The 57,671-nt window shown below is 72.5% G+C and carries 42 protein-coding genes (2 of these 42 running past the window's edge); 13 read left to right on the forward strand and 29 right to left on the reverse strand.

Annotation, left to right across the window (positions count from 1 at the left end):
* Nucleotides 1-390: the 5' end (the start) of a pitrilysin family protein gene (locus AB0D29_RS19200; RefSeq protein ID WP_361762468.1), read on the reverse strand. The gene continues 960 nt to the left of window position 1, outside the view; 390 of the gene's 1,350 nt are visible here — the first part of the coding sequence; its start codon is at nucleotides 388-390; the stop codon falls past the left edge of the window.
* A 263-nt stretch (nucleotides 391-653) separates the two neighbouring features.
* On the opposite strand from AB0D29_RS19200, the gene AB0D29_RS19205 reads away from it, so the two are divergent.
* The 3 genes from AB0D29_RS19205 to AB0D29_RS19215 all read left to right on the forward strand — a co-directional run bounded on the left by AB0D29_RS19205 (nucleotide 654) and on the right by AB0D29_RS19215 (nucleotide 6,047).
* Nucleotides 654-3,110 carry a DNA topoisomerase IV subunit A gene (locus AB0D29_RS19205; RefSeq protein WP_362855567.1) on the forward strand — a complete coding sequence of 819 codons (2,457 nt, stop codon included), beginning with the start codon at nucleotides 654-656 and terminating at the stop codon, nucleotides 3,108-3,110.
* Between the two features lie 107 nt (nucleotides 3,111-3,217).
* Entirely contained in the window at nucleotides 3,218-5,272 is a 2,055-nt protein-coding gene (locus tag AB0D29_RS19210) for a restriction endonuclease (protein ID WP_362855569.1), read from the forward strand.
* 10 nt (nucleotides 5,273-5,282) lie between these two features.
* Entirely contained in the window at nucleotides 5,283-6,047 is a 765-nt protein-coding gene (locus AB0D29_RS19215) for an alpha/beta hydrolase (protein ID WP_362855571.1), read from the forward strand.
* A gap of 27 nt (nucleotides 6,048-6,074) precedes the next feature.
* On the opposite strand, the gene AB0D29_RS19220 is transcribed toward AB0D29_RS19215, so the two are convergent.
* Nucleotides 6,075-7,202, reverse strand: a complete 1,128-nt coding sequence (locus AB0D29_RS19220) for a GTP-binding protein (RefSeq protein ID WP_362855573.1) — start codon at nucleotides 7,200-7,202, stop codon at nucleotides 6,075-6,077.
* 32 nt (nucleotides 7,203-7,234) lie between these two features.
* The gene (locus AB0D29_RS19225) at nucleotides 7,235-8,410 is read right to left on the reverse strand and encodes a citrate synthase/methylcitrate synthase (protein ID WP_362855574.1); all 1,176 of its coding nucleotides are present in this window, start codon (nucleotides 8,408-8,410) and stop codon (nucleotides 7,235-7,237) included.
* Between the two features lie 65 nt (nucleotides 8,411-8,475).
* Here AB0D29_RS19225 and AB0D29_RS19230 point away from each other — a divergent pair, with 65 nt between their 5' ends.
* The 3 genes from AB0D29_RS19230 (at nucleotide 8,476) to AB0D29_RS19240 (ending at nucleotide 12,167) form a co-directional block, all read left to right on the forward strand.
* Entirely contained in the window at nucleotides 8,476-9,711 is a 1,236-nt protein-coding gene (locus AB0D29_RS19230; RefSeq protein WP_362855575.1) for a citrate synthase, read from the forward strand.
* A gap of 132 nt (nucleotides 9,712-9,843) precedes the next feature.
* The gene (locus AB0D29_RS19235) at nucleotides 9,844-11,445 is read left to right on the forward strand and encodes a sensor histidine kinase (RefSeq protein ID WP_362855577.1); all 1,602 of its coding nucleotides are present in this window, start codon (nucleotides 9,844-9,846) and stop codon (nucleotides 11,443-11,445) included.
* Nucleotides 11,442-12,167, forward strand: a complete 726-nt coding sequence (locus AB0D29_RS19240; protein ID WP_362855578.1) for a response regulator — start codon at nucleotides 11,442-11,444, stop codon at nucleotides 12,165-12,167. The genes AB0D29_RS19235 and AB0D29_RS19240 overlap by 4 nt, the downstream gene beginning before the upstream one ends.
* A 24-nt stretch (nucleotides 12,168-12,191) precedes the next feature.
* Here AB0D29_RS19240 and AB0D29_RS19245 read toward each other — a convergent pair whose 3' ends face one another.
* The 3 genes from AB0D29_RS19245 to AB0D29_RS19255 form a co-directional block, all read right to left on the reverse strand.
* Nucleotides 12,192-13,784 (reverse strand): cation acetate symporter, encoded by a 1,593-nt coding sequence (locus tag AB0D29_RS19245; RefSeq protein WP_362855580.1) that lies wholly within the window; start codon nucleotides 13,782-13,784, stop codon nucleotides 12,192-12,194.
* Complete coding sequence (locus AB0D29_RS19250; protein ID WP_362855582.1) at nucleotides 13,781-14,266, reverse strand: DUF485 domain-containing protein; 486 nt, start codon at nucleotides 14,264-14,266, stop codon at nucleotides 13,781-13,783. The genes AB0D29_RS19245 and AB0D29_RS19250 overlap by 4 nt, the downstream gene beginning before the upstream one ends.
* 185 nt (nucleotides 14,267-14,451) lie before the next feature.
* Complete coding sequence (locus AB0D29_RS19255; protein WP_362855583.1) at nucleotides 14,452-16,572, reverse strand: DNA topoisomerase IV subunit B; 2,121 nt, start codon at nucleotides 16,570-16,572, stop codon at nucleotides 14,452-14,454.
* A gap of 448 nt (nucleotides 16,573-17,020) precedes the next feature.
* Here AB0D29_RS19255 and AB0D29_RS19260 point away from each other — a divergent pair, with 448 nt between their 5' ends.
* The gene (locus tag AB0D29_RS19260) at nucleotides 17,021-17,254 is read left to right on the forward strand and encodes a hypothetical protein (RefSeq protein WP_030016583.1); all 234 of its coding nucleotides are present in this window, start codon (nucleotides 17,021-17,023) and stop codon (nucleotides 17,252-17,254) included.
* Between the two features lie 136 nt (nucleotides 17,255-17,390).
* On the opposite strand, the gene AB0D29_RS19265 is transcribed toward AB0D29_RS19260, so the two are convergent.
* The 7 genes from AB0D29_RS19265 to AB0D29_RS19295 all read right to left on the reverse strand — a co-directional run bounded on the left by AB0D29_RS19265 (nucleotide 17,391) and on the right by AB0D29_RS19295 (nucleotide 27,842).
* Nucleotides 17,391-18,317, reverse strand: coding sequence for a serine protease (locus tag AB0D29_RS19265; protein WP_362855584.1), 927 nt, complete (start codon nucleotides 18,315-18,317; stop codon nucleotides 17,391-17,393).
* 98 nt (nucleotides 18,318-18,415) lie between these two features.
* Nucleotides 18,416-20,014: an RNA polymerase sigma factor gene (locus tag AB0D29_RS19270; protein WP_362855585.1), complete on the reverse strand. Its 1,599-nt coding sequence runs from the start codon at nucleotides 20,012-20,014 to the stop codon at nucleotides 18,416-18,418.
* Between the two features lie 369 nt (nucleotides 20,015-20,383).
* Nucleotides 20,384-21,325, reverse strand: coding sequence for a FadR/GntR family transcriptional regulator (locus AB0D29_RS19275; protein ID WP_362855587.1), 942 nt, complete (start codon nucleotides 21,323-21,325; stop codon nucleotides 20,384-20,386).
* 137 nt (nucleotides 21,326-21,462) lie between these two features.
* A complete protein-coding gene (locus AB0D29_RS19280) occupies nucleotides 21,463-23,247 on the reverse strand; it encodes an ABC transporter ATP-binding protein (protein ID WP_362855588.1) in 1,785 nt (594 codons plus the stop codon).
* Nucleotides 23,248-23,442: 195 nt separating this feature from the next.
* On the reverse strand, nucleotides 23,443-24,189 hold the full coding sequence (locus tag AB0D29_RS19285; RefSeq protein ID WP_351597784.1) for an NUDIX domain-containing protein: 747 nt from the start codon (nucleotides 24,187-24,189) through the stop codon (nucleotides 23,443-23,445).
* 117 nt (nucleotides 24,190-24,306) lie between these two features.
* Entirely contained in the window at nucleotides 24,307-26,295 is a 1,989-nt protein-coding gene (locus AB0D29_RS19290; protein ID WP_362855590.1) for a glycogen debranching N-terminal domain-containing protein, read from the reverse strand.
* Between the two features lie 281 nt (nucleotides 26,296-26,576).
* On the reverse strand, nucleotides 26,577-27,842 hold the full coding sequence (locus AB0D29_RS19295) for a DUF4192 domain-containing protein (protein ID WP_362855591.1): 1,266 nt from the start codon (nucleotides 27,840-27,842) through the stop codon (nucleotides 26,577-26,579).
* Nucleotides 27,843-27,964: 122 nt separating this feature from the next.
* Here AB0D29_RS19295 and AB0D29_RS19300 point away from each other — a divergent pair, with 122 nt between their 5' ends.
* Nucleotides 27,965-30,124 (forward strand): RecQ family ATP-dependent DNA helicase, encoded by a 2,160-nt coding sequence (locus tag AB0D29_RS19300; RefSeq protein WP_362855593.1) that lies wholly within the window; start codon nucleotides 27,965-27,967, stop codon nucleotides 30,122-30,124.
* 215 nt (nucleotides 30,125-30,339) lie between these two features.
* The gene (locus AB0D29_RS19305) at nucleotides 30,340-30,969 is read left to right on the forward strand and encodes a hypothetical protein (RefSeq protein ID WP_362855594.1); all 630 of its coding nucleotides are present in this window, start codon (nucleotides 30,340-30,342) and stop codon (nucleotides 30,967-30,969) included.
* Nucleotides 30,970-31,259: 290 nt separating this feature from the next.
* Here AB0D29_RS19305 and AB0D29_RS19310 read toward each other — a convergent pair whose 3' ends face one another.
* The 3 genes from AB0D29_RS19310 to AB0D29_RS19320 all read right to left on the reverse strand — a co-directional run bounded on the left by AB0D29_RS19310 (nucleotide 31,260) and on the right by AB0D29_RS19320 (nucleotide 33,425).
* Nucleotides 31,260-31,937: a hypothetical protein gene (locus AB0D29_RS19310; RefSeq protein WP_362855595.1), complete on the reverse strand. Its 678-nt coding sequence runs from the start codon at nucleotides 31,935-31,937 to the stop codon at nucleotides 31,260-31,262.
* A gap of 59 nt (nucleotides 31,938-31,996) precedes the next feature.
* The gene (locus AB0D29_RS19315; RefSeq protein WP_362855596.1) at nucleotides 31,997-32,707 is read right to left on the reverse strand and encodes a ribonuclease HII; all 711 of its coding nucleotides are present in this window, start codon (nucleotides 32,705-32,707) and stop codon (nucleotides 31,997-31,999) included.
* A 115-nt stretch (nucleotides 32,708-32,822) separates the two neighbouring features.
* Nucleotides 32,823-33,425, reverse strand: coding sequence for a TetR/AcrR family transcriptional regulator (locus AB0D29_RS19320; protein WP_362855598.1), 603 nt, complete (start codon nucleotides 33,423-33,425; stop codon nucleotides 32,823-32,825).
* Between the two features lie 140 nt (nucleotides 33,426-33,565).
* On the opposite strand from AB0D29_RS19320, the gene AB0D29_RS19325 reads away from it, so the two are divergent.
* The gene (locus AB0D29_RS19325) at nucleotides 33,566-35,119 is read left to right on the forward strand and encodes an MFS transporter (RefSeq protein ID WP_362855600.1); all 1,554 of its coding nucleotides are present in this window, start codon (nucleotides 33,566-33,568) and stop codon (nucleotides 35,117-35,119) included.
* Between the two features lie 83 nt (nucleotides 35,120-35,202).
* Here AB0D29_RS19325 and AB0D29_RS19330 read toward each other — a convergent pair whose 3' ends face one another.
* The 5 genes from AB0D29_RS19330 to AB0D29_RS19350 all read right to left on the reverse strand — a co-directional run bounded on the left by AB0D29_RS19330 (nucleotide 35,203) and on the right by AB0D29_RS19350 (nucleotide 40,386).
* Nucleotides 35,203-37,080, reverse strand: a complete 1,878-nt coding sequence (locus AB0D29_RS19330) for a DUF4173 domain-containing protein (protein ID WP_362855601.1) — start codon at nucleotides 37,078-37,080, stop codon at nucleotides 35,203-35,205.
* 166 nt (nucleotides 37,081-37,246) lie between these two features.
* The gene (locus tag AB0D29_RS19335; protein ID WP_351291439.1) at nucleotides 37,247-38,164 is read right to left on the reverse strand and encodes an ADP-ribosylglycohydrolase family protein; all 918 of its coding nucleotides are present in this window, start codon (nucleotides 38,162-38,164) and stop codon (nucleotides 37,247-37,249) included.
* A gap of 11 nt (nucleotides 38,165-38,175) precedes the next feature.
* Nucleotides 38,176-38,835 (reverse strand): histidine phosphatase family protein, encoded by a 660-nt coding sequence (locus AB0D29_RS19340; protein ID WP_362801608.1) that lies wholly within the window; start codon nucleotides 38,833-38,835, stop codon nucleotides 38,176-38,178.
* Nucleotides 38,836-38,908: 73 nt separating this feature from the next.
* Nucleotides 38,909-39,514 carry a YdbC family protein gene (locus AB0D29_RS19345; RefSeq protein ID WP_319728923.1) on the reverse strand — a complete coding sequence of 202 codons (606 nt, stop codon included), beginning with the start codon at nucleotides 39,512-39,514 and terminating at the stop codon, nucleotides 38,909-38,911.
* A 32-nt stretch (nucleotides 39,515-39,546) separates the two neighbouring features.
* Complete coding sequence (locus tag AB0D29_RS19350; RefSeq protein WP_362855603.1) at nucleotides 39,547-40,386, reverse strand: arylamine N-acetyltransferase; 840 nt, start codon at nucleotides 40,384-40,386, stop codon at nucleotides 39,547-39,549.
* 93 nt (nucleotides 40,387-40,479) lie between these two features.
* Here AB0D29_RS19350 and AB0D29_RS19355 point away from each other — a divergent pair, with 93 nt between their 5' ends.
* Nucleotides 40,480-41,439: a DUF1152 domain-containing protein gene (locus AB0D29_RS19355; RefSeq protein WP_362855605.1), complete on the forward strand. Its 960-nt coding sequence runs from the start codon at nucleotides 40,480-40,482 to the stop codon at nucleotides 41,437-41,439.
* Between the two features lie 80 nt (nucleotides 41,440-41,519).
* Here AB0D29_RS19355 and AB0D29_RS19360 read toward each other — a convergent pair whose 3' ends face one another.
* The 3 genes from AB0D29_RS19360 to nrdR form a co-directional block, all read right to left on the reverse strand.
* Entirely contained in the window at nucleotides 41,520-42,260 is a 741-nt protein-coding gene (locus AB0D29_RS19360; protein WP_362855606.1) for a class I SAM-dependent methyltransferase, read from the reverse strand.
* Nucleotides 42,261-42,508: 248 nt separating this feature from the next.
* Nucleotides 42,509-45,397, reverse strand: coding sequence for a vitamin B12-dependent ribonucleotide reductase (locus tag AB0D29_RS19365; RefSeq protein ID WP_362855607.1), 2,889 nt, complete (start codon nucleotides 45,395-45,397; stop codon nucleotides 42,509-42,511).
* 169 nt (nucleotides 45,398-45,566) lie between these two features.
* Nucleotides 45,567-46,079, reverse strand: coding sequence for a transcriptional regulator NrdR (gene nrdR / locus AB0D29_RS19370; RefSeq protein WP_362801595.1), 513 nt, complete (start codon nucleotides 46,077-46,079; stop codon nucleotides 45,567-45,569).
* 468 nt (nucleotides 46,080-46,547) lie between these two features.
* Between nrdR and lexA the strand changes: the two genes are divergently transcribed.
* Entirely contained in the window at nucleotides 46,548-47,342 is a 795-nt protein-coding gene (lexA, locus tag AB0D29_RS19375) for a transcriptional repressor LexA (RefSeq protein WP_030709636.1), read from the forward strand.
* A gap of 109 nt (nucleotides 47,343-47,451) precedes the next feature.
* Here the strand turns inward: lexA and AB0D29_RS19380 are convergent, their stop codons facing one another.
* From AB0D29_RS19380 to AB0D29_RS19400, 5 genes are all read right to left on the reverse strand, one after another.
* Nucleotides 47,452-49,422 (reverse strand): ATP-dependent DNA helicase, encoded by a 1,971-nt coding sequence (locus tag AB0D29_RS19380; RefSeq protein WP_362855609.1) that lies wholly within the window; start codon nucleotides 49,420-49,422, stop codon nucleotides 47,452-47,454.
* A 52-nt stretch (nucleotides 49,423-49,474) separates the two neighbouring features.
* On the reverse strand, nucleotides 49,475-51,331 hold the full coding sequence (locus AB0D29_RS19385; protein ID WP_362855680.1) for an IucA/IucC family siderophore biosynthesis protein: 1,857 nt from the start codon (nucleotides 51,329-51,331) through the stop codon (nucleotides 49,475-49,477).
* A gap of 140 nt (nucleotides 51,332-51,471) precedes the next feature.
* Nucleotides 51,472-52,170, reverse strand: coding sequence for a GNAT family N-acetyltransferase (locus AB0D29_RS19390; protein WP_362855610.1), 699 nt, complete (start codon nucleotides 52,168-52,170; stop codon nucleotides 51,472-51,474).
* A gap of 32 nt (nucleotides 52,171-52,202) precedes the next feature.
* The gene (locus AB0D29_RS19395; protein WP_362855612.1) at nucleotides 52,203-54,317 is read right to left on the reverse strand and encodes an IucA/IucC family protein; all 2,115 of its coding nucleotides are present in this window, start codon (nucleotides 54,315-54,317) and stop codon (nucleotides 52,203-52,205) included.
* 939 nt (nucleotides 54,318-55,256) lie between these two features.
* Nucleotides 55,257-56,579 carry a diaminobutyrate--2-oxoglutarate transaminase family protein gene (locus tag AB0D29_RS19400; protein ID WP_362855682.1) on the reverse strand — a complete coding sequence of 441 codons (1,323 nt, stop codon included), beginning with the start codon at nucleotides 56,577-56,579 and terminating at the stop codon, nucleotides 55,257-55,259.
* Nucleotides 56,580-56,904: 325 nt separating this feature from the next.
* Between AB0D29_RS19400 and AB0D29_RS19405 the strand changes: the two genes are divergently transcribed.
* On the forward strand, nucleotides 56,905-57,671 hold the 5' portion of the coding sequence (locus AB0D29_RS19405) for a hypothetical protein (protein WP_362855613.1). 403 nt of this gene lie beyond the right edge of the window; 767 of the gene's 1,170 nt are visible here — the first part of the coding sequence; it begins with the start codon at nucleotides 56,905-56,907; its stop codon lies beyond the right edge, outside the window.

Consider the following 57,671-nt stretch of genomic DNA (forward strand, 5'->3'; position numbering starts at 1 on the left):
CTCGTCGTCCAGGGCGGCCAGCAGGGACCCCATCCGGTCCGCTTCCAGCCAGAGCGCGAGCTCCAGCTGGTGGGTCGGCATCGTCTCGAAGTAGTTGGTGCGCTCGAAACTGGTGGTGCCGTTGAGGGAGCCGCCGGCTCCCTGGACCAGCTCGAAGTGGCCGTTGCCCGGGACGCTCGCCGAACCCTGGAACATCAGGTGCTCGAAGAGGTGAGCAAGGCCGGTACGCCCCTTGACTTCGTGGCGCGAACCGACGTCGTACCAGAGGCAGACCGCGGCGACCGGGGTCAGGTGGTCCTCGGAGAGCACCACGCGCAGGCCGTTGGCCAGCCGGTGCTCGGTCGCTGTCAGGCCGCCGGAGCCGGCCTGGGCTGTGGCCGTGTGACCCATGGGCATGTGGTCCCTTCGATCGCGATGCAGAGATTTCTGTCAGACCTGCCACTGTATGCAAGCGCGTCGGCCGCCGGATAAGTTCCCGGGTCACTCCCCCGGGGTCGGAGTCGGCGTTGTCGGTGCCTCGGGCCACAATGGTCCGCGTCGTACCCCGTCCGGACACCCGCCCGACCCGGCAAGACCGGCCAGACCCAGCCAGACCCCAGCAGTCCCGCCAGACACCCAGCACACCCCATTCTTGGTTAAGGAGCCGCGCAGCGATGGCCCGCCGCAGCACGAAGACCCCGCCGCCGGAGGATTTCGAGGAGAAGATCCTCGACATCGACGTCGTCGACGAAATGCAGGGCTCCTTCCTCGAGTACGCGTACTCGGTGATCTACTCCCGCGCCCTGCCCGACGCCCGGGACGGCATGAAGCCGGTGCACCGCCGCATCGTCTACCAGATGAACGAGATGGGGCTGCGCCCCGACCGCGGGTACGTGAAGTGCGCCCGTGTCGTCGGCGAGGTCATGGGCAAGCTCCACCCGCACGGTGACGCCTCGATCTACGACGCGCTCGTCCGCATGGCCCAGCCGTTCTCCATGCGGCTGCCGCTGGTCGACGGGCACGGCAACTTCGGCTCGCTCGGCAACGACGACCCGCCGGCCGCCATGCGGTACACCGAGTGCAAGATGGCCGACGCCACGTCGCTGATGACGGAGTCGATCGACGAGGACACCGTCGACTTCACCGCCAACTACGACGGCCAGGAGCGGGAGCCGGTCGCACTGCCCGCCGCGTACCCGAACCTGCTGGTCAACGGCGCGTCCGGGATCGCGGTCGGCATGGCCACCAACATGCCCCCGCACAACCTCGGCGAGGTCATCGCGGCCGCCCGCCACCTGATCCGCCACCCGCAGGCGGACCTGGAGGCGCTGATGCGCTTCGTGCCGGGTCCCGACCTGCCCACCGGCGGCCGGATCGTGGGCCTGGCCGGGATCAAGGACGCCTACGAGAACGGCCGCGGCACCTTCAAGATCCGCGCGACCGTGGCCGTGGAGAACGTGACGGCGCGCCGCAAGGGCCTGGTCGTCACGGAACTGCCCTTCACGGTCGGCCCCGAGAAGGTCATCGCGAAGATCAAGGACCTGGTCGGCTCGAAGAAGCTCCAGGGCATCGCCGACGTCAAGGACCTCACCGACCGCGCACACGGTCTGCGCCTGGTCATCGAGATCAAGAACGGCTTCCACCCGGAGGCCGTGCTGGAGCAGCTCTACAAGCTGACGCCGATGGAGGAGTCCTTCGGCATCAACAACGTGGCGCTGGTGGACGGGCAGCCGCTGACGCTGGGCCTCAAGGAGCTGCTGGAGGTCTACCTCGACCACCGCTTCGAGGTCGTCCGGCGGCGCAGCGAGTTCCGCCGCACCAAGCGCCGGGACCGGCTGCACCTGGTCGAGGGCCTGCTGGTGGCGCTCATCGACATCGACGAGGTCATCCGGCTCATCCGGGACAGCGAGAACTCCGCGCAGGCCAAGGCCCGGCTGATGGAGCGGTTCTCGCTGAGCGAGATCCAGACGCAGTACATCCTGGACACCCCGCTGCGCCGGCTCACCAAGTTCGACCGGCTGGAGCTGGAGTCCGAGCGCGACCGGCTGACCGGCGAGATCGACGAGCTCACCGGGATCCTGGACTCCGACACGGAGCTGCGCAAGCTCGTCTCCACGGAACTGGCGGCGGTCGCGAAGAAGTTCGGCACCGAGCGCCGTACGGTGCTGCTGGAGTCGGCGGGCACCGCCGTGGCGGCCGTCCCGCTGGAGGTCGCCGACGACCCGTGCCGCGTGCTCCTGTCCTCGACGGGCCTGCTGGCGCGCACGGCGAACGGCGAGCCCCTGCCCGAGGAGGAGGGCGGCGCCCGAGCCAAGCACGACCTGATCGTCTCGCAGGTCGCGGCCACCGCCCGGGCCGACGTCGGCGCGGTCACCTCGTACGGACGCCTGCTGCGGCTGTCGGTGATCGACCTGCCACAGCTGCCGGACACGCACGCCGCGCCGAACCTGGCGGGCGGCGCCCCGGTCTCGGAGTTCCTGTCCGGGCTGGAGGCGGACGAGAAGGTGATCTGCCTGCTCTCGCTGGACGAGTCCTCGCAGGGCCTGGCGCTGGGCACCGAGCAGGGCGTGGTCAAGCGCGTCGTGCCGGACTACCCGGCCAACAAGGACGAGCTGGAGGTCATCACCCTCAAGGACGGTGACCGGATCGTCGGCGCGGTGGAACTGCGCACGGGCGAGGAGGACCTGGTCTTCATCACCGACGACGCCCAGCTGCTGCGCTACCCGGCGGGCCAGGTGCGCCCGCAGGGCCGTCCGGCGGGCGGCATGGCGGGCATCAAGCTCGCCGAGAACGCCAAGGTGATCCACTTCTCGGCGGTCGACCCCGGCCGGGACGCGATGGTGTTCACCGTGGCGGGCGCGCACGGCACGCTGGACGACTCGCTGCTGTCCGGGAAGCTGACCCCCTTCGACCAGTACCCGCGCAAGGGCCGGGCCACCGGTGGTGTGCGCTGCCAGCGGTTCCTGAAGGGCGAGGACGTGCTCGTGCTGGCCTGGGCGGGCGGCTCCCCCGTCCGCGCGGCGTCGGCGAACGGCACTCCGGCGGAGCTGCCGGCCGTTGACCCGCGCCGGGACGGCTCGGGTGCGGCGCTGCCCGCGTCCGTCGCGGCGCTGGCGGGGGCCGCGCTGTAGGAAGTACGCGGTCATTCGGGTGGTACGTCCGGGGGACGTACCACCCGAATGGCGACTAGTGTTTTCCCTCTTGGCACTGTCGGGTGGGGCGGGAGAACACAGAGCTGATGAGTCGTCGGTCGGGCGGAGTGATCGGGGACTGGGCCGAGGCCCAGCGCCGCATGCAGCAGACGCAGCAGATCCAGCACCGCGAGGCGGAACGCCGGCAGCGGGCGTACGAACGGGACGTGGAGCGAGGGCAGCGGCAACACCGCGAGGCCGAGGCCCGGCGGCGGACCGAACAGATCGACGCCGAGGTCGCCGTCCTGCAAGGCCTGTTGGTCACGGGCTGTCGGGCACCGGCATTCCGGATGGCCTCCCTGGTCCGCCCCGAACATCTGGAACCGTTCAACCCCGGGGCTCTCGCGCAACCGGTACCGATGCCGCGTATCGAACAGTTCCAGCAGCAGAGCAGTGGCTGGACCCTCGGATCGAGCCACCGTGCGCAAGCCGAGCGGGAGGCTCACGCCCGGTACACCCAGGCCTGGCAGGCCGCCAACGCGGCAGAGTCGCAGCGGCAGCAGCAACTGGCGGCGTACCGGCAGCAGTACGACCGCTGGGCGGCAGAACAACTCGCCGGGGTTCGGGCGCACAACAGCGGGCTCTCCGAGCTGGCCGGGGCGCTGCGCGCGGGCGACGCCGAGGCGGTGGTGGAGTACTTCTCCGCCGCCCTGTACACCTCGACGGCCTGGCCCGAGGCCCTGCCGAGGCAGGTGGCGGCAGCGTACGACCCGGCCGCGCGGCAACTGGTGCTGGACTGGGAGCTGCCCGGTTATCCGGTGGTACCGGAGGCCAGGTCGGTGCAGTACCTGCCGAGCACGGGCCAGGACAAGGTGAAGCCTCGCCCTGCCACGGAGCGGCGGGCAATCTACCGGGACCTTCTGGCGCAGTCCATGCTGCTCGTGCTGCGCGAGCTGTACGCGGCGGACGAGTTCGGCGTGCTGGACTCGGTCGTGGTCAACGGATTCGTGGACTGCCCCGATCCGGTCACGGGGCAGGAGTCGCAGTTCGTACTCGCCTCGGTCTCGGCCGTACGTACGACTTTCGCAGGGCTGCGGCTTGAGCAGGTCAGCGCCGTGGACTGCCTCGTCGACGGGTTGCGGGGGCAGCTCTCGGCGCGGCCCGACCAGTTGACCGCAGTGCGCCCCGGGCGTCGTCCCGGCGAGGTGGGCGGTGTCGTCAGCCACGGCGGGCACGCGGGCGGCGACGAGGACGATCCCGACCTCTTCGAGATGGACCCGATCGCCTTCGAGAACCTGGTGGCGGAGCTCTTCCGGGCGATGGGCATGGAGGCGGTCACGACCCAGCGGTCGGGAGACGGCGGGGTCGATGTCGAGGCCAGGGACCCGGCACCGATCCGGGGCGGGCAGATCGTGGTGCAGGTCAAGCGCTACCGGAACACCGTGCCGCCCACGGCGGTACGGGACCTGTACGGCACGGTCCAGGACAAGGGGGCGAACAAGGGGGTGCTCGTCACCACCGCTTCCTTCGGCCCCGGGTCGTACACCTTCGCCAACGGCAAGCCGCTGGAGCTGGTTTCCGGCGTCCAGCTCGTGGAGCTCCTGCACCAGTACGGGCTGCGCGGCCGCCTCGGCGGTGGCCAGGCATCGCAGCGGACGCCCGAGCCCGCCCCCTCGGCGGACCACAACGTGCTCGGCATGTCCTGGTCGGGCCGGGTCGCGCTGGACGTGTGCGCGCTCGTCTGCACGGGCAACCGGGTGCTGAGCGAGGACCACTTCGTCTTCTTCAACAACCCGCGGACCCCGGACGGTTCGGTACGGGCCCGCGCGCACGCGGCGCCCGACAAGGCCGCCCTCGAGGTGTCCTTCGACTCCCTGCCGCGCGAGGCCGACCGGCTGGTCCTCGTGGCCGCCGTGGACCCGGAGGTCGACCCGCACGCCGACCTGGCCGGCTTCGTCGACGCCCACATCCGCCTCCTCGACCCGTCCGGCGCGGAGGCCGGCCGGCTGGAGGTCTCCGACGGTCGGGCCGGCGAAACGGCGCTGGTGCTCGGCTCGTTCCGGCGCCGGGCGAACGGCGACTGGGACTTCGTGATCGGCGGAAAGGGCTACCGGGGCGGCCTGGAGGACCTGCTGCGCGAGTACGGCGTCGAGGTCGCCTAGGGTCTGCCGCATGACTCTTGCCTACGATGCAGCCGGAGACGGCCCCGCGGTGGTGCTGCTGCACTCCGCCGTTTGTGACCGCAGGATGTGGGACCCGCAGTGGCCGGCCCTGGTCGATGCCGGATACCGGGTGGTGCGTTGTGACTTCCGGGGCTTCGGCCAGAGCCTCTTGCCGGACCGGCGTCACAACGACGCGGAGGACGTGCTGGACCTGCTGGACTCCCTCGGCATCGAGCAGGCGGCTCTGATCGCCTCCTCGTACGGCGGACGTGTTGCCGTGGAGATCGCCGCACGCCGTCCGGACCGGGTGTCCGCCTTGGCGTTGTTGTGCTCCGGGCTGCCCGGGCACGAACCGAGCGATGAGCTGCGCGCGTTCGGCGAGCGCGAGGACGCGCTGATCGAGGCGGGTGACATCGCGGGGGCCGTGGAGCTGAACGTGGACACCTTCCTGGGGCCGGACGCCGAGGAAGCCGTCCGGGACCAGGTGCGCGCGATGCAGCGGCGTGCCTTCGAGGTCCAACTGGCCGCCCCCGAGGGGGCCGGGCGCAAGAACGTGGACATCGACCTGTCGGCGGTCAAGGCACCCGGTCTGGCGCTTTCGGGCGGCCTCGACGTGGCGGACTTCCGGCAGATCGCGGCTCGGCTGCCGGGTCTGCTCAGCGACACCCGGCACGTCGAACTGCCCTGGGCCGGCCATCTCCCCAGCCTGGAGCGGCCCGCCGCGGTGACGGACCTGCTGATCGGCTTCCTGCGCGAGACGGTTCCCGCGGTCTGAGCGGAAGGGCCCGGCGTCCCGGTCAGGTCACCGGACGTCAGGGACCTCGGCGCCGAACCCCGGCTCCGGCTCTGCTTCGACTCCTGCTTCTGCCTCTGCTTCCGGACCGGCCGCGGGCCGGGGTTCGGCGACGTACCGCAGCACGCCCCACATGCTCTCGGGTGCCGCGTCCTGCGGGGCCTCCTCACGGCAGGCCTCCAACTCCCGTACGAGCCCCGGGCCGTCGGTGCCGGCGCCGATCAGGACGAGCTGCGTCAGCCTGGCTTCGCCCCGCCCCCAGGGCTGCGGGGCGAAGCGGAGGAACCGGCCGACCGCGTGGACCTCGTACTTCTCCTCGTGGCCGGGGACCCCGAACCACACGAAGCCCTTGATCCGGTAGAGCCCGGCCGGCCGCCGGTCGAGGAAGTCGATGAACCGGCGCGGGGAGAGCGCCTGGTCGCAGACGAACTCCGTGCTCTCGTAGACGGCGTGCGCGTGGGTGCAGTGGTCGTGGCCGTCGGCCTCCGCGAGGAGGTCCTCGAAGGAGAGCTGCCCCCGCGTCTCGGTCCAGGGGCGCCGGTCGAAGAGCAGTTCCGGGTCGATCCGCCCGTGGTCGGCGCCCACGACCGGGGTGCCGGGGGCGCAGAGCGCGTCGAGTTCCCTCTCGATCCGCGCCCGTTCACCGGCGTCGACGCGGTCGGTCTTGTTGAGCACCACCAGGTCGGCGACGGCGAGGTGGCGGTCGGTCTCCGGATGCGTGTCCCGCGTCGCGTCGAATTCGGCCGCGTCCACGACCTGCACCAGACCGCCGTAGCGGATGGCGGGGTTCTCGCTGGCCATGAGCATCCGGATCATCTCCTGCGGCTCGGCCAGCCCGCTCGCCTCGATGACGATCACGTCGATGCGGTGGACGGGGGCGGAGAGCTTCTCCAGGTACGTGTCCAGCTCGCTGCCGTCGACGGCGCAGCACAGGCAGCCGCCGCCGAGGGAGACCATCGAGTCCCCGACCTGTCCGGCCACCGACATCGCGTCGATCTCGATCGATCCGAAGTCGTTGACGACGACCCCGATCCGGGTGCCCCCGCGGCCGGCGAGGAGGTGGTTCAGCACGGTGGTCTTGCCGGATCCGAGGAAACCGGCGAGGACGATGACGGGAATGGGCTGCCTGCTGTTCACCCTGTCGATCGTAGTCAGGCTCCGCCTGTCGATCAGTCGACCAACGGCACGGGCTGGGGCGGGGTGGGTCCGCTGTACCGGGCGGCAGGGCGGATGATCTTCGAATCGGCGGCCTGTTCGAGGATGTTGGCGCTCCAGCCGACCACGCGGGCCGCGCAGAAGGTCGGGGTGAACATCTCGCGCGGCAGCCCGCACAGCTCCATGACCACGCCCGCGTAGAACTCCACGTTGGTGTGCAGCTCCCGGCCGGGCTTGAGCTCGGCGAGGATCTCCTCCACCTGACGCTCGACCTCGACGGCGAAGTCCACGAGGGGCCCGCCGAACTGGAGGGCGATCTCGCGCAGCATGCGCGAGCGGGGGTCCTCGGTGCGGTAGACGGGGTGGCCGAAGCCCATGATCCGGTCGCCCGCCAGGACCCGTTCGCGGATCCACAGCCCGATCCGGTCCACGGTGCCGATGGCGTCGAGGGTGTCCAGGGCGCGGCTGGGTGCGCCGCCGTGCAGCGGGCCGGAGAGCGCGCCGATCGCCCCGGTGAGGCAGGCGGCGACGTCGGCGCCGGTGGAGGCGATGACGCGGGCGGTGAAGGTCGAGGCGTTGAAGCCGTGGTCGACGGTGGATATCAGGTACCGCTCGACGGCGCGGGTCTCGATCGGGCCGGGCTCCCGGCCGGTCAGCATGTAGAGGTAGTTGGCGGCGTACGGGAGGTCCTCGCGCGGCTCGACGGGCTCCAGCCCCTGCCCGAGCCGGTGCAGCGCGGTCAGCAGGGTCGGTACGGCGGCGCAGGCGGCCAGCGCGTCGGCGGCCCGGCGGGCGGGGTCCAGGTCGTACACCGGGCGGAAGCCGGCGGAGGCGCCGAGCAGCGAGAGGGCGGTGCGCAGTCCGGCGAGCGGCCCGGAGAGCCGGGTGGCCCGGGCCAGGCCGGGCAGGGCGTCGCGCACCTCCTCCGGCAGCCGGCGCAGCGCGGCGGTCTCGGCGGTGAAGGCGGCCCGCTCGGCGGCGTCGGCGGGCAGCGTGCCGCGGAACATCAGGTGCCAGACGTCCTCGAAGCCGCGGCGGTCGGCGAGCTCGACGGCCGAGTACTGGCGGTAGTGGTAGAAGCCCTCACGGCCCCGGACGTCTCCCAGCTCGGTTTCGGTGACCACGACCCCCGCGAGGCCGCGCGGTCCTTCGATGGTGCTGTCGGTGGTGTTCATGGATCGACCATCCATGATGGATTGAATCCTTGTCAATATTGATTGGATCAATACATCCATCCATCTGTAGGGTGTCCGTCATGAGCGACGAGAAGGACGGCGGGCGCAGGCTCAGCACGCAGGAGGCGGCGCGGGTGCTCGGGGTGAAACCGGCGACGGTGTACGCGTACGTCAGCCGGGGTCAGCTCAGCAGCCGCCGCGATCCGGCCGGCCGGGGCAGCAGCTTCGACGCGGCCGAGGTGGAGGCGCTGGCCCGGCGGAGCCGGCGCGAGGCGGCGGCTCCCGCCGGGGAGCTCTCCGTCCGTACGGCGCTCACCCTCATCGAGCCGGACCGGTACTACTTCCGGGGCGTGGACGCCGTGGCACTGGCCTCGGAGTACCGCTACGAGGAGGTCGCCGAGTGGCTCTGGACCGGGACCGTGGTGCGGGGGGCACGGTTCTCCGCTCCCCCGGAGGCGCTGGCGGCGGCACGGCGGGCCGTGGCCGCGCTGCCGGCCCACGGCGGCCCCATCGACCGGCTGCGGGTGGCGGTGGCCGCCGCCGCGGTGGCGGACCCGCTGCGCTTCGACCTGTCCGAGGAGGCGGTACTCGGCTCCGCGCGCTGCCTGATCCCCACGCTGGTCGGCGCGCTCCCCGCGGTGGGCGCGGCCCCGTGGGCCGGCGACGGCCGGATCGCCCGGCAGCTGTGGTCCCGGCTGACGGCCGAGGAGCCGGACCCGGACGCCCTGGCCGTGCTCGACCTGGCGCTGGCGCTGCTGGTCGACCACGACCTGGCCGCCTCGACCCTGGCCGTACGGGTGGCCGCCTCGGCGCGGGCCCATCCGTACGCGGCGGTGTCCGCCGGGCTCGGCGCGCTCGAAGGGCCCCTGCACGGCGCGGCCGGGCGGCTCGCGCACCGGATGCTGGTGGAGGTGCTGGAGCAGGGCGGGGCGGCGCCGGTGGTGGCGGAGTACCTGCGGGCCGGGCGCCGGGTCCCGGGGCTCGGGCACCGCCTGTACCAGGGCGAGGATCCGCGCGCGCGGGCGCTGTTCGCCCGGCTGGAGGGGCTGGAGCAGGCCGCTCCCGCCCTGGGCGCGGCGCGCGAGGTGGCCGCGGTGATGGCCCGGCAGGGCGGGCTGCACGCCAATGTGGACCTGGCGCTGGCGGTGCTGACCGTGTCGTGCGGAATGGCGGCGGAGGCCGGGGAGACGGTCTTCGCGGTGGCCCGTACGGCGGGCTGGATGGCACACGCCCTGGAGGAGTACCAGGAGCGGCCGCTGCGGATGCGGCCGAGCGGGCAGTACCACGGGCCCCGCCCGCCCCAGCCGATGCCGTGAGGCCTCCTCACCCGCAGTGAGCCGTGCGCCACGGCCCGAACATGACAGAAGTGGCGAACCCGACAAGCTCGGCGCAGGCGTTCCGCTCCTGCCGGGCCCGACCTACCGTTGCTGCCCATGCGGTTCCCCCTCATGAGCGCTCGGCGCCTCGGGCTGCCCAGACGGGCCGTCTCCCAGATCCTGCTGACCCAGCTGGCCATCGCCGCCGGGGTCGCCGTCCTGGCGACCGGACTCTTCCTGGCACCGCTGAGCGCTCAGCTCGACGACCAGGCCATGCGGCGGGCCCTGGCGATCGCGCAGAGCGCCGCGGCGGACCCCTCACTGGCCGCCGACCTCCTGGACTCCGGAGCCTCACCGGACAGCCCCGTACAGTCCTCGGCCGAGCGGATCCGCCGGGCCACCGGCGCCGAGTACGTGGTCGTCCTCGATCTGGACGGCATCCGCCGCTCACACCCGAGCGCCGACCGGATCGGGCTGCGCGTCTCCACCGACCCGAGCGCCGCGCTGGCGGGCCGCGAGGTCATGGAGATCGACGACGGCACCCTGGGGCGCTCCGCGCGCGGCAAGGTCCCGCTGATCGCCGCCGACGGCGAGATCATCGGCGCCGTCTCGGTGGGCATCGCCTACGACAGCGTCCGCGACCGGCTGCTCGGCGCCATCCCGGGCCTGCTCGCCTACGCGGGCGGCGCACTGGCCGCGGGCGCCCTGGCCGCCTATCTCCTCTCCCGCCGGATCCAGCGGCAGACCCGGGACCTGGCCTTCTCCGACATCTCCGGCCTGCTCGCCGAACGCGAGGCGATGCTCCACTCCATCCGCGAGGGCGTCATCGCCCTCGACCGCGGGGGCCGGGTCCGGCTCGTGAACGACGAGGCCGCCCGGCTGCTCGGTCTCGCCCCGGACTCCGCCGACACCCTGGCGGGACGCCCACTGGACGACGTGCTCGGCGCCGGCCGCACCGCCGACGTGCTGTCGGGCCGCGTCACCGGCCGGGACCTGCTCACCGTCCAGGGCCCCCGCGTGCTGGTCGCCAACCGCATGCCCACCGAGGACGGCGGCGCCGTCGCCACCCTGCGCGACCGCACCGAGCTGGAACGCCTCGGCCGCGAACTCGACTCCACCCGGGGCCTCATCGACGCCCTGCGCGCCCAGGACCACGAGCACGCCAACCGCCTCCACACCCTCCTCGGCCTACTGGAACTCGGCCTGCACGAGGAGGCGGTGGAGTTCGTCACCGAGGTCGCCGACGTGCACCGCACGACCGCCGAACAGGTCACCGAGAAGGTCCACGACCCGCTGCTGGCCGCCCTTCTCGTGGGCAAGGCGACCGTCGCCGCCGAACGCGGCGTCCCGCTGCGGCTGGCCGCGACCACCCTCCTCCCCGACCGTCTGGTGGACCCGGGCGGCCTCGTCACGATCGTGGGCAACCTGGTGGACAACGCCCTGGACGCCGCGGCCGGTTCGGCGGCGCCCCTGGTCGAGGTGGAGCTGCGCGCGGAGGGCCGTACCGCCGTGCTGCGGGTGCGCGACAGCGGCCCCGGAGTCCCCGCCGCGCGCCGCGAGGAGATCTTCACCGAGGGCTGGTCGACCAAGCAGCCCCGCGCCCACCGCGAGCGGGGGCTGGGTCTCGCCCTCGTACGCCGCCTCGCGGAGCGGCAGGGCGGCAGCGCCCGGGCCGGTGAAGCAGCGGACGGAGGGGCGGAATTCTCCGTCGTACTTCCGGAGGCCCTGCGATGAACGAGGCGGTGAACGAGGCGGTGAACGGGACCCCGATCCACGTATTGGTCGTCGACGACGACATGCGTGTTGCCCGGATCAACGCGGCGTACGTGGCGAAGGTTCCCGGTTTCCGGGTGACGGCGCAGGCCCATTCGGCGGCCGAGGCCCTGGAGTTCCTCACCTCCCGGGCGGTGGACCTGGTCCTCCTCGACCACTACCTCCCCGACGAGAACGGCCTGGACCTGGTCCGGCGCCTGCGCCAGCTCGGCCACCACACCGACGTGATCATGGTGACGGCCGCCCGCGACCTCGCCACCGTGCAGGCCGCGATGCGCCTCGGCGCCCTCCAGTACCTGGTCAAACCCTTCACCTTCGCCGGGCTGCGCACCCGGCTGGAGGCGTACGGGTCCCTGCACCGCACCCTGGAGACGGGCGGCGAGGCCGAACAGGCCGAAGTGGACCGGATCTTCGGCACCCTCGCCGCCGCGGGGCCCTCGAACGAGCTCCCCAAGGGCCACTCCCCGACCACCGCGGAACTGGTCCGCCAGGTCCTGCGCTCCGCGGAGGGCCCGCTGTCCACCCAGCAGATCGCCGACCGTGCGGGCATCAGCCGCCAGACCGCCCAGCGCTACGTGAAGCTGCTCGAACGCACCGCCCGCGTGACCCTGGCCCTGCGCTACGGCGAGACCGGCCGCCCGGAGCACCGCTACACCTGGCTCCCGTCGGAGGGGCCGGCCTGACGGCGCTCAGTCCGCTCAGAGCGCTCAGACCGCTCCGGCGCCGGTCAGGGAGCGGACCTCCGTCTGCGCGTGCTTCGCCTCGTCCGGCTCCTCGTCCGAGGTGACCGTGCCCAGCCAGCCCGCCAGGAACCCGAGCGGGATCGAGACGATCCCCGGGTTCTGCAGCGGGAAGTACTGGAAGTCCACCCCCGGGAAGAGGGATTCCGGGCTGCCCGACACCACCGGCGAGACCAGTACCAGCAGCACCGCCGGAACCAGGCCCCCGTACACCGACCAGACGGCTCCCCGCGTGGTGAAGCCGCGCCAGAAGAGCGAGTACAGGAGCACCGGCAGGTTCGCCGAGGCCGCCACCGCGAAGGCCAGGCCCACCAGGAACGCCACGTTGAGGTCCTGGGCGAGCAGTCCGAGGGCGATCGCGACCGCCCCGATGCCGACGGCCGCGACCCGGGCCACCGAGACCTCGCTCCGCTGCCTGGCGCGGCGCCGCTTGAGGGAGGCGTACAGGTCGTGCGCGACGGAGGCCGAGGAGGCCAGGGTGATGCCGGCCACCACGGCCAGGATGGTGGCGAAGGCGATGGCCGCCACGAAGGCGAACAGCACCGCGCCGCCGGTGGATTCGGCGCCCCCGCCGAGGAAGGCCGCGAGCAACGGAACGGCCGTGTTCCCGGAGGCGTTGGAGGCCCGCACCTCGTCCGGGCCCACCAGCGCCGCCGCCCCGAAGCCGAGCACGATGGTCATCAGGTAGAAGCCGCCGATGAGAGCGATCGCCCACACCACGGAGCGGCGCGCCGCCCGCGCGGTGGGCACCGTGTAGAAGCGCGACAGGATGTGGGGCAGCCCGGCGGTCCCGAGGACCAGCGCGAGGCCGAGGCTCATGAAGTCGACGCGGGCGGTCCAGTCCCCGCCGTACTTGAGGCCGGGGCCGAGGAACCTGGACCCGTGCCCGCTGCGGTCGGCGGCGCTGGTCAGCAGCTGGTCGAAGTCCCCGTGGAAGCGCAGCAGCACGAGCACGGTGAGGGTGATCGCCCCGCCCATCAGGAGGACGGCCTTCACGATCTGGATCCAGGTGGTGGCCCGCATCCCGCCGAAGGACACGTAGACGACCATGAGCGCGCCCACCCCGATCACGGTCAGGGTCCTGGCCGCCGCGCTCGAACTGCCGAGCAGCAGGCCCACCAGGCTGCCCGCGCCGACCATCTGCGCGACCAGGTAGAGCACGGAGACGACGACCGAGGAGGTGCCGGCGGCGATCCGCACCGGACGCTCGCTCATCCGGGCGGCGACCACGTCGGCGAGGGTGAAGCGCCCGCAGTTGCGGACCAGTTCGGCGACCAGGAACAGCACCACCAGCCAGGCGACGAGGAATCCCACCGAGTAGAGCATGCCGTCGTAGCCGAAGAGGGCGATCAGGCCGGAGATGCCGAGGAAGGAGGCGGCGGACATGTAGTCGCCGGCGATGGCGAAACCGTTCTCCATCGGGGAGAACAGCCGGCCGCCCGCGTAGAACTCCTCGGCCGACCCGTGCCGGTTCCGGCTGACCCAGGTGGTGATGCCCAGGGTCACCGCGATGAAGACGCTGAACAGGATCAGCGCGAGGGTCTGGTGTTCGGTGGTCACCGGCCGGCCCCCCTCGCCCGGTTCCGCTCCTGGTCGCGTTCCTGCTCGAAGACGGTCCAGCGCAGATCGAGCGCGGCCCGGTCCCGGCGCAGTCGCGCGTGCCGGGCGTAGGCCCAGGTCAGCAGGAAGGTGGTGAGGAACTGGCCGAGCCCCGCCAGCATCGCCACGTTGACGGCGCCCATCACGGGCCGGGCCATCAGTGCGGGGGCGGCGGTGGCGGCGATCACGTAGGCGACGTACCAGAGGAAGAAGCCGACGGTCGCGGGGACGACGAACCCGCGGTAGCGGCTGCGGACCTCCTGGAAGGCGGCACTGCGCTGCACTTCGAGGTAGATGTCGGATGCGCCGTGCGCGGGGCTGTCACCGGGGACCGGGCGCGGCGGGGACGTTTCCTCGCCTTCGCCCCAGCCGACGGCCAGCGCGTCGTACCAGGGGTCGTCCAGCCGGATCGTTCCGGCATCACGACCTTCGTGCTTGTCCACCGAACTCTCCTTGTCCGCTGCCGCATTGGCCGCGTGCCCACAAGGATGTGCTCAATAGTCGCTTTCCGGACTGGTGTACCGGCGCTCTTCACTCCAACAGGTGATGGAGTGAAGAGCGCCGGTGTGCCGTGAGGCGTGTCGGGGCCGTTCGTGCCGGCTTCCGCCGGCCATCGGCTCCGGCCGGGTCAGGCGTCGATGCGCGAGCGGTCGAGGGTCGCCGCGGAACTCGTGATGAACTCCTTGCGCGGCGCCACCTCGTTGCCCATGAGGAGGTCGAAGACCTGCTCGGCCGAGTCCAGGTCGCCGATGTTGATCCGGCGCAGGGTGCGGAAGCGGGGGTCCATGGTGGTCTCCGCCAGCTGGTCCGCGTCCATCTCGCCCAGACCCTTGTAGCGCTGGATCGAGTCCTTGTACCGGATGTTCTTGCGCTGGTACTCCAGCAGGGTCTGGCGCAGCTCGTTGTCCGAGTACGTGTAGACGTACTTGTCCTGGCCCTTCTTCGGCTGGACCAGCTCGATCCGGTGCAGCGGCGGCACGGCCGCGAAGACCCGGCCGGCCTCGACCATCGGCCGCATGTACCGCTGGAAGAGCGTGAGCAGCAGGCAGCGGATGTGCGCGCCGTCCACGTCGGCGTCGACGAGCAGCACGATCTTGCCGTAGCGGGCGGCGTCGATGTCGAAGGTGCGGCCCGAGCCGGCTCCTATGACCTGGATGATCGCCCCGCACTCGGCGTTCTTGAGCATGTCCGAGATCGAGGACTTCTGGACGTTGAGGATCTTGCCGCGGATGGGCAGGAGCGCCTGGAATTCCGAATTCCGGGCGAGCTTCGCCGTACCGAGGGCCGAGTCCCCCTCGACGATGAAGAGCTCGCTGCGCTCCACGTCGTCGCTGCGGCAGTCGGCCAGCTTGGCGGGGAGCGAGGAGGTCTCCAGCGCGGTCTTGCGGCGCTGCGCCTCCTTGTGCTGCCGGGCGGCGATCCGGGTCCGGGCGGCCGCGACGATCTTCTCCATCACGGCGCGGGCCTGCTGCTTGTCGTCGCGCTTGGTGGAGGTCAGGAAGGCCTTGAGCTCCTTGGCGACCACGGCGGCGACGATCCGGGTGGCCGCGGAGGTGCCGAGCACCTCCTTGGTCTGGCCCTCGAACTGCGGCTCGGCGAGGCGGACGGTGACGACGGCGGTCATGCCCTCCATCGCGTCGTCCTTGACCACGTCGTCCTCGGCGACGCGCAGCAGCTTGGCCGAGCGCAGCACCTCGTTCACGGTCTTGGCGACCGAGCGCTCGAAGCCGGAGACGTGGGTGCCGCCCTTGGGGGTGGCGATGATGTTCACGAAGGACTTGACGTTGGTCTCGTAGCCCGTGCCCCAGCGCAGGGCGATGTCCACGCCGAGTTCGCGCGTGACCTCGGTGGGCGTCATGTGGCCGCGGTCGTCGAGGACCGGCACGGTCTCCTTGAAGGTGCCCGTGCCGTTCAGGCGCAGCACGTCACAGACGGCCTTGTCCTGGGCGAGGTACTCGCAGAACTCGCTGATGCCGCCGTCGAAGCGGAACGTCTCCTCGGTCTTGCCGGCGCCGTCGATGCCGCGCTCGTCGCGGACGACGAGGGTCAGGCCGGGGACGAGGAAGGCGGTCTGGCGGGCGCGCTGGTAGAGCGTCTCCAGGTTGAGCCGGGCGTCCTTGAGGAAGATCTGGCGGTCGGCCCAGTAGCGGACCCGGGTGCCGGTCTTGCCCTTGGTGATCCGCTTGACCTTGCGCAGGCCGTTGGCGGGATCGAACGGACTTTCGGGACCCTGCTCGGTGAACATCCCGGGGACGCCGCGGCGGAAGCTGATGGCGTGGGTGGCGCTGTTGCGGTCGACCTCGACGTCCAGCCGGGCGGAGAGGGCGTTGACCACGGAGGCGCCGACGCCGTGCAGGCCGCCGGAGGCCGCGTACGAGCCGCCGCCGAACTTGCCGCCCGCGTGCAGCTTGGTCATGACGACCTCGATGCCGGACAGGCCGGTCTTGGGCTCGACGTCCACGGGGATGCCGCGGCCGTTGTCCCGGACCTCGACGGAGGCGTCCTCGTGGAGGATGACCTCGATGTGGTCGCAGTAGCCGCCCAGGGCCTCGTCGACGGAATTGTCGATGATCTCCCACAGGCAGTGCATCAGGCCACGGCTGTCGGTCGAGCCGATATACATGCCGGGGCGCTTGCGGACGGCCTCCAGCCCCTCGAGGACGAGCAGGTGCCGCGCGGTGTAGTTGGAACCGTCCCGGTCTGCTCCGGACAGCAGCGCGCTGGAAGGCACGGACGTGTCGGCGGTCACGCAGTTCGCTCCTCGCTGAATTTCTTTTCTGGCCCGGTCGGGCGCAGGGGTGGCTCGGCTGCCGCTCGAAGGGTACCGAGGCCAGGTAGAGCCGATGCAACGCCACCCTCGCGCACTCCTCACCCTAGTCCAGATCCGCACGAACGTTCGATCCCCCGGCCGGGTGAAGGAAACATCACGTTCCCTTCCGCGCATGAACCATTTAGGGTTCGGGCACGTCCTCATGAACAACCTGGCACTCACGCCGGGGGAGGATGGAACTGCAACAAGCGCACGACTGACAACGCGAAACCGTAAAGCAACGCAATACGGCTCCTTCGCCGCCAACCGGCAACAGCCGGCCAGCTTCGGAAGGAAGTTTCGAGGAAAAGCCGCGAGCGGGAACGTTTTCGGCCTGGTTGGATGTTGACCCTGGTACGACAGCTCGTCGAGCTAGAGAAGAGGCGACGTGACTACTGTTCTGACACCCGCGACCCCGCTGACGGCCGCTGACCGATGCGACCGTTGCGGCGCCCAGGCATATCTGCGCGTCGTCCTGCTGAGCGGCGGTGAACTGCTCTTCTGCGCCCACCACGGTCGCAAGTTCGAGCCGGAACTCAAGAAGATCGCCGCGGAAATACAGGATGAGACCGAGCGGCTTACGTCCGCTCCGGCTGCCAATGCCGAACCCGAGGACCGCTGACACAAGGCCTAACCTCGCATCCGACGAGCCAGGACCGGCGATGCCGGTCGACGGGCGGCACCCCTGAGACCCAGGGGTGCCGCCCGTCCTCACATCCACGGCCGCCCGCGCTCGGGGGCGGGCGGCCGTACGGTCGCTAGCCCGTGCGGTGCCCCTGTACGGGCCCTGCGCCCGGTACGGAGCGCCTGCGGGCCTCCCACGCGGCGTCCTGGACCCCGCCGGGCTGTGCGCCCGTCTCCGGGGCCGTCACGAAGCCGGCGAGGGGAGCGATGCGCGTGTAGACCCCCGGGCTGTCCGCGCGCCCGCAGCCGCGGCCCCACGAGACCAGCCCGATGAGCCGCCCCTGCGCGACCAGCGGTCCGCCGCTGTCGCCCTGGCAGGCGTCCTTGCCGCCCCCGCTGTCCCCCGCGCACACCATGGACTCGGCGCGGTACTGCCCGTCGGCATCCCCGGGGTAGGCCCGCCCGCACACCTCGTCCGCCAGGACCGTCACCCGCGCGGCCCGGAGCGCGTACGCGTAGTCACCGAAGCCGCTCGTGTCGCCCCAGCCGTAGACGGCCGCCTCGGTCCCCGCCTCGTAGGCGGAATGCCCCGCCTCCGCCATGGGGAGCACGTGGAGGGCCGGCACGGCCTCGGCCAGCTCCAGGACGGCGAGGTCCCCCGCGTTGCTCTGCGGGTCGTAGGCCGGGTTCACCCGGGCCCCGCTCACCGGGATCTCCCGGCCGTCGGCCGCCGTCAGCTCCGTACGCCCGACGATCACCCGGAAGTCGGGCACGGATTCGACCGGGCCGCCCAGCACCTGGCGGCCCAGGCAGTGGGCCGCGGTCACCACCCGGGTCGGAGCCACGACGACTCCCCCGCAGAACTGCCCGCCCCGCGTACCCCCGAACCGGTCACGGCTGGCCAGCGCCACGACCCAGGGGCTGTCGGCCACCCTGACCGGCTTCCCGCCGATCACCACGCTGTCCGCGGCCGCCTGCGGCACCTGGGCGAGCGGCGCCGCGGCCGCTCCCGCCGCCAGGGTCAGCGCTCCCGCCAGAGCACGGGCAAAGGGACGACGCATGAGGCCTCCTGACTCCGAGTGTGCATGACTCCACCCAGAGTGGGATGCCCGGTGGCCGAGCGCACCCGCGCGGCCACCCCTCGTCGTCCCCGTACCGGTCAGTCCAGGTAGTCGCGCAGCACCTGGGAGCGGGACGGGTGCCGCAGCTTCGACATCGTCTTCGACTCGATCTGGCGGATCCGCTCACGCGTGACCCCGTAGACCTTGCCGATCTCGTCGAGGGTCTTGGGCTGCCCGTCGGTGAGGCCGAAGCGCATCGAGACCACGCCGGCCTCGCGCTCGCTCAGCGTGTCGAGCACCGAGTGCAGCTGCTCCTGCAGGAGCGTGAAGCTCACGGCATCGGCCGGGACGACCGCCTCGGAGTCCTCGATGAGGTCACCGAACTCGCTGTCGCCGTCCTCGCCGAGCGGCGTGTGCAGGGAGATCGGCTCGCGGCCGTACTTCTGGACCTCGATGACCTTCTCGGGGGTCATGTCGAGTTCCTTGGCCAGCTCCTCCGGGGTGGGCTCGCGGCCCAGGTCCTGGAGCATCTGGCGCTGCACGCGGGCGAGCTTGTTGATGACCTCGACCATGTGCACCGGGATGCGGATGGTGCGGGCCTGGTCGGCCATCGCGCGCGTGATCGCCTGCCGGATCCACCAGGTCGCGTACGTGGAGAACTTGTAGCCCTTGGTGTAGTCGAACTTCTCGACCGCGCGGATGAGGCCCAGGTTCCCCTCCTGGATCAGGTCCAGGAAGAGCATGCCGCGGCCGGTGTAGCGCTTGGCGAGGGAGACCACGAGGCGGAGGTTGGCCTCCAGCAGGTGGTTCTTCGCGCGCCGGCCGTCCTCGGCGATGATCTCCAGCTCGCGCTTCAGCTTGGGCGCCAGCTTGTCGGAGTTCGCCAGCTTGTCCTCGGCGAACAGGCCGGCCTCGATGCGCTTGGCGAGCTCCACCTCCTGCTCGGCGTTGAGGAGGGGGACCTTGCCGATCTGCTTGAGGTAGTCCTTGACCGGGTCGGCGGTGGCGCCGGCGACCACGACCTGCTGGGCGGGGGCGTCGTCCTCGTCGTCGGAGATGACGAAGCCCTTGTTCTCGCCGCCCTCCTCCTCTTCGTCGGCCTCGGCCTTGGCGGCGTCGGGACCCTCGTCGGGGGTCTCGTCCTCGCCGCCCTCGTCGGCGTCCTTCTTGGCGGCGGTCTTCTTCGCCGCCGTCTTCTTGGCGGCGGTCTTCTTGGCGGGCGCGGCCTTCTTGGCGGCTGTCTTCTTCGCCGCCGTCTTCTTGGCCGCGGGCTCGGTTCCGGGCTCCTCCGCGAGGAGGTCCGCGGTCTCCGGGTCCGCCGTCCCGACTGCCGGGGCCGCGGTGGGCGCGGTGGCCGCGGGCTGCGCTGCCGTCGTCCTGGCCGTCGTCTTCCTGACGGGCTCGGTGGCCGTCCGCTTGGCCGGGCTCTTCGCTGCGACGCTCTTGCGGGTGGTGCGCTTGGGCGACTCCGCGGCACTGACCATCAGCGTCACACCCTCTTCCTCGAGGATCTGGTTGAGGCTGCGCAGAACATTCTTCCACTGGGTCGCAGGAATCTGGTCAGCCTCGAAGGCCCGACGCACGTCATCGCCGGCGATCTGCCCCTCGGCCTTGCCCCGCTCGATGAGCGCCATCACAGACTCGGAATCGGCGATCTCCGGCGGGAGCGTACGGGATGTGCTGGCCGACACGAACAACCTCTCGGAACGATGGGAACGGCTTCCGACGCCGGGCCTGGTGGTGCTGGACCGGAGCCGACGACCACTGACCGGGGATGGGCCGGCGGCGCGGGCAGGGGCCGGGGAGCTGCACAGCACCCCCAAGGGCTGCTGTCTTCCCTCCGTCGGCCATCACCTCTTAGGTCATCGCGTGACCTCGCAGAGTGTTACGCCCAATCTTCGTGGCCCGAGTCACACCCCGTACGGACGGACGCCGGTCAGGGGGTCGTCACGGCGGTCCGGACGGGGCCCGACCTCCGCGGCGGAGGGCCCCACGCGGGTGTCGCCGGACCCGACCGGGCCCGGCGACACGTCCTGCACACCCCCACGCCCCCGCGCGTCCGCCCGTCAGTGCTCGCGCGGGGCGGGGACCACGCGCTCGACCTCCGGATGCACCGTCAGGAGCTGGCGCATGGCGTTCTCGGCACCGGTCGCGTCACCCGCGGCGAGGGCCTCGACCATCCGCGCGTGGTGGGCCACACAGGTCTCGCTCGGCCGGTCGCAGGCGGTGATCGGGCTGCCGGAGACCTGGAGGGCGGCGGAGACGATGCCGGAGAGGTGCTCCAGCATGCGGTTGCCGGCGACCTGGATGAGGAGCGCGTGGAACTCGTTGTCGGCGCGCGCGAAGGTGATCGAGTCGCCCTGGCCGAGGGCGTGGCCCATGATCTCGACCATGTCGGCGAGGCGCTGCTGGATGTCCGGACGGCCGTGGCCGGCGGCGAGGCGGGCGGCGAGCGGTTCGATGGTCCAGCGGAGCTCGCCCAGCTCGCGGCGCTGGTCGTCGCGCTGGGGGCCGAAGGCGCGCCACTCGATGATGTCGGGGTCGAGCAGGTTCCAGTCGGCGACGGGGCGGACCCGGGTGCCGACGTTGGGGCGGGCGCTGACGAGGCCCTTGGCCTCCAGGACCCGCAGCGATTCGCGGACGACCGTGCGGGAGACCTCGAAGCGCTGGCCGATCTCCTCGGGGACCAGGGGGCGGTCCGCTCCGAGGTCACCGGAGACGATCATCTGGCCGAGCTGCTGGACGAGTTGGCCGTGCAGTCCGCGGCCGCGGCTGCCCGCCGCGCGGCGGCCGACCCGGCTCAACTCGACGTCGGCGCCGTCCCAGTGGGGCGCTCCGACGCGGTCGGACCCGGGGGCCTCCGCGTAGGGGTAGCGGTCGAGTTCGCCCGGGCCGGCGAGGCCGGAGTCGGCGTGGCGGGCGGCGGTCATCATGGTGTGCGCAAGGGTACTCACGAATCCTTTGTCGGCCGTGCCTCCATGACCCTTGAGGTCTTTGGTGAAAAGCACACGAAAGGGTGATCGGCGTCACCTACGCAATTGACGACTTATCGTAAAGAACCGGGCCTTTTGCGGGGAGTTGCGGTCCGCTTGACGCGACACGGACGACAACGGTCCCGTCCGTGCCCTCTCCGGCACCGGAACGATCACCAACGGACCCGGCTGCGCAGTCCGGTGAACCCATAGGCGCACAACAGGACCATCAGCGACAACACCAGCGCGGTCCCGACGGGTTGGGCCATCACCCGCAGGGCTCCCACGAGCAGGCGGTCCGCCTCCGGCGGCCACTGCACCCAGCTCAGGCCCCGCAGCCGGGGCCCGAGCCCGGTGACCGGGTACGCCGACGATCCTTCCAGGGCCTTGCGCACCAGTGGCACCACCATCACCGGTACGGCGAGCACCGCGGCCAGCCCGGCAGTGGCGGACCGGAAGACACCGGAGGCGAGTACGCCGGCCCAGGCGCAGCCGATGAGCAGCCCGGCCCAACTCACGGCCGGGGACAGCCACTCCACCGGGGTGCGCAGCGGGCCGCTGTCGAAGACGAGCGCGAGCGCGGCGGCGTCGGCCGCCACGGCCAGGGCGCCCAGCAGCAGCGCGAGGGCCGCGCAGACGCCGAGCTTGGCGGTGAGCAGCCCCATCCGGCGGGGCACGGTGCCGCGGTCGGCGGCGAGCGCGGGGTAGCGGTACTCCTCGCCGAAGGCCAGCGCGCCGAGCAGTCCCGCGCCGAGGGCGGCGGGCGGCAGTGGCAGCAGTTCGGGCCAGGCGGCGAGCAGGCGGTTCTGCGGGGTCTGCCCGGCCCGGGCCAGCACCAGGGAGGTGAGGACGGAGACGGCGACGACGAGGGCGGCGGTGAGTACGGGCGTGGCGGTGCCGAAGACCCGGAGCAGCTCGTAGCGCAGCGGCCGCAGCGGCCCGCCCACGCGGCGCACGGTCGAGGCGGGCCGCCCGGCGCGGTCCTGCCGGGGGCGGCGGCCGGAGTCCCCGGCACCGGCCCCTGCGGGGTCCGGCGGGCTCGCGGCAGCGGAGGAGCGGGCGTGCGGGACCGGCGCCGCCGGTGAGCCGGAGTCACCCGTCTCGTCGGCGAGCTGGTGGACCAGCACGCCGTGCCGGAACGCGGCCTCGCCGACCTCGGCGCAGTTGCTGCCGTACACCGAGAGGCGGCTGCCGCTCTCCTCGACGATCTCCACCGCGCGCTGGGCGGCCCGGGCCTCCCGGCCCAGCACGTCGGCCAGCCGGGCGGCGTGCGGGGTGCGCACGGCGACCCGCGGGCGCAGCCGGGTCCGGGCGAACTCGGCGGCGTCCTGGTCGGCGACGAGCCGGCCCGCCTCGATGCTGACGACCCGGTCGGCGCTGCGGGCGGCTTCCTTCGCGTCGTCGGTGGTGAAGAGCACGGCCCCGCCGAGGGAGGCGTGGCCGCGCAGCAGCCCGTGCAGCCAGCCGCGCTCGCGGGGGGAGAGTCCGGCGCCGGGCTCGTCCAGGAGGAGGGTGCACGGATCGGCGAGCAGCGCCGAGGCCAGTGCGACCCGGCGCTCCATGCCGAGCGAGAGCGAGCCGAGCCGCTGGTCCCGGAGGCCGGCGATGCCGACGACCTCCAGCATGGTGTCGGCCCGGGAGGCCGGCACCCCGGCGGCGGCGCAGAGCATCCGCAGCTGGTTGCGGACGGTCCGTGCGGGGTTGCCGGGTACGTCGCCCAGCAGCACGCCGACCTCACGGCCGGGGTACGGGAGCCGGTGCAGCGGGCGGCCGCGGAAGTAGGTGACGCCGCGGCCCGGTTCGAGTTCGAGCATGAGCCGCAGCGCGGTGGTCTTGCCCGATCCCGGCTCTCCGAGCAGGGCGGTCACGTGCCCCGGGCGGGCCTCGAAGGTGAGGTCGTCCACGAGGGGCGGGGTGTTGGGGCGGTGTTTGCTGGTGAGTCCGATGGCCTGGAGCATCGCTTCTCTCGCGGGGGGGTGAGACCGCTCTGCGGCAGGGTGAGTACCGCAAGCAAGATAACGCGATATGTCCGATTTTCTGCGCAACCGGTCCGATGGGATGCCGGTATTGCCGTCAGACTCGGTACGACCGCCGACTCCGACTCCGGCCCCCGCGCCGCCCGGCGCGCCGCGGCCGGCGGACGGGATGCGGCCTCAGACCTCCGGGCGCAGCATCGGCGGGTTGAGCAGCGTGGCCCCGCCGGCGCGGAACAGCTGTGCCGGGCGCCCGCCCTGACGGGTCGTCGTCCCTCCGGCCGGCACCAGGAATCCGGGGGTCCCGGTGACCTTGCGGTGGAAGTTGCGCGGGTCCAGGGCCACGCCCCAGACGGCCTCGTAGACCCGGCGCAGCTCGCCGACGGTGAACTCGGGCGGGCAGAAGGCGGTGGCCAGCGAGGAGTACTCGATCTTCGAGCGGGCCCGCTCCACGCCGTCGGCGAGGATCCGCGCGTGGTCGAAGGCGAGCGCCGTGGCCGCCTCGTCGTGGGCGGCCAGCAGTTCGTCCACGGGGGCCCAGCGCGCGCTGTTGGCGTCGCCTCCGGCACGAGGCGCCGGAAGGTCCGGAGCCAGTACCAGGTGCGCCACGCTGACGACACGCATCCGCGGATCCCGCTTCGGATCGCCGTACGTGGCCAGCTGTTCGAGGTGCGCCCCGTTGCCCGCGCCGGGCAGGGCGGGATCGTGGGCGCACAGGCCGGTCTCCTCGGAGAGCTCCCGCGCGGCGGCACCGGCCAGGTCCTCGTCCCCGCGGACGAATCCGCCGGGCAGCGCCCAGCGCCCCTGGAACGGCTGCTCACCCCGGCGGACGACCAGCGCGCAGAGCGCGTGGCGCCGCACGGTGAGCACGACCAGGTCGACGGTGACGGCAAAGGGCGGGAAGGCCGACGGGTCGTAGGGCGACATGCCGCGATCATAGTCGTCTGCCTGACGATAAACAGCTCTTTGGTGACCTTGAAGAGACTGTTCGGGAGGTGGGAGGGCGACGGCCCGCCCTGCTGCCCGCCGCGCTAGGCCACCGCACTAGCCGCCCAGCTGGAGCGCATCGGCGGCCTCCTCCACCATGCCGAGGCCGAGCCGGCTGATCCGGACGGCGAAGGGCTCCCCCGACACCCGCAGGCCCGAGAGCCGGAGCGCGCCCAGGGGGGCGCCGGGGAGCGGGGCGAGGGCGACCGTGCCCGCGGGGGCGTCGGGGCGGATCCCGGCGAGGGCGGTCAGCACGTGGATCCCGGCCGCCGCGGCCACGGCGGCCGGACGGCAGGCCGCCGGGTGCGGGACGGGGGCGCTGCCGGCGGTGCGCTGCTCGGCCGCGAACATCTCCGGCAGCCGGTACCCGAACGCCTCCGCCGCGTCCAGCAAGCCCCGCAGCAGGCCCGCGGCCTCCTTCTCGAAGCCCGCCTGGGCCAGGCCCGCCACCGCCACGGCGCTCTCGTACGCCCGCACCGCGCCCGAGCGGTGGCCGAACGGGTTGTGCCCCGGCTCCCTGGTGGCCATGCTCCGCAGTCCCCATCCGGAATCCATGGCGGGGGCTCCGAGCAGCCGGGCCAGCTGCTCCGAGCGCACCTTGTCGAGGAGCCCCGGGGCCAGCCGGCCGCCGCCGAGCAGTCCGGTGTCGAGCAGGTGGGCTGCGGCTCCGGTGAGCCGTGGCAGTGGCCGTCCGTCGGGATGCAGGGCCGAAGCGGGCCGGCCGCCGTCCGGGCCGTCGATCCAGAAGCCCGCCCGGAACCGCTCGCGCAGCGCGGCGGCCCGCTCCAGCCACTCATCGGCGCCGGGCCGCCCGCATCCGGCGAGGAGGTCCGCGCCGAGCACGGCGGCCCGGTGGGCGTGGGCCTGGGTCTCGCAGCGCCGCGGACCGGGGTCGGGGTCGGCCAGGAGGCCGTCCTCCCCCAGAGCCCCGCGCAGCCAGTCGAGGCACCGCTCGGCAGCCGGGAGCAGCCGGGCCACCTCCTCTTCCGGCATGCCCCAGAGCCGGGCTTCGGCCAGCACCGCGGGGAAGGCCAGGGTCGCCTCCGTGCCGGTGCACCCGGGCGGCAGCTGCGGGCCCGCGCCGCGCAGCGGCCCAGGGATCTTCCCGGCGTCGGGCCCGCGCCCTTCGGCCTGGGTCCGGGCCAGGATGCGCAGGGTGGCCGCGGCGAGCCCGGTCCCGAGGGGCAGCGCCATCCGCGCGGCCCACAGTGACTCGGCCGGGGCGAGGCCCAGCCGCCAGGGCGCCCCGGCCGCCGCGAAGGCGTCGCCCGGCGCCTCGGGGTCCCGCAGGAGGAGCGCGCCCATGTCCTCGACGCTGCTGCGGAACCACGCCTCGACCCTCGGGTCGTCCCCCTCGGCCCGGGCGTCGGCCAGCGGGTTGGCCACCTGCCCGGCGGGGGCCCGCGCGACCCGGTCCTGAGTGGTCCGCAGCTCAATGGTGCGGGATTCGCCGGGGCCCAGTTCGAGCTGCCAGCGCAGCAGCCCCGCCGATGCCAGCGCGTCGTCCGGCGGCGGCTCGGCCGCGGTGACCGCCTGCGCCTCGCCGGTGCTCCAGCGCAGCCCGGCGGCATGCACCCCGGCGGGCAGCTCCGGCCCCGCCCGGCCGGCGGCCACGGCGGCCAGCTCCGCCAGGTCGGTGCCGAGCAGGACCTCCACGGGCAGGCGTACCGACCGGGCCGTGAAGCTGCGCAGAGTGATCCGCTCGGTGCCGTCCGCGTGCCTGACCCGTTCCACACCGATGTCCGGGTCGGGGCCGGGCTCGGCACCGGTGCGGACGGTCGCGGTGAAGGCGGCCCGGTCTGCGCCGAGGCTGCGCCCTTGGACGGCTACCGGGTCCCGGCCGCCGACCCGCAGCACGCAGCGGGAGAGCAGCCTGCGCCCGGAGCGGTAGATCCCGTCGATCCCCCGCCCGGTCAGCTGACCGTGCTCCGGCGAGATGACCAGACAGGGCGCGGCGACGCAGATGACGGCGCCGTGCACGGGCGGCAGTTCGGGCCTGCGGGCGGCGGGCACGCCGGATGGGCGGGGAGGTGCGGGGTGAGACATGTGTCGCCTTGTCTGCGCTCCGGTCGGTTCAGCTGGGCGGCGGCGTGGCCGGGCCCCCACCACCCCACATCTGAACGCCCCCACCCCCGCCCGGGTCACGGCCTCCTGCCCCGCCCGGGTCACGGCCTCCTGCCCCGCCCGGGGCACGGACCTCGGATGCGGCAGGGTCGATGTCGCGGGCCGCGCACGCCCGGGGCGGAGCCCGCGCCGCCCGGTCAGGCCCAGGCCCAGGGCGCTCCGGAGCAGCCGCACCGGATCACCGCGCCAGGGCCGGCGCGCCTTCACTGCTCGCTCCCCGCGGTGCGGCGGGAACCGCGCCGGGGCGTGGTCCGGCCGCGCCTCCCGGGAGGACGCGTACCGGCCGAGGAGCGCGCCCGCCTCGGCTCGCGGCGGCGGCGCTCCTCCCGCAGGCACTCCCGCAGTCCCTCGGGATCGATCCCCTCGTTGCACGCGTGGTGGAGCAGCTGGGCGAAGCGGTACTCGGCGTCCGCCCGCAGGGCCAGGCCGAAGGCGATCCGGGCCGTCGGCTCGTCCCCGGTGGACCAGGAGACCCAGCCCGCGAGGGTGAGCGGGGCCGCGGCGTGCTCGCCGTAGGCCCCGACGCAGCGCCGTGCGAGGGCCCGCCACAGCCGCAGGGCAGGGGCGGCCTCCTCGTCCTCCATCCACTCGGCCGCGATGTCCCGGATCTCGCGGTCCTGGAGGCCCAGGATCAAAGAGGCGGCCTCGTCGTGGCCCAGGAGCGCGTCGTCCCAGTCGTCGGCGTGGGCGCCGCCCTCGACCGGTGGGGCCAAGGTCATGCGCCGCATCAGGTCCCGCGCGAGGGAGATCGTCTCGGCGCCGACCTCCTCCCGGGTGGCCCCGTCGAGGATCCTCGGCATCAGGGCCGCGGCCGCCCGGTCCAGGGCCCTCTCCGCCTCCGCGGCCACGGACCCGCGCAGCGGTGCGAGCCGGCCCTCGATCTCCTTGAGGGAGCCCCGGACCTGGAGCCCGGCGAAGGTGGCCGCGGCGGCCATCACCGAGGTGCCGACCGCGGCCAGCCGGGTGCCCTCGGCCGGGCAGCACCGCTCGTCCGGGCAGACGTAGGACCAGAACCGGCCCTCGGAGAGGCACAGGGCCTCCAGCACCGGCACGTCCAGCGCGCCGCAGGCCAGCCGGATCCGCTGGGCGAACGGCCGCAGCCGGGCCATCACCCGCCGGCCGCTCTCCTCCCCTCGCGGTTCCTGGCAGAGGTAGAGGACGATGCCGTCGGGCTTGCCGCCGCGCCGTTCGCTGCCCCGGATGAGGCAGTCGGCGACCTGCCGGGCGGTGTCCTCCCATTCCGCGGACGCGGTGGGGATGCCGACCCGCAGCCGGCCGCCGAAGCGCCCGCCCTCCCCGTGCACGGCGACCAGGACGAGGGAGTCGCTCGGGTGGAACCCGAGCATGTAGGGCAGCGCGTCGGCCAGTTCGGCCGGGCTGCGCAGGGTGATCTGGGGGCCGGCGGCTGCTCCGGCCGGGCTGAAGGAGGGTCGGTCGGACGGGCTGCGTGATTCGTGGTTGTTCGTCATGGCACGAAGGTCCCGCGCATGATCCGATCCGGAAAGCCCTGTGGATAACTGTTGACGCTTCAATTTCCACAGGTCCAGAGCGGCATTGGCGCGATGTCACAGGCATCGGGTTGCATGGGGGCATGAACGCAGACCTGAGGTCCTCGGCCGACTCCGTACTAGCCCGTCTCGTGGGCGACCCCACGGGCACCGCCCGGCTGCGTGAGGACCAGTGGCGGGCGATCGAGGCCCTCGTCGCGCACAAGCGACGGGCGCTGGTGGTGCAGCGCACGGGCTGGGGCAAGTCCGCGGTGTACTTCGTCGCCACCTCGCTGCTGCGGGCGAGCGGCGCCGGCCCGACCGTGATCGTCTCTCCGCTCCTCGCGCTGATGCGCAATCAGGTCGAAGCCGCGGCCCGGGCCGGGATCCGCGCCCGCACGATCAATTCCGCCAATCCCGAGGAGTGGGAGGGCATCCAGGCCGAGGTCGCCGCCGGCGAGGTCGACGTCCTGCTGGTGAGCCCGGAGCGGCTGAACAACCCCGACTTCCGCGACCAGGTCCTCCCCAAGCTCTCCGCCGCGACGGGTCTGCTCGTGGTGGACGAGGCCCACTGCATCTCCGACTGGGGGCACGACTTCCGCCCCGACTACCGCCGGCTGCGCACCATGCTGGCCGACCTGCCGCCCGGCGTCCCGGTCCTCGCCACCACCGCCACGGCCAACGCCCGCGTGACCGCCGATGTCGCCGAACAGCTGGGCACCGGAGCCGGCACGGACGCGCTGGTGCTGCGCGGCCCGCTGGACCGCGAGAGCCTGAGCCTGGCGGTGCTGACCCTGCCCGACGCGGCGCACCGGCTGGCCTGGCTCGCCGATCACCTCGGCGACCTGCCCGGCTCCGGGATCATCTACACGCTGACCGTGGCGGCGGCCGAGGAGGTCACCGCGTACCTGCGCCACCGCGGGCACACGGTGTCCTCGTACACCGGCAAGACGGAGAACGCGGACCGCCAGCAGGCCGAGGACGACCTCCAGGCGAACCGGGTCAAGGCGCTGGTGGCCACCTCCGCCCTCGGCATGGGCTTCGACAAGCCGGACCTGGGCTTCGTCGTCCACCTCGGCTCGCCCTCCTCCCCCATCGCCTACTACCAGCAGGTCGGCCGCGCCGGCCGTGGTGTGGAGCACGCCGAGGTGCTGCTGCTCCCGGGCCGCGAGGACGAGGCGATCTGGCAGTACTTCGCCTCGGTGGCCTTCCCGCCGGAGGAGCAGGTGCGCCGCACCCTCGACGTCCTGGCCCAGGCCGGCCGCCCGCTGTCGCTGCCCGCCCTGGAGCCGCTGGTGGACCTGCGTCGCACCCGGCTGGAGACCATGCTCAAGGTCCTCGACGTCGACGGCGCCGTGCACCGCGTCAAGGGCGGCTGGACCTCGACCGGCGAGCCGTGGGCCTACGACGCCGAGCGCTACGCCTGGGTGGCCCGGCAGCGGGCGGCCGAGCAGCAGGCCATGCGGGACTACGCGGCGGCCACCGAGTGCCGGATGGAGTTCCTGCGCCGCCAGCTCGACGACGAGGAGGCCGCGCCCTGCGGCCGCTGTGACAACTGCGCCGGTGCCCGGTTCACCGCCGAGGTCTCCACCACCGCGCTGGACACCGCCCGCGGCGAGCTCGGCCGCCCGGGCGTGGAGCTGGAGCCTCGCAAGATGTGGCCGACCGGGCTCGCGGCGGTCGGCGTCGACCTCAAGGGACGCATCCCCGCCGGGGAGCAGGCCTCGACGGGCCGGGCGCTGGGCCGGCTGTCCGACATCGGCTGGGGCAACCGGCTGCGCCCGATGCTCGCCCCGCAGGCTCCGGACCAGCCGGTCCCGGATGACGTGACCCAGGCCGTGGTGGCGGTGCTCGCCGACTGGGCGCGGGGCCCCGGCGGCTGGGCCTCCGGAGCCCCGGACGCCCCGGCCCGGCCGGTGGGCGTGGTCGCCCTGCCCTCGCGCAGCCGCCCCCAGCTGGTCGGTTCGCTGGCCGCGCGGATCGCGGAGGTCGGTCGGATGCCCCTGCTCGGTTCGGTCGCCTACACGGATCAGGCTCCGGAGTTCGGGGTGGCGGTCTCGAACAGCGCCCAGCGGGTGCGGGGGCTCCACCAGGCCCTGACCGTGCCCCCGGAGCTGGCCGCCGCGCTCGCGGAGGCCGCGGGTCCGGTGCTCCTCGTGGACGACCGCTCGGAGAGCGGGTGGACCCTCGCGGTGGCCGCCCGGCTGCTTCGGCGGGCAGGCGCGAAAGAGGTGTTCCCGCTGGTGCTGGCGCTCCAGGGGTAGCCGAATGCGTCATCTTCGGCGTGGCGGGGCAAGGATATGAACGGCATACCGGCGAATTCCGGTCGGCGGCGCCAATTGCTCGTTGCCGCATGCTCAGGAGCCACGCGAGAATTGGAGTGCTCCCGCTCGGCTCCTCGGCACTCTCCTGGGCCGCGCCGCGGCGCGCCCTGACTCCAGCCGTGCCCGTCCGCGGGCGTGTACCCGAAGGGAGGACCGTGACCTTCGGATTCGCGCCGCCTTCGACCACGTCCCTGACATCGGCCACCGGCGCCGCCAGCCGGCACGGCAGGCTGCTGGAACCATCCGAGTGGACGGCGGCGGGCATTCCCCTCCTCCGCAATCCCCGAGAGGTCGTCAGCGGCCTGCACTCCCGCCACAGTCCGGTGCCCTCGACCGCGGTGATCGCCGTCCTCGGCCCGGAGGAACGGCTCGTGGCGAGCGCCTCCTTCGTGCAGCGGTCGGCCTCGGCGGACGGCTGGGAGTACCGCAACGCCCTGCTGTCCCGACTGCGCCGGATCCTCCCGCACGACCTGCGGCGACGGACCCCGGTGCGGACGGCGGTCCTGCTCTACTGCCGCGAGGGCGACGAGCGGTGGACCGAGGAGGACGGGGCGTGGATGTGGGGGCTGCGGGACGCCTGCACCCTGCACGGGCTGCGCTGCGGCGCGTACATCACGCTGACCCGCGGCGGCTGGCAGGTGCTGGGCGAGGGCCGTGGCGGCCGACAGCCCAGCTCGGACTCACGGCCCCAGCACCTCGGCGACACCGTGGCCGAGTTCGCCCCGCTCGCCCTGCACACCGGCGGCGGCGCGGTCGAGGCCCTGCGCCGGACCGCCGCGCGCTGACCCTCGTACGGGCGACGGACGACGGGGCCACAGGCGACAGGCGCCATGCGCCAGGCGACGGACAACCGGCGTACCGGCCTCCGCGGACGGACCGGAGGTCCGCGGGCAGGCCTCACGGCCGTACACCCGGAACCGGGCGTACGGCGGATCAGGCCTCGGACTACGGCCCGAGCTGCAGCTCGGACCTCGCAACGGACATGGCCCGGGCGGCTACCCGGACCTCGGCCCGGGCTTCAGCGGGGCCGGCCCAAGGCCCGCCCCGCCCCTCGCCCGTGCCGGGGTACAGGGCGTCAGACGCCCGCACCCAGCACGGAGTTGATCTGCTGCGCGTCACCGCACACGATCAGCAGCGCACCGGCCCGGGTGAGCGCGACCGGCAGGGCGCCGGCAACGCTCTCGACCGCTCCGCCGTTGACCGCGAAGACCACGACGGGACGGCCCGCGGCGCGCTGGACCTGCGCCGCGTCCGCGTAGAAGACGTCGTCCCCGGCGTCGTGCAGGGCCCAGTACGCGGCCTCGCCGAAGGACAGTTCGTGAGCGGCCCACGGGTGCGGGTCGCCGGTGGTGAGCACCAGGATGTCGCCGGGCGCGCGCCCGGTGTCGAGCAGCAGGTCGACGGCCTCTTCGGCCGCGTCCAGCGCACCCTCGACGGAAGCCGGGATCAGCTGGATCTGGGGCACCGCCGCGGAGACGGACGGTGCGGTGGCGGCAGCGGCGGGGGCTGCGGGAACGGGTCCGGATGCGGCCTGCGGCGCACGCTGCGCGGGCGGTACGGGCCGGGGGGCACCACCCGTGCGGCTTGCCGCTGCGGGGGAGGGACCGGGGCGTCCGGGCCGCGGGACGGCGGCGGGACGCGGACCAGGTACAGGGCGGGGGGTCTGCGCGGTGCGGCTCGCGGCCGGCGTGACGCGGGGACCCTGGGCACTCTCGTGAATCTGAGGCTCCTCGATGGCGGGGGTGAGAGGCATGAGTTGATGTCTATCAAACACCGGTACGAAACGTACCGGCCGGTGGCACATGGGTGCGATCAGAAATCGAAGCCGAGTTGGCCTCCGTTTTCCAGCTCCATCGATTCCTCGCTGCGGCGCACCTTCTTGAGGTGGCGCCACCGGGGCAGCCCGTCGAGGTACGACCACGAGAGCCGGTGATAGGGGGTGGGCCCCAGTTCCTCCAGCGCCGCCCGGTGCACGGGCGAGGGGTATCCGGCGTTGGCGGCGAAGGCGAAGTCCTCGATTCCGCCACCCTGTTCGCCCAGCTCGGCCATCATCCGGTCACGCGTGACCTTCGCTATGACCGAGGCCGCGGCGACGGCGACGCAGGACTGGTCGCCCTTGATCACCGTTCGGACCCGCCAGGGTTCGCCGAGGTAGTCGTGCTTGCCGTCGAGGATCACCGCGTCGGGCCGGACCGGCAGCGCCACCAGGGCGCGCTCCGCGGCGAGCCTCAGGGCGGCCGTCATCCCGAGCTCGTCGATCTCCTCGGGCGAGGCGTGCCCGAGGGCGTACGCGGTGACCCAGCGCTCCAGGACGTCGAGCAGGGCGTCGCGTCGCTTGGCGGTGAGCAGTTTGGAGTCGGTGAGCCCGGCGGGCGGCCGACGCAGGCCGGTGATCGCCGCGCACACGGTGACGGGACCGGCCCAGGCCCCTCGTCCGACTTCGTCGACCCCGGCGATGACCTTGGCGCCGGTGGTTGCACGGAGGGAGCGTTCGACGGTGTGGGTGGGTGCTTCGTACGGCATGGCGCCAGCAAGGGTACGCCGCCCCGAGCCGACTGCACACCCCCGCCCGGGTCCGACGCCCGTCCGATCCGGCACGGACACCGCTCCTCACACCCCGCGCCGCGCCCGCCGCGCCTCACGCCCGGAGCAGCGGCACCATCACCTCGTCGATCAGTTCCGCGATCTCCGCGTCCCCCCATTCGCTACCGCACACCTTGGCGCGGTACATCAGCATCGCGGGAATGACATCCACGACAAACGGACCCGTCGCGTCCGGCCGTACATCACCCCGCACGATTCCCCGTCCCACAAGCTCCCTGATCAGCCGCTGGGCCGGCTCGTGCAGCCCCGACCAGATGACCCCGTGGAACCGGTCCGCGTGCTTGTGATCGCATTCGTGAAGCACGGAGCGCAGGGCCTGCCCGGCGCGGGAGTGCATGACGTCCCGCGTGCGCACGCACAGCAGGTGGAGGTCCTCGCGGATCGACCCGCCGTCGGGAATCTCCCCTATCCGCGGCAGGCCGGTCCGCAGCGCGTCGGCCACCAGGTCCGCCTTCGACGGCCAGCGCCGGTAGAGCGAGGCCTTGCCGGTGTGCGCGCCGGCCGCGACGCCCTCCATGGTGAGCGCGTTCCAGCCGACCGTGCTCAGCTGCTCCAACGCGGCGTCGAGAATCGCCCGTTCGAGTTCGGGACCCCGCCTGCGCCCCGGCGACGCCGCCGACCAGTGCGAACCCGCCATCTCCCCACCTCCTGGCCGGCCCCGTGCCCGACGTACGCATTTTCGGCCTTAGAGAACGCTTGCGTTCCCTAAGGATCGGCTCCTACCGTAGCCCGGTAGTGAACGAATACGTTCACTATTTCACTTTGGGGGGATCCTCAGTGACAAGCTCTCAACTCGCCACACCCCGGATACCGGGGGCGGCGCGCCGCGAGGGGCGCCCCGGAGTGGCCCTCGCCGTCATCGCCGCATGCCAGCTCATGGTCGTCCTCGACGCGACGATCGTGAACATCGCCCTCCCGCACATCCAGGACGCCCTCAGCTTCAGCACCACCGACCTCTCGTGGGTGCTCAGCGCCTACACCCTCACCTTCGGCGGCCTGCTGCTGCTCGGCGGCCGCGCCGGAGACATCCTGGGCCGGCGCCGCGTGTTCCTGGCCGGCATCCTGCTCTTCACCCTGGCCTCCCTCCTCGGCGGATTCGCCCAGGAGCCCTGGCAGCTGCTCGCGGCCCGTGCCCTGCAAGGGGTGGGCGGCGCGATCGCCTCCCCGACCTCGCTCGCCCTGATCACCACGACCTTCCCGGAAGGCCCCGAACGGAACCGGGCGTTCGGGGTGTTCGCGGCCGTCTCCGCAGGCGGCGGCGCCATCGGCCTGCTGGCCGGCGGCATGCTGACCGAGTGGCTCGACTGGCGCTGGGTGCTCTTCGTCAACGTCCCGATCGGCGTGCTGATCGCGGTCCTCACCCCGCTCTACATCACCGAGTCCGAGCGCCACCCCGGCCGCTTCGACATCGCCGGAGCCCTCACCTCCACGGGCGGCATGGCCTCGCTCGTCTACGGTTTCATCCGCGCCTCGGAGGACGGCTGGCGCGACTCGCTCACCATCGGCTCCTTCGCCGCGGCCCTCGTCCTGCTCGCGCTCTTCGTCGTCATCGAGTCGCGCGCCCACGAGCCGATCATCCCGCTGCGCATGTTCGCCGACCGCAACCGCACCGGCACCTACGTGATCATGCTCGGCCTCGCGGCCGCGATGTTCGGAATGTTCTTCTTCATCGTCCAGTTCGTGCAGAACGTGCTGGGCTTCTCCCCGATCCAGTCCGGGCTCGGCTTCCTGCCCGTGACCGTCGCCATCGTCACCGCCGCCGGTCTCTCGCAGCGCTTCCTGCCGCGCTTCGGCCCCAAGCCCTTCATGGTCATCGGGTCCGCGCTCACCGGAACCGGGCTGACCTGGCTGACCTTCCTGCGGACGGACAGCTCGTACGTCTCCGGAGTGCTCGGCCCGATGCTGCTCTTCGGCTTCGGCATGGGCCTCAACTTCGTGACCCTCACCCTCACCGCCGTCTCCGGGGTGGCGCCGAAGGAGGCGGGCGCGGCCTCCGGGCTGCTCAACGCCAGCCAGCAGGTGGGCGGCTCGCTGGGCCTGTCCATCCTGGTCACCGTCTTCGGCACGGCCAGTCGCGGCGAGGCCGAGAAGCAGGTCCCGGCCTTCATGGCGCAGGCGGATCCCGACCAGCTGGCCGCCTTCCAGGAGACCCGCCGGCTGCCCGACCCGTGGGGGGACCTCGTCCTCGCCCAGGGCATCTCCACCGCGTTCTTCGCCGCCGTGGCGATGGCGGGCCTGGCCCTGGCCACCGCCCTGCTGGTGATCCGGGTGCGCAAGAGCGACCTGGAGGCCCTGGCCGGCGCGGCCGCGCAGGGCGGACCAGCCGCCTGAACCGTCCGTACGAGAGCCCGGGCGCGGGGAACGGTCCCCGCGCCCGGGCTCTCGTACGAACTCTCCCGGCGCCGCGCCTCCCGCTACTCCATGCGGCTTCCGAAGGTGCCCAGGCGCGAGCAGACCTCGTACGAGGCCGTCACCGGGCGCTCGCGCAGGATCTGCCGGGCCCGGTACTCGCCCAGGCTCATGGCGTACCACGGGACGTCTCCGGCCCTGGACATCTCGTCGTTGATCCCGCGCAGGGCGCAGGACCTCTGGGGCTCGGGCAGCCGGTCCAGGGCTGGCGCGGCGTCCGCCGACAGGGACTGGAAGTAGGCCAGGTCGATCTTCTTGGTGGTCTCGAAGCGGGCGACGTTGCTCTCGGCGACCATCCCGTCCGGGGACAGCAGCCCGAAGGCCAGGACGGCGGCCGCCGCACTGCCCGCGACCGCGCGCGGCAGCCAGCGCGCGCCGAACACCCCGGCCGCCATGATCAGTACGATGACCAGCCCGAGCCACAGCTCCATCGCGGCCACCGACACGCGCAGCCTGGTCAGCCCGTACGCGTCCACGTAGAGGTCCATTCGGCGCAGGGCGGCGGCGACGACGACCAGGGTCAGCGCGCAGAGCACGCCGAGGACGATGCGGACGAGGCGGCGGTCGCCCGCTCCGGAGCGCGGGGCCCAGCGCAGGGCGAGCGCGATCACGACGAGGGTGAACAGGGTGGCCCAGAGCAGCTGCCAGAAGCCCTGGCGGGCGTACTCGGCGTAGCTCAGGTCGGTGCTCTCCAGGACCTTGTCGTAGCCGCCGAACAGGACGGCCAGCTGGACGGCGTTGAAGGCGGCGAAGAGCAGGTTGAGCACGACGAGCGGAAGGGCCCATTCGACCCGGGAGCGCGGCTTGCCCGGGGTCACCTTGATCCGGTCCCAGCGCAGCGGGGCCGCGGCGGTGCGGGCGGCGGCGAGCGCGATGAGCGTGCCGAGGAGGAAGAGCAGGAACCGGATGGGCCCGTTCTCGGTCGACACGTCGGGGATCAGGCCGCCGAGGAGGTCGGCGAAGGCGGCGTCGGCGGAGGCGAACAGCGCGCCGAAGACCAGCAGGAGGGCCACGGCCACAGCGGTCGCCTTGGCGACGGGCAGCCAGCGGTCCTTGCTGACCCCGCCGCGCGACCGCAGGCCGACCAGGGCCCAGGCGAGCCCGGACACGGCGGAGTCGAAGAAGCCGAGGGGGCTGAGCAGGACGCCGGGCCAGGTGCGGCTGCCGTGCAGGGCCAGCGCGCCCAGCAGGACGGCGGACAGGATCGCGAGCGTGGACGGCCAGGCGGAGTCGCGCAGGGCGGGCACGGCGAGGAGGGCGAGGCAGCCGATCGCCCAGACCACCGTCCAGGGGCGGGCGGTACGCCGTGCCGTGCGGGCGGCGACGTACGCGGCGGCGATGGCGGGCACCACGGCGAGCAGCAGGCCGGGGCCCATGCCGTCGCCGAGGAGCAGTGCGGCGGCGAGGCCGGTGGCGAGGGCGGCGAGGAGGGTCGCGGTCGCGATGGGGGCCGCCTCGGCGGGGCGCACCAGCGTGACCCACGAGGGCGACGCGGACTTCGCCTGGGCGGCGGCCCATTGGCGCTGCTGGTACTGGTGCACCTGCCAGGCCTGCCACGCGGCGGCGTCGGCGGGCCCCGCCGGCGGTGGGCCGGCCGGGCCGGTGGGCGCGCCCCCGGCCGGAGCGGCCGGTGCTGCTGCGACGGCCGACGCTGCCGCGGCCGGTGCTGACGCGGCCGGTGCTGACGCGGCTGGCGCTGACGCGGCCGGTCCTGACGCGGCCACAGGCGCTGCTGCGGCCGCCGGCGCGGCCGGGGCCGGACTCGCGGATGAATCCCCGGCCGCGGCCCCTGCGTTGACCTTGCCCTTGGGGTCCTTCGAGGCTCCTGCGTCCTGCGGGTCCTCGGACCGGGCTGCGTCCGCCCCGCCGGTGTTCTCTGACATCGGGTTCCCTCCCCTGTCGGCCGCCCCGTCGTTCAGGGGGGCGGCGCAGCGGTCAGAGTAGGCCGGTGACAGGAGGTTTTGAACAGGATCAAAAGAGCCTGTGGCAGGACCGTGACAATCGGAAGGACCCGTTTCACCTGCGCCGGAAGCCCGGAGCGGCGATCCGTCAGCGCGCCGCCGTCTCCGGCAGCCAGGCCGGCAGGGCCTCGGTGCGCGCCAGCCACGCGGCCGGCAGCACCGCGTCCCCGCGCGCCCCCAGCACCCCGCCGACGATGGCGCAGGTCGTGTCGACGTCCCCGCCGACCTGCGCGGTGGTCCAGAATGCCCGCTCGTAGTCGTCCAGCGCACGCGCCGCGGACCACAGGGCGAACGGCACGGTGTCATGGGCGCTCGTGCGCCGCCCACAGCCCAGAACCGCCGCGACCGTGGTCGCGTCGCCGTAGTCCAGCATGTCCCGCGCGCGCCGCAGCCCGGCGCCCACGGCGCTGCGCGGCACCAGCGCGATCACTCCGTCCAGCAGGTCGGAGGCCTTCGGCGGACCGGCGGGAGCGGCGGCCAGCGCGGCCGCCGCGGCGACGGCCATCGCCCCGCACACGGCCTCGCGGTGCTGGTGGGTGGTGTAGGCGGAGATCTCCGCCTGGTGGGTGGCCTGCTCCGGGTCGTCGGCGTACCAGGCGCCCAGCGGCGCGATCCGCATGGCGGCGCCGTTGCCCCACGAGCCCTGCCCGTTGAACAGTTCCGCGGCCAGCGTGCGCCAGTCCTCGCCCTCCCGCACCAGCCGCAGCATCCGGTTGACCGCGGGCCCGTAGCCCCGGTCGAAGTCGTGGTGGTGGGCGAAGGAGCGCGCGAGCGCGTCCTGGTCGATCCGTCCGTGCTCGGCCAGCACCGCCACGACCGAGCAGGCCATCTCGGTGTCGTCGGTCCACTGCCACGTCCCGGTGCCGGCGGGCAGCTCGCGTCGTTTGAGCAGCGGGTAGTTCACGGGGACGAAGTACTGGGAGCCCAGGGCGTCACCCAGGGCCAGCCCGCGGAGGCTGGACATGGCGCGTGCGTAGCGCCGTTCGGGAGTGGAATCAGGCGTCATCGCGGGTCACTCTAGCCGTCCAGGTCATAAGGCTCGGGTGTGGTCCACCGCTCAAACGGGCGGTCCATCCGGTACCGGCCGTCGGGCCCGCGCAGGAGCACCCGGAATTCGCCGTTGCCGGGATTGGACAGGGCCTCGAATTCGGACACCGACCAGTGGAACCAGCGCATGCAGAACAGCCGCATCGTCAGCCCGTGCGTCACCAGGAGGACGTTCTCCGGGTGGTCCGGGGCCTCGAAGCTGCGGTAGAGGCTTTCCAGGAAGGACCCGACCCGGTCGTACACGTCGGCCCCGGACTCGCCCTGCGCGAACCGGTAGAAGAAGTGCCCGTACGCGTCCCGGTACGCCTTCTGCAGCCGTACGTCGGTCCGGTCCTGCCAGTTCCCCCAGTCCTGCTCGCGCAGTCTCGGCTCCTCGCGCATCCGGACCCGCGTCGGGTCCAGCCGCAGTTCACGGAAGGTCTGCAGGGTCCGGCGGTAGGGGGAGACGTACGCGCTGATCGTCTCCTCGCCGAAGAGCTCGCGCAGCCGCAGCCCGGCGGCCGCCGCCTGCTCGCGCCCGTTCCGGGTCAGCCGCAGGGCATGGTCGGGCTCGCGTTCGTACACCGAGTCGTCGGCGTTCCCCTCCGATTCCCCGTGCCGGACAAGGACGATGCGCCGTGGTCGAGCCATCCCACGACCCTATTCGGCCATCGCCCGACCAGCGCACCGGGCACGCCGATCGGCCCGGCGGGCAGTCGTACGGTCATACCGTCCAGGACGGTTCGAGGTCGACGACGTCACCGGTGAGCGCCTCGACATCGGCCTGGATCTGGGCGCGCAGGGAGAGCCGCTCGACCCGCTCCTGCCGGTACTTGCCGTGCTCGGCGGCAGCGTGCCACATCGACAGCACCAGGAACTCCCGCCCCGGGGCCTCCCCGAAGAGGCCGCGGATCATCCCGGGCGAGCCCGCCATGGCCGGATTCCACACCTTCTCCTGCATGAGGGCGAAGTGGTCGACCCGGCCCTCACGGACGCGGGTGTGCGCGACCCGCACCACGTCGGCATCGGTGAAGCGCGGCTCGAAGCCGGTCTTCACGTCGAAGCGGTGATCGAAGAGGGTGACCCGCAGATCGGTGTAGGTGCCGTTCTGCGCGGCGGCCAGCCTGTCGTGCGAGCGGGCCATGAAGGAGTCGTAGAAGGAGCGGCTCTCCCAGAACGCGAAGACATGCGCGACCCCCTGCCGGCCCCGGCTCCAGCCGCCGCCCTGCCCCCGGAAGCCCGGCTCGCCCGGCAGCCCCGCCCATTTTCGCTGCCCGCGCTCGAACCCGCGTCGGTCCGTCACCGTGCAGCGAATCCACTTGACCAGCACTGCGCCATCGTACGGGCCCGGCGCGGCCCGGGTCAGTCCTCGGCGCGGTGGATCCGCACCAGTTCCGCCGCATCTCGCTCGGGCAGGCGAAGCCCGAACTTCTGGTCGAGTACGGCGAGCAGCTCGTCCGGGCCGACGTCCCGCCGTTCGGTCCGCCCGTCGGGGTACAGCAGGGTGAACTCCCGCCCGACGAGCGCCCTGCGGACGTCGTCCCCCGGGTAGTGGACGACGAGCCGCCCCACGAAGGAGGACCGGGGGTGTCCGGAGCTGTAGTGGTTGAGCAGGACGTAGTCGACGGGGTGGTAGCGCTGCGGGGAGAAGGCGTACAGGTCCCGCCAGGTCCCACCGCGCAGGAGGCACAGCACGAGGACGCCGTCCGCCTCCTCCCGGACGCGGTACGTCCACTTCCCCTGCTCCACCGCGACGCCGGGGCGCCCCAGCGGAACCGGCTCACGGGGGCCCTGGTGGCCGAACCCCACGTCGCACAGCCACGGTTCCCCCTCGACCGTGACGACGAGGACGGCGTGCGTCACGGGCATCACGGACTCCCCGCGGGTGCGGTTGCGGGCACCGCGCCCGGAGACCTCGAAGCCGAGCCGCTCCAGGGCGGCGGCCAGCAGGGAGTTCTGCTCGTAGCAGTAGCCGCCGCGGCCGGCGTGCACGAGCTTGTCCTCGATCGACTTGACGTCCAGCGCGACGGGGCGGCCGAGCAGGACGTCCAGGCTCTCGAAGGGGATGGCCGCGGTGTGGGCCCTGTGCACTGCGTACAACGTGGCGAGGTCCGGCCGGAGTTCCCGGCCGTCCCCCGCGTTCTCCTGAAGTCCGATCCTCGCCAGATACGCGTCCAGGTCCAGCTCTTCACCGCTCCACATGACTCCCCGCTTCCCCGTTCCCCCGTACCGGCGGCATCGCACCGCCGTGAAATCCTCGGGCACCCGTTCGCCGAACTCCGCACAATGATCGCCATGACGGCCCTGCACACCAACCCGCTTTTCGCCCGCCTCGCCGACGCCGAACGCATCCTGGTCGCCGGCGCGGGCGGCGGCTTCGACATCTACGCCGGGCTCCCCATCGCCCTCTCCCTCCTGCACCAGGGCAAGGAGGTCCACCTGGCGAACCTCTCCTTCAGCTCCCTCGCCGGACTGCCCGCCGAGGAGTGGGCCGCCCCCGACCTCGCCGTCATCACCCCCGACTCCGCGCCGCACCAGACGTACTTCCCCGAGCGGACGCTGGCCCAGTGGCTGCGGCTGCACGGCTACCCGGCGCGCGTGTACGCCTTCCCGCAGACCGGCGTCCAGCCGCTGCGCGCCGCCTACCGCGCGCTGATCGACCTCCACCGCATCGACGCGATCGTCCTGGTCGACGGCGGTACGGACATCTTGATGCGGGGCGACGAATCCGGCCTCGGCACCCCCGAGGAGGACCTGACCAGCGTGGCCGCGCTGGCCGCACTGGAGGAGATACCGGAGCGCCTCGTCGTCTCGGTCGGCTTCGGCGTGGACGCGTACCACGGGGTGAGCCACGCCCTGGTGCTGGAGAACATCGCGGCACTGGAGCGCGCGGGAGCGTACCTCGGCGCGTTCTCCATACCGCGCGCCACCCGCGAGGGCGCGCTCTTCCTGGACGCGGTGGCCCATGCCCAGGACCACACCCCGGAGCGCCCCAGCATCGTCAACGGATCGATCGCCGCGGCCGTCCGGGGCTCCTTCGGCGACGTGCAGTTCACCACCCGCACCCAGGGCAGCGAGCTCTTCGTGAACCCGCTGATGTCGCTGTGCTTCGCCTTCGACCTGCCGGGACTGGCCGCGCACTGCCTCTACCTGGACCACATCGAGGACACCCACCTGATACGGCAGGTGCATTCCCGGATCGCGGAATTCCGCGAGGACCTCGCCACCCGCCCGCCCCGCCGCATCCCCCACTGAGACCGGCGGAGGCGGGCAGGTCTCCGGGAAGACCTGCCCGCCTCGGCGGTTCACGACGTCAGCCGGGCCCCTGTCGGCCGTCAGGCGCGGCAGCGCAGCATCTCCAGCGGCGGGTTGGCCCGGAAGTCCGCCCAGAAGTCCTCGCCGAACGCGCGCACCGCGGCGTCGGACACCTCCAGCGGGACCCAGGTCAGCTCACTGAACCCGGCCGCGGGCAGGCACTTCTCGTAGACCTCGCGGCGCGGGAGGTTGGCGACGAACGAGACCGGCGGGTCGAGCAGCGCCGTGGTCCGGACCTGCGGCCCGGTCTCGCCCTCTTCACCGGTGAGCACGCTGCGGAATCCGTACCTTTCCGGGGTGGGCCCGTCGAAGCGGAAGTCGGGCGACTGGTTGAGCAGGAAGAACTCGCCGCCGGGCTTGAGGCTCCGGTGCACGTTGCGGCACATCCGCTCGGTGGTGGCGATGTCCTGCGCGTAGTTGAGCAGCTGGACCCCCAGGACGATGTCGAAGGCCTGCCCGAGGGGCCGCAGCTCGGCCACGTCGCCCACCTCGTAGCGCACCCCCAGCGGATCGCGCTCCTCCAGCTGCTGTGCCACGGCGACCATCTCACCCGAGATGTCGATTCCGAGCACCTCCGAGGCTCCGCGCCGCCTGAACTCCCTGCTGTAGAAGCCGGTGCCGCAGGCCAGGTCGAGGAGCGACTTGCCCTGCACGTCCCCGACCAGGGCCAGGAAGCCCGGCACCACCACGTACTGCTCCAGCGGCAGGGACTTGAACCCCTCGTAGGCCTCACCGATCTCGTCGTACTGCTGCGTGCTCACAGTTCTCTCATCCCCCATGCCTCATCAGCTCCTCGGCCGCAGGACGCCCCTGTCCCGGGGTGCACCGCAACCTCTGGCGGGCAGTCTCTCCCAAGCTGACAGACCGTTGTACTTGGCGGAACCGACGAAAAAACGACCCTCCTCCCGGCTCGCCGTACGGGCGCACGACGAAGGGGACCGGCCTGAGGCCGGTCCCCTTCGTGAGCGGTGAGCCGCTGGTCAGCTACCCGTGCGGGCTACGCCCGGTGTCAGCTGCAGCCGCTGGTGGAGCCGCAGCCCTCGCAGATGTAGCAGGAGCCGGCGCGCTGCATCTTCGTACCGCAGGAGAAGCAGAGCGGGGCGTCGGCGGAGACCCCGAGCTGCATCTCGACCAGTTCGGCGTTGCTGTGCGCCGTCTTCGGGGCCGGGACCGGGACGGTCACGGCCGGCTTCGGCGCCGACGGCACCGCGGCCAGCGGGACCGACTGGGTCAGCGACTCGGTGTCCAGCTCGTCCTGGAGGGGCTCGTAGGAGCCGGTGTCGAGGTGGCGCTGACGCTCCTCGGCGGTGTGGATGCCGAGGGCCGAGCGGGTCTCGAAGGGCAGGAAGTCGAGCGCCAGGCGGCGGAAGATGTAGTCGACGATCGACTGCGCCATCCGCACGTCCGGGTCGTCCGTCATGCCGGCCGGCTCGAAGCGCATGTTGGTGAACTTCGAGACGTAGGTCTCCAGCGGCACGCCGTACTGCAGACCGACCGAGACGGCGATCGAGAAGGCGTCCATCATGCCCGCGAGGGTCGAGCCCTGCTTGGACATCTTCAGGAAGACCTCGCCCAGGCCGTCGTCCGGGTAGGAGTTCGCCGTCATGTAGCCCTCGGCGCCACCGACCGTGAAGGAGGTGGTGATGCCCGGGCGGCCCTTCGGGAGGCGCTTGCGGACGGGGCGGTACTCGATGACCTTCTCGACGGTCGCGCGGATGGTCTCCTCCGCCTTGGCGGTGACCTCCTCCTTCTCCTCTTCCTTCTTCTTCGCGGAGAGGGGCTGGCCGACCTTGCAGTTGTCGCGGTAGATCGCGAGCGCCTTGACGCCCATCTTCCACGCCTCGAAGTAGATCTCCTCGATCTCCTCGACGGTCGCCGTCTCCGGCATGTTGACCGTCTTCGAGATCGCGCCGGAGATCCAGGGCTGGATCGCGGCCATCATGCGGACGTGGCCCATCGCGGAGATGGAACGCTCGCCCATGGCACAGTCGAACACCGAGTAGTGCTCGGTCTTCAGGCCCGGGGCGTCGACGACCACGCCGTGCTCGGCGATGTGGGAGACGATCGCCTCGATCTGCTCCTCCTGGTAACCCAGGCGGCGCAGGGCCTGCGGGACGGTGCCGTTGACGATCTGCATCGAGCCGCCGCCGACGAGCTTCTTGAACTTGACCAGGGCCAGGTCCGGCTCGACACCGGTGGTGTCGCAGGACATCGCGAGACCGATGGTGCCGGTGGGCGCGAGGACGGAGGCCTGGGAGTTGCGGAAGCCGTTCTTCTCGCCGAGGCGCAGGACGTCCTGCCAGGCCTCGGTGGCCGCGGCCCAGATGACGTTGTCGAGGTCCTCGGTGCGCGGCGCGACGGCGTTGGCGTCGGCGTGCTGCTTCATGACGCGCTTGTGGGCGTCGGCGTTGCGGGCGTAGCCGTCGTACGGGCCGACGATCGCGGCCAGCTCGGCGGAGCGCTTGTACGCCGTACCGGTCATCAGCGAGGTGATCGAGGCGGCGAGGGTGCGGCCGCCGTCCGAGTCGTACGCGTGGCCGGTGGCCATCAGCAGGGCGCCGAGGTTGGCGTAGCCGATGCCCAGCTGGCGGAAGGCGCGGGTGTTCTCGCCGATCTTCTGCGTCGGGAAGTCCGCGAAGCAGATGGAGATGTCCATCGCGGTGATGACGAGCTCGACGACCTTGGCGAAGCGCTCGGCGTCGAAGGACTGGTTGCCCTTGCCGTCGTCGCTCAGGAACTTCATCAGGTTGAGCGAGGCGAGGTTGCAGGACGTGTTGTCCAGGTGCATGTACTCGCTACAGGGGTTGGACGCGGTGATGCGGCCGGACTCGGGGCAGGTGTGCCAGTTGTTGATCACACCGTCGTACTGGATGCCCGGGTCGGCGCAGGCCCACGCGGCCTCGGCGAGCTTGCGGAAGAGCGCCTTGGCGTCGACCTTCTCGATGACCTCGCCGGTCATGCGGGCACGCAGGGCGAACTCGGTGCCGTTCTCGACGGCCGTCATGAACTCGTCGTTCACGCGGACGGAGTTGTTGGCGTTCTGGTACTGGACGGACGTGATGTCGTCGCCGCCCAGGTCCATGTCGAAGCCCGCGTCGCGCAGGGCGCGGATCTTCTCCTCTTCCTTCACCTTGGTCTCGATGAAGGCCTCGACGTCCGGGTGGTCCACGTCCAGGACGACCATCTTGGCCGCGCGGCGGGTGGCGCCGCCCGACTTGATCGTTCCTGCGGACGCGTCGGCGCCACGCATGAAGGAGACGGGACCGGAGGCGTTGCCGCCGGAGGAGAGGAGCTCCTTGGAGGAGCGGATGCGGGAGAGGTTCAGGCCGGCGCCGGAGCCGCCCTTGAAGATCATGCCCTCTTCCTTGTACCAGTCGAGGATCGACTCCATGGAGTCGTCGACGGACAGGATGAAGCAGGCGGAGACCTGCTGCGGCTGGGCGGTCCCGACGTTGAACCACACCGGCGAGTTGAAGCTGAAGATCTGGTGCAGGAGGGCGTAGGTCAGCTCGTGCTCGAAGATCTCGACGTCGGCGGGCGAGGAGAAGTAGTCGAAGTCCTCGCCGGCCTTCGTGTACGTCTTCACGATCCGGTCGATCAGCTGCTTCAGGCCGGTCTCGCGCTGCGGGGTGCCGACCGCGCCGCGGAAGTACTTGCTGGTGACGATGTTGACCGCGTTCACCGACCAGAAGTCGGGGAACTCGACGCCACGCTGCTCGAAGTTGACCGAGCCGTCGCGCCAGTTGGTCATGACGACGTCACGGCGCTCCCAGCTCACCTCGTCGTAGGGGTGCACGCCCGGGGTGGTGTGGATGCGCTCGATACGCAGGCCGCCCTTGGCAGCCTTGGTCCCCTTGGCGCGGGAACCACGTGCCGAGCCGCTCGCCGTCTCTGTCATGCCGCTTCCTCCCATATGCGGGCAAAAACGCCCTAAAGTGCCATCGCTATTCCGCGGCACGGTGCTGTGTGTCTGTTTCTACGTTTTTCTCCCCCGGCTCCCGCCGGGAGGGCCTCCGGGCCGGCCGGCCGCGTCACGGTGCGTGCGCATCGCGGCGCGGGCCGTCCGATCAGTCGGAGGCGGAGGCGGGCACGGGGACCGAAGCGGTCCCTCCGGGCTCGCACTCATGGGGATGAGGCCGCGGCTCGCGCAGTTCCGCGATGGCGGTCTCGAAGTCTTCAAGGGTGTCGAACGCTTTGTAGACGGACGCGAAGCGCAGGTAGGCGACCAGGTCGAGCTCCTGCAACGGGCCGAGAATGGCCAGACCCACGTCATGGGTGGTCAGCTCGGCACTCCCGGTGGCGCGCACCGCCTCCTCGACCCGCTGGCCGAGCTTGGCGAGGGCGTCCTCGGTGACCGGTCGCCCCTGGCACGCCTTGCGCACGCCGGAGATGACCTTGGTACGGCTGAAGGGTTCCGTCACCCCGCTGCGCTTGATCACCATCAGCGAGGCCGTCTCCACCGTCGTGAAGCGACGGGAGCAGTCGGGGCACTGACGGCGCCTGCGGATCGACGTGCCGTCGTCCGTGGTGCGGCTGTCGACGACACGACTGTCGGGGTGCCTGCAGAAGGGGCAGTGCACGGTTCCCTCACCCTCCCTCTTGGCACGACAGAATCACCCCACATGCCCCTCAACGGCGGAAACCAACTCTGCCGGGGGCTCGTGGAGCAGCCCCCAGCATATGCGATCCCAGGAGTCTCAGCAGACTCCAGGACCACTACTTCTGGGTGGCAGCGCTCATCCAACCACTAGATCTTGGGTTGGAGTGGATTTTCGTGGCTCTGCGTGTCGTGGTGTCCGTCAGGGGGTCACGAGGCCCCGCGATGCCACACTGGGCACAGGCCCGGACGGCGACGACCCGATCGGGAAGGGTAGCGTAAGCAACGAACGTCGGATCGAACCCGCGTTCGGTGGACCGATCGTCCATACACCCCTTGATATGCCCACGCCGGACGATCCACGATTTTTCACTCGAACGTGTGTTTGGCGCAACCTTTCGAAAGCTACTACCGTTGTCCAGCTAGGGAGAACATTTCGAGAGGGGCCGACGTGACCACCACCGCAGACAGTGCCACCATCACTGCCCAGAACCGCTCCCAGAGCCGACTCGAGCCGGTGCATGCCATGAACGACGCAAACCTGAACCCGGATGCGGAGCCCGTAGTACGCCCCGCACGCTCGCTGCCAGGTCGACCTCCAGGCATCCGCGCCGACAGCTCCGGGCTCACGGACCGGCAGCGGAGGGTCATCGAGGTCATTCGCGACTCCGTGCAGCGCCGGGGTTACCCGCCGTCCATGCGGGAGATCGGTCAGGCGGTCGGCCTGTCCAGCACGTCGTCGGTCGCCCACCAGCTGATGGCCCTGGAACGCAAGGGCTTCCTGCGCCGGGACCCGCACCGCCCCCGTGCCTACGAGGTGCGCGGCTCCGACCAGCCCAGCTCGCAGCCCACGGACACCACCGGCAAGCCCGCCGCCTCCTACGTTCCCCTGGTCGGCCGGATCGCGGCCGGCGGCCCGATCCTCGCCGAGGAGTCGGTCGAGGACGTGTTCCCACTCCCCCGCCAGCTCGTCGGCGACGGCGAGCTCTTCGTCCTGAAGGTCGTCGGCGACTCGATGATCGAGGCCGCCATCTGCGACGGTGACTGGGTCACGGTCCGGCGCCAGCCCGTCGCGGAGAACGGCGACATCGTCGCCGCGATGCTCGACGGCGAGGCCACCGTCAAGCGCTTCAAGCGCGAGGACGGCCATGTCTGGCTCCTCCCGCACAACGCCGCCTACCAGCCGATTCCCGGCGACGACGCGACCATCCTCGGCAAGGTCGTCGCGGTACTGCGTCGGGTCTGACCCCCGCCGCCTCCATCCGGCCCCCGGGATCCACTGCGCCGGTCCCGGGGGCTTCCCCGTGCCGGGGACCGGCGGAGTGCTCCCTACTCCCTGCCTGCCGTCGGCCTTGTTACTTGCCGTCTGCCTTGGCCGTGGCGTCGATCGCGGCCAGGGAGCGGCGGGCCTGGTTGCGGTCCGTGGTGTACCAGAAGTCCGGCAGCGTGGCCCGCAGGAAGCTCCCGTACCGGGCCGTGGCCAGCCGGGGGTCGAGCACCGCGACGACGCCCCGGTCTCCGGTGGCCCGTACGAGACGACCCGCGCCCTGTGCCATCAGCAGGGCGGCATGCGTGGCGGCGACGGCCATGAAGCCGTTGCCGCCGTGCTCCTCCACCGACTTCTGGCGGGCGCTCATCAGCGGGTCGTCAGGACGCGGGAAGGGGATCCGGTCCATGACCACGAGCTGGCAGCTGGGGCCCGGCACGTCCACGCCCTGCCAGAGCGAGAGCGTTCCGAACAGGCAGGTCTTCGGGTCCGCGGCGAAGGCCTTGATCAGCTCGCCGAGCGTCTCCTCGCCCTGGAGCAGGATCGGGTTGTCGAGCCGGCCGCGCAGCTCCTCGGCGGCCGCCTTGGCGCCTCGCATGGAGGAGAAGAGGCCGAGGGTCCGGCCGCCGGCCGCCTCGATCAGCTCGGCGAGCTCGTCCATCATGTCGCCGCGGGTCCCCTCGCGGCCCGGCGTGGCCAGGTGCTTGGCGACGTAGAGGATGCCCTGCTTCGGGTAGTCGAAGGGCGAGCCGACGTCGAGGCCCCGCCAGGCCGGGACGTCGTCTCCCTCCACCCCCTCGGGAGACAGGCCCATGGAGGCGGCGACGCCGTTGAAGTCGCCGCCAAGCTTGAGGGTGGCCGAGGTCAGGACCACCGAGCGGTCCTCGAACAGCTTCTCCCGCAGCAGACCGGACACCGACAGCGGGGCGACCCGGAGGGTGGCGCCGAAGCGGTCGTGGCGCTCGTACCAGACGACGTCGTATTCGGAGCCGGTGGTGATCCGCTCCGCCACCCCGTGGACGCTCTCCACCGCGGCCAGGGCCTGCTTGCGGACCGCGTCCTCGTCGGGGACGGACTTGTCGCGGGTCGCGCCGATCGCGGAGATCACGTTGCGCGCGGCGTCGCGCAGGGACATCAGCGCGTAGCCGAGGTCTTCGGGGATCTGCTCCAGGCGGCCCGGGAGCGCCAGCTCCATGACCCGTTCGAAGGTCTCGGACGCGGTCTGCAGGGAATCCGCGGTCTTCTCGTCGACCAGCTTGGCCGCACGCTTCACGGCCCGGTTGACCTGCCCGGGGGTGAGCTCGCCGGTGGCGACACCCGTGACCCGGGAGACCAGCTCGTGGGCCTCGTCGACGATCAGCACCTCGTGCTGCGGCAGCACCGGGGCGCCTTCGATGGCGTCGATGGCGAGCAGCGCGTGGTTGGTGACGACCACGTCCGCGAGCTTGGCCCGCTCGCGGGCGGCCTCCGCGAAGCACTCGGCTCCGTACGCGCACTTCGTCGCGCCCAGGCATTCGCGCGAGGAGACCGAGATCTGCGACCAGGCCTTGTCCGAGACGCCCGGGGTCAGGTCGTCGCGGTCGCCGGTCTCCGTCTCGTCCGCCCAGTCGCGCAGGCGCAGCAGGTCCTTGCCGAGCTTGCTGGTGGGGGTGGCCGCCTCGAACTGGTCGAAGAGGCCCTCCTCCTCGTCCTGCGGAGCGCCCTCGTGCAGGCGGTGCAGGCACAGATAGTTGGACCGGCCCTTGAGCATGGCGAACTGCGGGCGGCGGCGCAGCTGCGGATGCAGTGCCTCCACCGTCCGGGGCAGGTCGCGCTCGACGAGCTGCCGCTGGAGGGCGAGGGTGGCGGTGGCCACGACCACGCGCTCGCCATGGGCAAGGGCCGGCACCAGGTAGCCGAGGGACTTGCCGGTGCCGGTACCGGCCTGGATGAGCCGGTGGGAGTTGTCGTCGATCGCTTCGGCGACGGCTTCGGCCATGGCCACCTGGCCGGGGCGCTCCGTGCCGCCGACGGCGGAGACGGCGGCGTGCAGCAGGTCGGGGAGGGAGGGCTTCGTCATAGCACTGCCAACCCTACGGGGCCCCACCGACAGCGAGTGCACCGACGAGGAATCATGGCCGGTACAAGGGGTTGGGTACGGTGCCGTGCTGCACGGCGTGCGGGCGGTCGGGGCGATCGCGGTAGCCGTCTTCGTAAAGCCGGTTCCGGTTGAGGCAGAGCCGGCCGATGCGCTCGCCGAGCAGATCGAAGAGCTCGTAGCGGTCCTTGAGCTCCGGGAAACGGGCCTGGTGGCGCAGGATCTCCGCCCGCACGAGGGACCAGAACTCCTCCTCCGGGACGTCGAGGCGGTCCTCGCAGAGAGCCGAGAGGTAGCGGAAGACGCCGACGAACAGCCCGGAGTGGATGAACTGGGGCAGGAAGTCGGCGGGCTCGGTGAGCAGGGCCGCCCGGACCTCGTCGGGCAGGGAGGCCAGCTCGGGCAGCGGCTCGTCGGTGATGTTGATGTCGTCCACGAAGTCCTTGACCCCGAGACGGACCGGGACGTCGTGCTCGTCGAAGATCACGATGGCGTTCTCGCCGTGCGGGGAGAAAACGGTGCCGTAGCGGTAGAGGAAGTGCAGCAGCGGGGGCAGGAGGGCGGCGAAGAGGCGTTGCAGCCAGACGGTGGGGGTGAGCCCGGACCGGGCCACGAGCTCGGCGGTGAAGGACCGGCCGCGCAGGTCGGTGTGGAGGAGGGAGGCGAGGGTGCGGGCGCGCTCGCCGGGGGCGAGGAGGCCGGTGAGGGGCTCGCGCCAGATGGCGCCGAGGAGCTCCTTGTATTGGTACGGGACCTCGGGGAGCTCTTCGTAGACCGGGTGGCGGACGGTGACGGAGGCTACTTCGCCGAGCAGGACGACCCGGCACTCGTCGCGCAGGAAGGGGTCGGTGTCGCGGAGGGAGTGGATCCAGGCGGTGACGGCGGGTGCGGCGAGGGCGAGCTCGGAAGGCAGGCCGCGCCAGACCATGGTGTTGAAGACGGACAGCGGGAGTTTGACGCTGTGCCGGTCGGGGCGGCTGAGGTTGAGGAAGGTGCGGATCGACTGCTGGGGCAGGCGCAGGTCGGGATCGGCAGGGAGCGGCACGAGGGTGCCGGAGGCGAGCGCCGGGGCGAAGAGGGGCAGGACGACCTCGTCCCACTGCCAGGGGTGGAGCGGTAGGTAGAGGTAGTGGAGCGGGTCGAGGCCGCGGTCGCGCAGGGTCTGGTCGAAGGCGGCGCGGGTGACGGGGTCGAGCTCGGCGGAGTAGAGGCGGGCGGGGTCCTCCAGTCCGGCGGTGCCGCGGTAGGCGGCGAGCGAGGTGTGGGCGGCGAGCCAGGGCAGGCGCTGGGGGGTGCGGGCCTCGGGGGCCCAGGCGGCGGTGTCGGAGGCGGAGAGTCCGATACGGCCCTTGTTGAGGACGAGCCAGGGGTGGCCGGTCTGGTGCCCTTCGAGGGCGGCGTAGTCGAGGTCGGCGAGGACGTCGGCGGTGAGGGCGGTGTGGTCGATGCGGGCGTCGGCGGCGAGGGTGGCGCTGAGCTCGCGCACGAGGTGGCCGAGGGTGGGGCCGTCGATCCCGAGGAGGGTGCGGGCGCGGATGAGGAAGGCGTACGGGTCCCCGAAGGCGGTCGAGTTTCCGGAGAGGTCCGGGTTCCCGGAGCCCGTCGGTGCCTGGGGGGAGGCCTGCGTCGGGGTGAGGGTGATGCTGTCGGGGGCTACGTGCCAGCTGCCGTACGAGCGGCGGCGGGCCCGGAAGCCGAGGCTGCTGCCGTCGTCGAGGGTCAGGGTCCACGCGTCGCCGGCGGCGGCCGGGGCGGGGACGGGGACGGGGCTGATGATCTCCTCGTAGGCGAACTCGGAGAGCATCTTGGCGAGCATCCGGCGGGCGGCGAAGTCCCAGGTCGGAGGGTTGAGTTCGGGCGGCGTGCAGGGGTGCTGGGGCGACGGCGGCACGGTGGGTTCCGCCGCGTCGGGGGCTGCGTGGAAATTCGGCACGGGACTCCTCGAAGATCGGGAACTTTGCTGCGCGACGCAGAGTTTTCTAAGGGAGAGGTGCGAAGCGGCGACGACGGTCAGGGTTTGCGGGGCGGCACTCAGAGGAGATTGCGCAGCGCCCGCTCCCGGATCATCAGGGCGGCACGCTTCTCGGGAAGGTCGATTTCCGCGGAGCAGCGGAAACCGGAGCTCAGGAAGGCAGATACGGAGGGGGTGTTGCGGATGTCCGGTTCCGCGATCACGCGAGTGCAGCGGGGGCGGTTGCCGAGGACCATGTCGGCGACGGCGCGCAGCAGGGTGGTGCCCAGGCCACGGCCGCGGTTCGTGCCGTCTCCGATGAGCAGGTGGATACCGATGTCGTGGGGGCGCGCCGGGTAGTGGCGGGAAAGCGGGTCGAGGTCGGCCCGGTAGATCTCCCAGTAGCTCATCGGCGTGCCGTCGAGGAGGCCGAGGCAGGGGATGCTGCGGCCGTCGCCGTCGAGCTGGGCCCGTAGGTGGGCCGCGGTGACCGCGGCTGGGCCGGCGAGTTCCCAGTAGGCGGCCACCTCGGGGTCGTTCATCCACCCGGTCAGGAGGTCCAGGTCCCGGCCCGGCCGTACGGGTTCGAGGCGGAAGGCTCCGGCGGGTGTGGCGGCGCTGCCCCAGATGGCCGGTGAGTCGAGCAGGTCGGCTTCGGCGAGCAGGGGCAACAGGTCGGCCCTGAGCCGTGGTTCGACGGTGTGCTCCACCACCTCGATGGCGCCGAGGGCGTCGGTGGCGGATCCGGCGGAGTGGGCGGTTGTGTCGGTGGAGCGCATCGGGGGCTCTTCTCCGCGTCGGCGCCGACGCGTCAATCGTGAAGGGGGTTGGTGATGGTGACGTAGACGGACTGGGTGTCGACGGGGCCGACCAGCTCGTCGAGACCGCCCAGGCGGGTGAGCAGATTCGCCTTGCAGCGCAGGGTGGGCGAGTCGAGCAGCCGTGTGGGGAGCGGGCCGAGGCCCGCGGCCTTGGCGAGGAAGCGGCGGAAGGCGGCGAGGAGCACGCGCTCGTCGGCGAGCCGCTGGGATCCGAAGGCGCCGATGAGCCCGAGCACGTTGTTGATGCCGAGGTAGTAGGCGAAGCGTTCGTCGGTGACGGCGTCGGAGACGAAGGTGTCGCTGGCGCTGCCGATGCCGGGCAGCCGCTGCTCCAGTTCCGCGCGGCGGGATGCGCGGAAGTAGTAGCCCTGGTTGTCGCGGTAGCGGCCGCCGGTCGGCCAACCGGCCGCGTCGAGGAGGACCAGGGTGTTCTGCTGGTGCGCTTCGAGGGCGATGCCGGCGAGCGCGTCGAAGGCGAGGACCGGCAGGACCACGTGGTCGAGATAGCGCAGGAACCACTCGGCGGCGACGGCGGACGTGCTGCGTCCGGTGGCGGCGGCGAGGCGGGAGACGAGTTCGGCGAGGCGTGAGCTCATGGTGGGCCGGCCGGGCCATGGGCGGGGAGCGGTGAGTGCGGCGATGCAGACGGCGTCGTCGCCCGAGCGGAAGGGGTTGTGGCGCAGCAGGGCGTCGAGTCCGGGCACGGGGGTTCCGTCCGGGGCGTCGACGGCGACCCAGGCGGGGTCGCGGACGATGTCGAAGCCGGGGTGGCCCGCCTGCCACTGCTCGGCGAGGCCGGTGCGGAGCAGCCGGTGGACCTCGACGCCTCGGTGCAGTTCCTTGCGGAGGTTCTCGCGGCGGGAGTTGGTGATGCGCAGGCCCAGGGAGAGCTTGAGCATCGCGGGGTCGCCGGGACGGTGGACGGTGCGGACGGAGGAGGTGGGGTACCAGGGTTCGCCGTGCGGGCCCAGGTCGTGCAGGAGTCCTGCGTCGCGCAGGGCGGTGACGGCGGGGCGCTGGAGCAGGTCGCGGGCCTGCCAGGGGTGCAGGGGAAGGGGGGTGGCGCCATCGGGCAGCGGGAGCCCGGGAGCCAGTCGGCCGAGGAGCTGGGGCGCGGAGACGGGGCGGCCGCGCTCGGTCCAGGCGGATTCGGTGGCGAGGACGGAGGGGTCGACCGCGAACCAGTGCAAGGGGAAGGAGCCGTGGAGTTCGGGTGAGTAGCGACGTGCCTCGGCCTCGGAGAGTCCTTCGCGGCTCTTCGGGTCGGGTTGGAGGGGGTGACCGAGGAGGAGCGACTGTTCGGCTGTGAGGAAGCGGTCCCCGCCCACGGGGGCCGGGGCGGTGGGACGTTCGCGTCGGTCGGCAATGAACTCGGTGGTACGGCGCACCGAGTCGGCGACCCGGCCGACGAGGTCGGCGCTGCCGCGGCCGCCGCCGGTGCCCTCACGGGCGATGAGGGAGGCGAAGGTGACGGCGTCCAGGCAGGGTGCGCCGGCGGGGGCGCCTTCGAGCCGGGCCGGGCCGAATCGGTGCCAGCCGGTCTGGGACCAGTAGCGGACGGCGACGAGCGCGGCGGTGCCCGACGCGGGGAGGGGGATGCGGAGTGGGGTTCCGGCGGGGCCGCGGCTGATCCCTGCTTCGCGGACCCAGCACCGGAGCAGGTTCTCCAGCGACGCGGCCTCGGCGGCGACGGCCGGGTCCGGGTGGTTCAGGAGGTCGGGCAGCGCGGCCGGCTCCGACCAGAGGAGGCCCGACCAGCCGGAACGGGCTCTGGGTGTGCCGTCCTTCTGCCGCGGCACGGTGGCCGTCGCCCCGGCGGCCGCCGCGGGGAGCGGCCCTCCCGCGTCCTCTCGCGGGGCGGCCGGGGTCCCCGCCGGGCCCTCGTCCGGGCGCTCCGACTCGGGCCCGCCTGCCTGGTCCGACGGGCCGGGGCGGAGCCCGGCGTCCGGGTGGGCGGAGGCCCCGTCGGGTCTGCCGGCCACGGCTGCCTGTCCGCCTTCGGCACCCAGCGGGGCGGCGGGGGGCACTGCCGCCGGGCCGCCGTCGGCGGAACCGGCCGGTGCCGTGACCGGGCCGGGGGTGGCGACGGCGTCGGGAGACGCCACCGAACCCGCCCACGGCTGCCCCCCGTCAATCGAGCTCACGGCCGGCCCCCGGGTAGCGGCGTCGGGAGACACCGCGGAGGGCGGTCGCGGCTGTCGGCTCTCGGGCGAGCCGGCCGGCGGGCTCGCGCACGGGACCGAGGTGGTGGCGTCGGGAGACGCTGCGGAAGGCGACCACGGGTGTCGGCCCTCGGTCGCGCCGGCCGAAGGACTCATGGCGGGGCCGGGGGCAGCGGCGTCGGGAGACGCCGGTGAAGCCGCCCACGGCTGCCGGCCTTCGACGGGGCCGGCCGGCAGGCTCGCTGCCGGGCTCGGAGCAGCGGGGTCGGGAGAGGGCGCGGAGGGCGGTCGTGGCGGCCGGCTCTCGGGCGAGCCCGCCGGCGGGCTCGCGCACGGGACCGAGGTGGTGGCGTCGGGAGACGCTGTGGAAGGCGACCACCGGTGCCGGCCCTCGGTCGCGCCGGCCGAAGGACTCATGGCGGGGCCGGGGGTAGCGGCGTCGGGAGACGCTGGCGAGGGCGGACACGCCGGGCGGTCCTCGACGAGGCTGGCCGACGGGCTCGTTGCTCGGCCGGGGGTGGTGGGGTCGGGAGACACCTCTGACGGCGGCCACGCCTGTCGGCCCTCGGCAAGGCCTGTCGGCGGGCTCGTTGCCGGCGGCTGCGTGGCGGCGTCGGGAGACGCCGGTGACGCCGCCCACGGCTGTCGGCCTTCGACGGGGCCGGCCGGAAGGCTCACTGCCGGGCTCGGAGCAGCGGGGTCGGGAGAGGGCGCGGAGGGCGGTCGTGGCTGCCGGTTCTCGAGTGGGCTCGGGGGCGGAGCGGGGGTCGGCGGCTCGGCGGGGGCGGTGTCCGACGGTGATGGCCTGTCGGGGGCCGGTGCCTGGAGCGGCTGATGGGTGGACTGGTGCGGGTCTGGCATCGCGGGTCCTCGGGGTGCTGGTCAGTGGGTGCGGCGGGCGGCGGCCGGGATGGCGTCGGCCAGGCGGTCCAGGACCGCTGCGGCCTGCTCGTCGGTCAGGGTGAGCGGGGGGAGCAGGCGGACCACGGCGCCGTGGCGGCCGCCGAGTTCGACGATCAGGCCGCGGTCCAGGCACTCCTGGCGGACGGCCGCGGCGAGGGCCGGTGCGGCGGCTCCGGTCTCGGGATCGACGAGTTCGACGCCGATCATCAGGCCCCGGCCCCGGACGTCCCCCATGCAAGGGTGGTCGGCGGCCAGCCCGCGCAGGGCCGTCAGCATCCGCTCGCCGAGGACGGCGGCGCGCTCGGCGAGGCGGTTCTCGCGTACGAAGGCGAGCGTGGCGGTTCCGGCGGCCATGGCGAGCTGGTTGCCGCGGAAGGTTCCGGCATGGGCCCCGGGGGCCCAGACGTCCAGGCCAGACCGGTACACGATCACCGCGAGCGGCAGGCTGCCGCCGATCGCCTTGGACAGGACCATCACGTCGGGCACCACCCCGGCGTGGTCGACTCCCCAGAAGGCTCCGGTGCGGCCGACGCCCGTCTGCACCTCGTCGGCGATCAGCGGGATGCCCCTCGCGGCGGTGATCTCCCGCATCCGGCGCAGCCAGGCGTCCGGGGCGGGAATGACCCCGCCCTCGCCCTGCACGGGTTCGACGATCAGGCCGGCCGGGGCGGGCACCCCGCCCTTCGGGTCGTCCAGCAGGTGCTCCGTCCAGCGCGCGGCGAGTTCGGCGCCCTCGGCGCCGCCGACACCGAACGGACAGCGGAAGTCCTGCGGGTACGGCAGCCGGGTCACCCGTACGTCCGGGGCGCCTCCCGAGGCGTCCAGTGCCCCTGCGGTCATGCCGTGGTAGGCCCCGGTGAAGGCGAGCAGCCCGGAGCGCCCGGTCGCGGTGCGCACCAGTTTGAGGGCGGCCTCCACGGCGTCCGTACCGGCCGGCCCGCAGAACTGGATGCGCGCGTCGGCGGCCAGCTCCGACGGGAGGTTGGTGAACAGCTCGGTGGTGAAGGCGTCTTTGACCGGGGTCGCGAGGTCGAGGACGTGCAGCGGGGCCCCGGAGTCGAGGACTCCCCGGACGGCTTCGAGTACCACCGGGTGGTTGTGTCCGAGGGCGAGGGTGCCGGCGCCGGAGAGGCAGTCGAGGTAGCGCCTGCCGTCGGCGCCCTCGATGGTCAGCCCGCGGGCGCGCACCGGGACGATGGGCAGGGAGCGCGCGTACGTCCGGGCGGCGGACTCCCGCTGCGCCTGCCTGCGCAGGATTCCGTCTGCGGCGACGGAGCCGCCGCATCCGCCGGGCCCCTGCACCCGGCCGCCCCGTGGCGGCACTTGAGGCTCCTGCGGCGGGATCTGTGTCGCGGCCGCCGCCGCGGCCGGCTCGGTCAAAGCCACGAGTGTCGGTCCTCCCGCACTGAACGCTCTTCCGGATTGCCCCTCGAACACCAACGCTGCTCCCCCATCCCCCGTACGTACCAACGACGGTGACGCCGACGGATCACGGGTGGCCCCAAGATCCTTGGCACGCAAGGGGCGAGCAACAGGAACCACGGCCCCGGCCTGTGTCGTCCTGGGCGGCAGCGGCATAGTGGGGGGCTGCACTCCACGCCTCGAAACCACCAGGGGGACGAACGACATGCGACCGAACCGACCGGTCACCGCGATCCTGTGCGCGGCCGCGCTCGCGCTGACCGCAGCTGCCTGCGGCCCCGGCGACGAGGAGGCCGGCGGCGACGCCAAGCCGACCGTGGCGGCGAGCCTCCCGGGCCCGGACGGGATCAAGATCCCGGACCAGCTCAAGGAGAAGCTCAAGGAACGCGGTATCGACCTGGAGAAGTGGAAGGGGGGTGAGTGGAAGAACTGGAAGAGGGAGGACTGGCTCCGCGAGGCGGGCGACTACATCAACCCGATCATCGAGGGCCTGTGGGACCCGGACCGCATGCGTGACGCCGAGCAGCCGCAGCGCCCGGCCGTCGACCCGGACGCGGGCAAGGACCAGGGCGTCACCGACCCCACTCCCGCCCCGGTGGCGGCCAAGCCGGCGAACGCGCCCTACCACCAGAGCGTTCCGGAGTCCGGGAAGGTCTTCTTCGACGGCCCCGAGGGCTCGATGGTCTGCTCCGCGACCGTGGTCAAGGACCCGGCGCACCCCGGCAAGTCGAACATGGTCTGGACCGCGGGCCACTGCGTGCACGCGGGCAAGTCCGGCGGCTGGTACCGCAACATCGCCTTCGTTCCGTCCTACAACAACGCGGGCAAGCCGTCGGCGCAGCTCAAGGGCGCGCCGCGCGAGCAGGTGGCCCCGTACGGCGTCTGGTGGAGCGACTGGGCGCAGACCTCGGACCAGTGGATCGCGACCGGTGGTCCGACGGGTGGCGCGGGTGCCCCGTTCGACTTCGCGGT

This window comes from Streptomyces sp. NPDC048424, from assembly GCF_040651555.1.
Classification (GTDB): domain Bacteria; phylum Actinomycetota; class Actinomycetes; order Streptomycetales; family Streptomycetaceae; genus Streptomyces.

Coding starts and splice junctions, on each gene's coding strand:
- AB0D29_RS19205 (WP_362855567.1), top strand. CDS start 654: ATGGCCCGCCGCAGCACGAAGACCCCGCCGCCGGAGGATTTCGAGGAG.
- AB0D29_RS19210 (WP_362855569.1), top strand. CDS start 3,218: ATGAGTCGTCGGTCGGGCGGAGTGATCGGGGACTGGGCCGAGGCCCAG.
- AB0D29_RS19215 (WP_362855571.1), top strand. CDS start 5,283: ATGACTCTTGCCTACGATGCAGCCGGAGACGGCCCCGCGGTGGTGCTG.
- AB0D29_RS19225 (WP_362855574.1), bottom strand. CDS start 8,410: ATGGATGGTCGATCCATGAACACCACCGACAGCACCATCGAAGGACCG.
- AB0D29_RS19230 (WP_362855575.1), top strand. CDS start 8,476: ATGAGCGACGAGAAGGACGGCGGGCGCAGGCTCAGCACGCAGGAGGCG.
- AB0D29_RS19235 (WP_362855577.1), top strand. CDS start 9,844: ATGAGCGCTCGGCGCCTCGGGCTGCCCAGACGGGCCGTCTCCCAGATC.
- AB0D29_RS19240 (WP_362855578.1), top strand. CDS start 11,442: ATGAACGAGGCGGTGAACGAGGCGGTGAACGGGACCCCGATCCACGTA.
- AB0D29_RS19265 (WP_362855584.1), bottom strand. CDS start 18,317: ATGCGTCGTCCCTTTGCCCGTGCTCTGGCGGGAGCGCTGACCCTGGCG.
- AB0D29_RS19280 (WP_362855588.1), bottom strand. CDS start 23,247: ATGCTCCAGGCCATCGGACTCACCAGCAAACACCGCCCCAACACCCCG.
- AB0D29_RS19285 (WP_351597784.1), bottom strand. CDS start 24,189: ATGTCGCCCTACGACCCGTCGGCCTTCCCGCCCTTTGCCGTCACCGTC.
- AB0D29_RS19290 (WP_362855590.1), bottom strand. CDS start 26,295: ATGTCTCACCCCGCACCTCCCCGCCCATCCGGCGTGCCCGCCGCCCGC.
- AB0D29_RS19295 (WP_362855591.1), bottom strand. CDS start 27,842: ATGACGAACAACCACGAATCACGCAGCCCGTCCGACCGACCCTCCTTC.
- AB0D29_RS19300 (WP_362855593.1), top strand. CDS start 27,965: ATGAACGCAGACCTGAGGTCCTCGGCCGACTCCGTACTAGCCCGTCTC.
- AB0D29_RS19310 (WP_362855595.1), bottom strand. CDS start 31,937: ATGCCTCTCACCCCCGCCATCGAGGAGCCTCAGATTCACGAGAGTGCC.
- AB0D29_RS19315 (WP_362855596.1), bottom strand. CDS start 32,707: ATGCCGTACGAAGCACCCACCCACACCGTCGAACGCTCCCTCCGTGCA.
- AB0D29_RS19320 (WP_362855598.1), bottom strand. CDS start 33,425: ATGGCGGGTTCGCACTGGTCGGCGGCGTCGCCGGGGCGCAGGCGGGGT.
- AB0D29_RS19330 (WP_362855601.1), bottom strand. CDS start 37,080: ATGTCAGAGAACACCGGCGGGGCGGACGCAGCCCGGTCCGAGGACCCG.
- AB0D29_RS19335 (WP_351291439.1), bottom strand. CDS start 38,164: ATGACGCCTGATTCCACTCCCGAACGGCGCTACGCACGCGCCATGTCC.
- AB0D29_RS19340 (WP_362801608.1), bottom strand. CDS start 38,835: ATGGCTCGACCACGGCGCATCGTCCTTGTCCGGCACGGGGAATCGGAG.
- AB0D29_RS19350 (WP_362855603.1), bottom strand. CDS start 40,386: ATGTGGAGCGGTGAAGAGCTGGACCTGGACGCGTATCTGGCGAGGATC.
- AB0D29_RS19355 (WP_362855605.1), top strand. CDS start 40,480: ATGACGGCCCTGCACACCAACCCGCTTTTCGCCCGCCTCGCCGACGCC.
- AB0D29_RS19365 (WP_362855607.1), bottom strand. CDS start 45,397: ATGACAGAGACGGCGAGCGGCTCGGCACGTGGTTCCCGCGCCAAGGGG.
- AB0D29_RS19380 (WP_362855609.1), bottom strand. CDS start 49,422: ATGACGAAGCCCTCCCTCCCCGACCTGCTGCACGCCGCCGTCTCCGCC.
- AB0D29_RS19390 (WP_362855610.1), bottom strand. CDS start 52,170: ATGCGCTCCACCGACACAACCGCCCACTCCGCCGGATCCGCCACCGAC.